The 56,778-nt window shown below is 30.7% G+C and carries 42 protein-coding genes, 1 tRNA gene and 2 pseudogenes; 28 read left to right on the top strand and 17 right to left on the bottom strand.

The features are described 5' to 3' along the window. Window positions 1–22: 22 nt before the first annotated feature. Complete coding sequence (locus tag P695_RS0102680; RefSeq protein ID WP_028126735.1) at window positions 23–364, bottom strand: hypothetical protein; 342 nt, start codon at window positions 362–364, stop codon at window positions 23–25. 321 nt (window positions 365–685) lie between these two features. Here P695_RS0102680 and P695_RS05455 point away from each other — a divergent pair, with 321 nt between their 5' ends. The 18 genes and pseudogenes from P695_RS05455 (at window position 686) to P695_RS0102595 (ending at window position 20,948) form a co-directional block, all read left to right on the top strand. Next, window positions 686–1,474 carry a BspA family leucine-rich repeat surface protein gene (locus P695_RS05455; protein ID WP_169728737.1) on the top strand — a complete coding sequence of 263 codons (789 nt, stop codon included), beginning with the start codon at window positions 686–688 and terminating at the stop codon, window positions 1,472–1,474. Between the two features lie 360 nt (window positions 1,475–1,834). Then, a pseudogene (locus tag P695_RS06410) lies at window positions 1,835–1,915 on the top strand (PTS transporter subunit EIIB); the annotation flags it as partial. Window positions 1,916–1,939: 24 nt separating this feature from the next. Continuing rightward, on the top strand, window positions 1,940–3,925 hold the full coding sequence (locus P695_RS0102665; protein ID WP_028126734.1) for a PTS transporter subunit EIIC: 1,986 nt from the start codon (window positions 1,940–1,942) through the stop codon (window positions 3,923–3,925). Window positions 3,926–4,132: 207 nt separating this feature from the next. After that, entirely contained in the window at window positions 4,133–4,714 is a 582-nt protein-coding gene (locus tag P695_RS0102660; protein ID WP_028126733.1) for a hypothetical protein, read from the top strand. Between the two features lie 146 nt (window positions 4,715–4,860). After that, window positions 4,861–5,520 carry a uridine kinase gene (gene udk, locus P695_RS0102655; protein ID WP_028126732.1) on the top strand — a complete coding sequence of 220 codons (660 nt, stop codon included), beginning with the start codon at window positions 4,861–4,863 and terminating at the stop codon, window positions 5,518–5,520. 131 nt (window positions 5,521–5,651) lie between these two features. After that, entirely contained in the window at window positions 5,652–6,380 is a 729-nt protein-coding gene (locus P695_RS0102650; protein WP_035026315.1) for an SDR family oxidoreductase, read from the top strand. Between the two features lie 111 nt (window positions 6,381–6,491). Continuing rightward, window positions 6,492–7,313, top strand: a complete 822-nt coding sequence (locus tag P695_RS0102645) for a lipoprotein (protein ID WP_028126730.1) — start codon at window positions 6,492–6,494, stop codon at window positions 7,311–7,313. A 226-nt stretch (window positions 7,314–7,539) separates the two neighbouring features. Continuing rightward, the gene (locus P695_RS0102640; RefSeq protein ID WP_028126729.1) at window positions 7,540–8,106 is read left to right on the top strand and encodes a hypothetical protein; all 567 of its coding nucleotides are present in this window, start codon (window positions 7,540–7,542) and stop codon (window positions 8,104–8,106) included. Between the two features lie 97 nt (window positions 8,107–8,203). After that, window positions 8,204–10,171 (top strand): DNA topoisomerase IV subunit B, encoded by a 1,968-nt coding sequence (parE, locus tag P695_RS0102635; protein WP_028126728.1) that lies wholly within the window; start codon window positions 8,204–8,206, stop codon window positions 10,169–10,171. Then, window positions 10,171–12,939, top strand: a complete 2,769-nt coding sequence (parC, locus tag P695_RS0102630; RefSeq protein WP_104207588.1) for a DNA topoisomerase IV subunit A — start codon at window positions 10,171–10,173, stop codon at window positions 12,937–12,939. Before parE ends, parC begins: the two co-directional genes overlap by 1 nt. A 114-nt stretch (window positions 12,940–13,053) precedes the next feature. Next, entirely contained in the window at window positions 13,054–13,206 is a 153-nt protein-coding gene (locus P695_RS06100; RefSeq protein WP_156922732.1) for a hypothetical protein, read from the top strand. A gap of 65 nt (window positions 13,207–13,271) precedes the next feature. Beyond that, entirely contained in the window at window positions 13,272–13,808 is a 537-nt protein-coding gene (locus P695_RS05895; RefSeq protein ID WP_084331595.1) for a Fic family protein, read from the top strand. Window positions 13,809–14,253: 445 nt separating this feature from the next. Beyond that, entirely contained in the window at window positions 14,254–14,853 is a 600-nt protein-coding gene (locus P695_RS0102620; RefSeq protein WP_028126726.1) for an FMN-dependent NADH-azoreductase, read from the top strand. Then, window positions 14,853–15,776, top strand: a complete 924-nt coding sequence (locus P695_RS0102615; RefSeq protein ID WP_028126725.1) for a hypothetical protein — start codon at window positions 14,853–14,855, stop codon at window positions 15,774–15,776. Before P695_RS0102620 ends, P695_RS0102615 begins: the two co-directional genes overlap by 1 nt. Window positions 15,777–15,926: 150 nt before the next feature. Next, window positions 15,927–18,134, top strand: coding sequence for an SF1B family DNA helicase RecD2 (recD2, locus tag P695_RS0102610; RefSeq protein ID WP_028126724.1), 2,208 nt, complete (start codon window positions 15,927–15,929; stop codon window positions 18,132–18,134). Between the two features lie 34 nt (window positions 18,135–18,168). Then, window positions 18,169–19,317, top strand: a complete 1,149-nt coding sequence (nagA, locus tag P695_RS0102605) for an N-acetylglucosamine-6-phosphate deacetylase (protein WP_028126723.1) — start codon at window positions 18,169–18,171, stop codon at window positions 19,315–19,317. Beyond that, on the top strand, window positions 19,301–19,927 hold the full coding sequence (locus P695_RS0102600; RefSeq protein ID WP_028126722.1) for a hypothetical protein: 627 nt from the start codon (window positions 19,301–19,303) through the stop codon (window positions 19,925–19,927). Before nagA ends, P695_RS0102600 begins: the two co-directional genes overlap by 17 nt. A 64-nt stretch (window positions 19,928–19,991) precedes the next feature. Beyond that, on the top strand, window positions 19,992–20,948 hold the full coding sequence (locus P695_RS0102595) for an L-lactate dehydrogenase (RefSeq protein WP_028126721.1): 957 nt from the start codon (window positions 19,992–19,994) through the stop codon (window positions 20,946–20,948). A 437-nt stretch (window positions 20,949–21,385) separates the two neighbouring features. Here the strand turns inward: P695_RS0102595 and P695_RS05890 are convergent, their stop codons facing one another. The 4 genes and pseudogenes from P695_RS05890 to P695_RS0102575 all read right to left on the bottom strand — a co-directional run bounded on the left by P695_RS05890 (window position 21,386) and on the right by P695_RS0102575 (window position 29,076). Next, a complete protein-coding gene (locus tag P695_RS05890; protein ID WP_051437356.1) occupies window positions 21,386–24,247 on the bottom strand; it encodes a BspA family leucine-rich repeat surface protein in 2,862 nt (953 codons plus the stop codon). 53 nt (window positions 24,248–24,300) lie between these two features. After that, window positions 24,301–26,703 (bottom strand): BspA family leucine-rich repeat surface protein, encoded by a 2,403-nt coding sequence (locus P695_RS05885; RefSeq protein WP_051437355.1) that lies wholly within the window; start codon window positions 26,701–26,703, stop codon window positions 24,301–24,303. A 78-nt stretch (window positions 26,704–26,781) separates the two neighbouring features. Beyond that, window positions 26,782–27,099 (bottom strand): annotated as a pseudogene (locus P695_RS05880) (BspA family leucine-rich repeat surface protein); the annotation flags it as partial. 243 nt (window positions 27,100–27,342) lie between these two features. Further along, a complete protein-coding gene (locus P695_RS0102575; protein ID WP_028126719.1) occupies window positions 27,343–29,076 on the bottom strand; it encodes a lipoprotein in 1,734 nt (577 codons plus the stop codon). A gap of 724 nt (window positions 29,077–29,800) precedes the next feature. Here P695_RS0102575 and P695_RS0102560 point away from each other — a divergent pair. The 3 genes from P695_RS0102560 to P695_RS0102550 are packed head-to-tail and all read left to right on the top strand — an operon-like array spanning window position 29,801 to window position 34,657. Further along, entirely contained in the window at window positions 29,801–32,437 is a 2,637-nt protein-coding gene (locus P695_RS0102560) for a valine--tRNA ligase (protein WP_028126717.1), read from the top strand. A 50-nt stretch (window positions 32,438–32,487) separates the two neighbouring features. Beyond that, window positions 32,488–32,616: a hypothetical protein gene (locus P695_RS06395; RefSeq protein WP_275667556.1), complete on the top strand. Its 129-nt coding sequence runs from the start codon at window positions 32,488–32,490 to the stop codon at window positions 32,614–32,616. Next, window positions 32,564–34,657: a ComEC/Rec2 family competence protein gene (locus tag P695_RS0102550; protein ID WP_084331594.1), complete on the top strand. Its 2,094-nt coding sequence runs from the start codon at window positions 32,564–32,566 to the stop codon at window positions 34,655–34,657. Before P695_RS06395 ends, P695_RS0102550 begins: the two co-directional genes overlap by 53 nt. 42 nt (window positions 34,658–34,699) lie before the next feature. Here P695_RS0102550 and rpsT read toward each other — a convergent pair whose 3' ends face one another. The 5 genes from rpsT to P695_RS0102525 all read right to left on the bottom strand — a co-directional run bounded on the left by rpsT (window position 34,700) and on the right by P695_RS0102525 (window position 46,113). Continuing rightward, entirely contained in the window at window positions 34,700–34,945 is a 246-nt protein-coding gene (gene rpsT / locus P695_RS0102545; RefSeq protein ID WP_028126715.1) for a 30S ribosomal protein S20, read from the bottom strand. A 209-nt stretch (window positions 34,946–35,154) separates the two neighbouring features. Beyond that, entirely contained in the window at window positions 35,155–36,318 is a 1,164-nt protein-coding gene (locus tag P695_RS06285; RefSeq protein ID WP_035026312.1) for a hypothetical protein, read from the bottom strand. Between the two features lie 60 nt (window positions 36,319–36,378). Next, window positions 36,379–37,824 (bottom strand): Vmc-like lipoprotein signal peptide domain-containing protein, encoded by a 1,446-nt coding sequence (locus tag P695_RS0102535; RefSeq protein ID WP_028126714.1) that lies wholly within the window; start codon window positions 37,822–37,824, stop codon window positions 36,379–36,381. Window positions 37,825–38,068: 244 nt separating this feature from the next. Continuing rightward, on the bottom strand, window positions 38,069–42,151 hold the full coding sequence (locus tag P695_RS0102530) for a hypothetical protein (protein WP_028126713.1): 4,083 nt from the start codon (window positions 42,149–42,151) through the stop codon (window positions 38,069–38,071). Between the two features lie 167 nt (window positions 42,152–42,318). Next, the gene (locus P695_RS0102525) at window positions 42,319–46,113 is read right to left on the bottom strand and encodes a hypothetical protein (RefSeq protein WP_035026309.1); all 3,795 of its coding nucleotides are present in this window, start codon (window positions 46,111–46,113) and stop codon (window positions 42,319–42,321) included. Between the two features lie 251 nt (window positions 46,114–46,364). On the opposite strand from P695_RS0102525, the gene holA reads away from it, so the two are divergent. The 6 genes from holA (at window position 46,365) to coaE (ending at window position 51,173) form a co-directional block, all read left to right on the top strand. Next, complete coding sequence (holA, locus tag P695_RS0102520; protein WP_219818090.1) at window positions 46,365–47,360, top strand: DNA polymerase III subunit delta; 996 nt, start codon at window positions 46,365–46,367, stop codon at window positions 47,358–47,360. Continuing rightward, window positions 47,350–48,891 (top strand): hypothetical protein, encoded by a 1,542-nt coding sequence (locus tag P695_RS0102515; RefSeq protein WP_028126710.1) that lies wholly within the window; start codon window positions 47,350–47,352, stop codon window positions 48,889–48,891. The genes holA and P695_RS0102515 overlap by 11 nt, the downstream gene beginning before the upstream one ends. Before the next feature lie 211 nt (window positions 48,892–49,102). After that, the gene (locus tag P695_RS0102510; protein ID WP_028126709.1) at window positions 49,103–49,735 is read left to right on the top strand and encodes a lipoprotein; all 633 of its coding nucleotides are present in this window, start codon (window positions 49,103–49,105) and stop codon (window positions 49,733–49,735) included. 89 nt (window positions 49,736–49,824) lie between these two features. After that, on the top strand, window positions 49,825–50,088 hold the full coding sequence (locus P695_RS0102505; RefSeq protein WP_028126708.1) for a hypothetical protein: 264 nt from the start codon (window positions 49,825–49,827) through the stop codon (window positions 50,086–50,088). Between the two features lie 235 nt (window positions 50,089–50,323). Beyond that, the gene (locus P695_RS0102500) at window positions 50,324–50,602 is read left to right on the top strand and encodes a hypothetical protein (RefSeq protein ID WP_028126707.1); all 279 of its coding nucleotides are present in this window, start codon (window positions 50,324–50,326) and stop codon (window positions 50,600–50,602) included. A 1-nt stretch (window position 50,603) separates the two neighbouring features. Continuing rightward, the gene (coaE, locus tag P695_RS0102495) at window positions 50,604–51,173 is read left to right on the top strand and encodes a dephospho-CoA kinase (protein ID WP_028126706.1); all 570 of its coding nucleotides are present in this window, start codon (window positions 50,604–50,606) and stop codon (window positions 51,171–51,173) included. On the opposite strand, the gene P695_RS0102490 is transcribed toward coaE, so the two are convergent. The 7 genes from P695_RS0102490 to P695_RS0102460 form a co-directional block, all read right to left on the bottom strand. After that, window positions 51,163–52,407 (bottom strand): Y-family DNA polymerase, encoded by a 1,245-nt coding sequence (locus P695_RS0102490; protein ID WP_028126705.1) that lies wholly within the window; start codon window positions 52,405–52,407, stop codon window positions 51,163–51,165. The two genes, coaE and P695_RS0102490, sit on opposite strands and share 11 nt — an antisense overlap. 12 nt (window positions 52,408–52,419) lie before the next feature. Further along, window positions 52,420–52,632, bottom strand: a complete 213-nt coding sequence (locus P695_RS0102485; RefSeq protein WP_051437352.1) for an exodeoxyribonuclease VII small subunit — start codon at window positions 52,630–52,632, stop codon at window positions 52,420–52,422. Beyond that, complete coding sequence (gene xseA, locus P695_RS0102480; protein WP_028126703.1) at window positions 52,632–53,846, bottom strand: exodeoxyribonuclease VII large subunit; 1,215 nt, start codon at window positions 53,844–53,846, stop codon at window positions 52,632–52,634. Before xseA ends, P695_RS0102485 begins: the two co-directional genes overlap by 1 nt. Window positions 53,847–53,854: 8 nt before the next feature. Beyond that, entirely contained in the window at window positions 53,855–54,253 is a 399-nt protein-coding gene (locus P695_RS0102475) for a transcription antitermination factor NusB (protein WP_028126702.1), read from the bottom strand. Between the two features lie 49 nt (window positions 54,254–54,302). Beyond that, window positions 54,303–55,187 (bottom strand): deoxyribonuclease IV, encoded by an 885-nt coding sequence (locus tag P695_RS0102470; RefSeq protein ID WP_028126701.1) that lies wholly within the window; start codon window positions 55,185–55,187, stop codon window positions 54,303–54,305. Window positions 55,188–55,201: 14 nt separating this feature from the next. Further along, entirely contained in the window at window positions 55,202–56,041 is an 840-nt protein-coding gene (locus P695_RS05875) for a riboflavin kinase (protein WP_051437350.1), read from the bottom strand. Window positions 56,042–56,099: 58 nt separating this feature from the next. Beyond that, window positions 56,100–56,175 (bottom strand) — tRNA-Lys (locus P695_RS0102460). Window positions 56,176–56,565: 390 nt separating this feature from the next. Here P695_RS0102460 and P695_RS0102455 point away from each other — a divergent pair. After that, a partial coding sequence (locus P695_RS0102455) for a transposase (RefSeq protein WP_028126700.1) occupies window positions 56,566–56,778 on the top strand: 213 nt, incomplete at its 3' end.

The raw sequence follows: 56,778 nt of genomic DNA, 5'->3' as shown, positions 1-56,778 counted from the left end.
TTTGGAATTTACACAAAATTCTTTACAGACCCTCATTTTGTTCATGAATTAAATTTTTGATGTTTTTAATAATATTTTCATTTTTTAAACTGACATCACCTAACAGGTTAATTGGTTTTGAAAAAGCTAATTCACCAATTTGTAAATCATCATAAGTGTTTTGATAGAATGCTTCTTTAACATAATAATATGCAATTGTTGTTAAAAATTGCACAATATTTTTTTTGTCAATTTCTTCTGAAAAGTTTTTTACTTTATCTTTTAAATTGATTGAATAATTCAAATTTTTTTGAACATTCATTGTTGGTGGAATGATACTTACCCCACAATTACTTAGCATTAAGGTTATTAATAAAGTTTTCATAAGAGTTCTCCTTTTTAAAATAAGAAATATCATAGTTTTATGTTATGGAAAAATAAGTTAATTTTGAAACGGTAATAACATAAAGTTACATAAATATTATTCCACTTTAATTTTTAAAAACATTTATACAGGAAAAAAAACATTTTTTTATCATAAGAGGGTCTGTAAAGAATTTTGTGTAAATTCCAAACATAACATTAACTTCGTAGTAAGTTAATAGTAAAGAATGGAGATAACACATGAAAAAACAACCAAAAGATTCTTTTGAACAAGGTCTAGATCTAATATTAGAAAATGAAAAAGATTTTTCAAAAATCTTTAATGAAGACAACGATTGAAAAAGTGCCTAGTTATCTTAACCCACAAATAACTAGTTTACGAGGTTTATTTGCTTCTGCAACATTATTTAATCAAAATTTATCCACTTGAGATACATCGCGAGTAACTAATATGCGCAGTGTCTTTTTTGAAGCATCAGCATTTAATCAAGATTTATCTACTTGAGATACATCACAAGTAACGAATATGACATCGATGTTTTATGATGCATCAGCATTTAACCAAGATTTATCTGCTTGAAACACCTCACAAGTTACCACGATGAAACATATGTTTTCTGGTGCATCTGCATTTAATGGTGAACTTGCAAATTGAAACACCTCACAAGTTACTAATATGTCAGCAATGTTTCAAGGGTCGAAAGCATTTGTAGGCGATCTTGCAAAATGAGATACATCAAAAGTAACTGATATGAGCTTTATGTTTTGTTATGCTAAGCAATTTAATGGTAATCTTGCAAAATGAAATACTGCAAGTGTCACCACCAGGAGGTCAATGTTTTTAAAAGCTTTAAAATTCAATCAAGATATTTCTGATTGAAAAACTCTCAGTGTGACTAATATGGGGGATATATTTTCAACTGCGATATCATTTAATCAAGATCTAGGAAAATGAGATACCAGCAATGTGACCAATATGGGCTACATGTTTGATAATGCTCATGCATTTAATCAAGGTCTTTCTAATTGAGATGTTGCAAAAGTTAATTGAAAAAACTTTTTTAGTAATAACAAAAATTGACATGAAAGTGATAGACCATTTTTTAATTAAAGAAGAATAAGGTCGAAATAATAATTAGCTTAAAATTTCTTTAGTTCATTCACATTGTCATGTGAATGAACTTTCTTCTTTTAAAAAAGTTTTCAATTTCCAAATTATGATTGTTAAAAATTTTAATTATTACAAAATAAAAGTAGATTAAGATTTTTCAATTTTGATCAGGAGGTAGAAGATGGATTCTACAAAAAGATGATTTTTTATTAAGCGAACGGCTTAAGCAATTTATTCAATAAATGATTTTCATCAAAATGATAGAACATTAAACAATCATTAAATAATTTTATAAATAAAGGAGAAAGCTAATTATGAAAAAAGATAAAAACAAATATGATGAGTTTTTAAAAATAACATATCAAGCAGTCGGTAGGAAAAGCTAATTTTGGCGATCTTTATCATTGTGTTACTCGGCTAAGATTTAAAATCAAAGATAAAGCTTTAGTCAATGAAGCAGAACTCTTGGCTCAAAAAAAAGACGGATTAGTCAAGGGGATTAATTGGTTGGGTAATGAATTACAAGTCATTATTGGGATGGAAGTTCCCAAAGTCTTCGATGCTTTTAATCGATATTTAGAAACTGTTGCAGACAGTGCTAATCAAAGTAATCTGCCAGTTGATCTGTTTAATCCCGATAATGTTGTCAAAAAAGAAGATTTAAGTTTTGCTACTAAAACATTGAATACTTTAAAAGGATTTATGCTGCCGATGATTCCGGCTGTCATTGGAATGGGAATCATTGTTTCTTTACAAGCAATTTTAGTGTTAGCGAAAGTTATCCCTTCAATTAGTCAAATGACTATTCTTAATCGTGGTGGTAATATTCTTCTGCTTAATAGTTTTTTACAACAAAAAGCAGCATGACTTGCTGGGGGAGGAAATGAAGTCACATTTATCATTGGTTTAATCTTCTACATTGGAGGAACCGGAGCAATGCAGTTTTTAGGTGTTTTAATTCTAATTAATGGCTTTAAATACTTAAAATTAAACCCAGTTTTTGGAGCGGTGTTAGGCTTAATGGTTTGTGCTCCAACATTAATTGTTCAAGGTTGAAGTGTCCCACTTGTTGATGCATGGGGCGGATGAATGAAAATAAAAATTGGTCCAGTGATGGGAAGTATTTTTGTCTTGATTCCAACCGTTTTTTTATTCAAATATGTCAAAATTGTTGTTGATAAAATTGTGCCTAATTTATTAAATAACTTATTTGCTGGAGCAATTGCCTTGTTTATTACCACAATTCTTGTGTTCGTGGCACTTGGTCCAGTGATTGGCATTTTTGAAAATATTTTAGGAAGAGCTGTTAGTTTACTAACCGATATCCCATATGGACTTGGAGTCATGTTTTATGCTTTTGCATGACAATTCTTAGTTATAACTGGAGCTCATGTTGCATTAGTTGTCTTGGTTATGGCGCCATGACTAATTAATTCAACTGCTGGATTTTCAGTTTCAATCCCAATTATGATGGGTTCACAAATAGCTGCCTTTGGACAAATGGGAGCAGGACTTGGTGTGGCTTTCAGAACAAAAGACAAAATGATGAGAAAAACATCAATTGATGCGGCAATTCCATGTTTATTTGGTGTCACAGAACCAATGATTTTTGGAGTTACTTTAATTAAAATTAAAGCTCTAGTTTTTGGTTGTGTGGGAGCAGCAATTGGTGGATTAGTGTTTGGGTTGTTAGGTTCTCCATACTTTAGACAAGGTGGATTAGGGATTTTAGCTGTGATGAATACCATCACAGGTACTCAATCAGAACACAATGGTGGAACTATTGATATTGTTTACACATTATTATGTTTTGGCATTGCTACTTTGGCTGCATTTTTGATTACAGCATTCTTTTTTGAACAAGATTGAAAAGTTAAAACCAAACAAAGCATGAGACGATTAACAAATCTAACATTAAAATACATTGGTTTAAATGGAGTAGACAACACTGAACAAGAAACTCTTAAAAATGAATTAAGTCAAATTGAACATTTGCAAAGTGATAAAATTCATATTAAAAATCAAGAAGAATATTTAAAACAAAATATGAAGTATGATAATTTAATCGCTAAAATGGATAAAATAGAAATTAAATTAATTGGGTTAAAAGAGAAAAATAAAAACCCTCAAGCAATTGAAAAATTGACAAAACACTTAGAGTTGATCAAAAATAAAATTGTGGAAGTGCAAAAATCAATGCAATTAAAATATGAACAAATTTTACCAATCAACAATCAAACAATTGCCTTAATTAATCAAATTTTTGCTACTAAACAACATCACGAGACCTTAATGAACACTAAAAATAATTACATAAATCTTGTTAATAAAATTTATAAAGGTGAGAATCAACAAGAAATGTTGGAAGAAGTTCGCTTAGGAGTGATGATTAAAGAAGAAAGAAAGCAATTAAAAGCAAATGCTCAACAATTAAAACTTGCTACAAAATAATTTTGTAAAATAGAGGTGTGACCATGATAAGGAACAGTACTTATCAAGTTCACTTCTTTTTTAAAGAGAAATGCAAAAATTCTGTTAAAGCATTTTGGAAATATTTTCTAACAAAGAGATAGGAAAATCTAAAAAAATAACAGAAAATAATTATTTTAAGAATTTATCTATTAGAATAATTTAGTAATAAAGAAAAGGAAAAGAGATATGTTTATTAAAAAATTATTGGGAGGACTAACTAACACTATTGTTGTTTTGTCATTCTTCATTATGTTTGCAACATTATTAGGTTTACTAATTTATGGTCTGGTTGCAACATCAGTTCCAACAGAGGCTGAAATAAAAACCTATTTAACTAATCACGAACAATTAATTAATGGTTTAGCAATCGGATTTATTTGTGTTGCTGCTGTGTGTGCATTGTTCTTTGTGATTAAAACTGTGGTATTCATCGTGAGATCAGGGAAAACAATTCTAAAAAGTATAATTTTTATTATTATTTTTGGGGTTTTAGTTGTCGGGGCGCTTGTCATTGGAATTATCATTTATACTAAAGTAACGGGTTCAATTGTTGACTTTACACAATTTAAAGACTTCTTTAATTTCATTGATGGAAAACAACTTTTAGGAGCAACATCTCCAGCAACAATCTTATTAATTACTGGGACTGCCGTTTCTGGATTAGGATTAATTGCTGCTATTGTAAGTTGCTTTAAAGGTAACAATAAACAAGTTGAAGAATCACCAAAAGCAAAAAAAGCAAATAAAGTTCAAACTAAAGCTGCTTAATTTGCAATACAAACAAAAAGACAAGCAAAAAAAGTTGCTTGTTTTTTTCTATAAACTAAAGCTAATTTCGCATTTTTTATCTAAAATTGTTCATCCTTTTGTTTTTAATTTATAATATTAAACGGATTAAGTGGAGAAAATAAAAGATGAATCATAAACCAGTTTTTTTAATTATTGTTGCTGGAGGAACGGCTTCTGGAAAAACTAGCGTCGCGACCAAAATTGCTAACCAAATTTTAAAAGATAAATCTGTTAGTTATTTATCAATGGATAATTACTATAAAGATTTTTCAAATTTAAGTTTTGAAGAAAAACAAAACTTAAACTTTGATCACCCCAATAGTTTTGATGTGGACTTATTAGTTGCTGACCTAAAAAAATTAAAAAGTCGTGTGAAAATTAATGTCCCGCAATATAATTTTGTCACTCATTCTCGTGAAAAAGAATGAATTGAGTTTGCCCCAGCTGATGTTGTTATTTTAGATGGGATTTTAGCTTTACAAATTCAAGAGATTTTTAAATTAGGGGATTTAAAAATCTTTATTAAAACTAGTGATGATATTCGTTTAATTCGCAGATTAGAACGTGATATTAAAGACCGTGGCCGTAGTTTTGATAATGTTATTGAACAATATTTAACAACAGTTAAACCAATGCATGATATTTTTGTTGAACCAAGTATTCAACAAGCCGACATTATTATTCCATTCCATGATGGAAATGAAATTGCCATTGATTTAGTAGCAACTAAAGTTCGTGATATTTTAAGAAATAATAAAAAAGAAGCAGAAAAAATAAATCATTAAAAAGTTGTGTTGGTGAAATCTTGACCAACACAACTTTTTAGTTTTAATGTTCAAACTATCCCAGTTTAACTTACTTAAAGTTTTTAGATATAATTAACTTATCTCAAAAAGATTAGATTAAAGGAGAGTTTATGAAACCAACAAAACCACTAGTCGCCATTACTGGGGCATCTTCAGGAATTGGGAAAGCAACAGCTGAATTATTTGCCGCTCAAGGTTATCCTGTCTTACTCATGGCTCGTCGAGTGCATCTTTTAGATGCACTCGACATCGAACATAAAGTAACTGCTCAAGTTGATGTGACTGACATTGTTCAAATGCGCGACGCCATCAAAAAAGCTGAGGCAATTTATGGTCCAGTTGACTTATTAGTTAATAATGCTGGAATTATGCCAATGGATAAATATGTTGACCAATCCCTAGACGATAAATATGCAACATTAGATGTCAATATTAAAGGGGTTGTTAATGGGATGGATTGTGTCTTGAAAGCGATGAATGCTCGTCAACATGGAACGATTGTGAATTTATCATCAGTGGCTGGTCGTTGAACTTCGATTGATCATGCTTTATATAATGGGGCTAAAACTGCTGTTAATGCAATTACTGAACAAGCACGTCGTGAAAATGGGGAAAACAATGTGCGTTTTATTTTAATTGAGCCAGGTATGGTTGACACTAATTTATTAGATACCACAACTAATCAAGAAGTGTTAGGTGCTTATCTTGTGCATAAAAATCGTTTACAAGGTGGATTAGCAGCTTGTGATATTGCTGATGCTATTTTATACACTTATCAACTTCCGCAACACATTAATATTAAAGAATTATTAATCACGCACACTAAACAAAAAATTTAAACATTAAACTAACACTATTGAGTGTTAGTTTTTTAAAATTTTTAGAACAATTTTTTCATAAGTCAAATAAAATATTATTGAGTGTCAAAAACTCAATGAAGGAGTTAAAAAATGAAAAAAATATTAGCATTACTTGGTAGTGTAGGCATGGTGGGAGCCACTGCTGTGACAGTTGTTGCTTGCAACAAAAGTCAACAAGATATCAATTCAATCAAAAATTTAGATAAAACCTTAGGTTTATTAGAAGATAACAGGACTGATACAATTATCAAAGCTTTTTTACAACAAAATTTCAATAATGATTTTGTTGGGACAGTTGAAGATGATTTTAGAATTGAAGAAAATTCAACAACTAAAACCTCAGCCAAAATTAGCTCCACCAATTACAGTAAAAAGTTTAAAGGTTCAGTTGATGTAACTTTTACAATCATCAAACAAGATATTAGTACGATTAAAGATTTAGATACAACATTAGGGATTTTGGAAGACAATCAAGATCGTACTATTTATCAAGCTTTTATAACGCAAAATGCCGATAAATTAGAGGGGTTAAACCAGACTAATTTTAGCAATAATTCTAGTTCTGTTCCTGATGAGAACGGGAAATTTGAAAAGTATAAAACAAGATTTAACATCATTGATTCAAATAAGTATGTTGGTCAAATTAATATGGAATATTTTGTCAAAAAGAACATTGATGCAATTGGATTAATCAAACACTTTGTATGACCTATTGATCAAAATGATGGAATGATTGGGCAAGAAATTATTAATCTTTTTTTAGAAAAAAACAAAGAAAAAATACCTAGTTTGAAACGTCATAATTTAAGTATTAATGTTAATGAAGAAAAAACATCAGCTGTAATTAGTGTTTTTTCAGATAATTTGTTCTACAAAGGCACTATCACAATCACTAATGCAGCCACTTTTTAAAAATATAATTAATCAAGAATTATGAAAATAAACCAAGATGTTGATTAGACATCATTGGTTTATTTTCAAATCATTTTTACTTTTGTAAAATAATTTTTTAAGTGTCCATATTTTATTTTTACGATATCATTGACAATTTAACAAAAAGTGAGCCCTTTTATTTTATTTATTGTTACTCTTGCTATAATTAAACAAACTCCAACAGGCTCGAAAGGAGAACGAAATTATGCAAAAAAATATTAATTTTTTGGAGAAAATATTTAATTCCATCGCTACCATCTCATTTCTTTTAGCTTTTAGTATTTTATTAGCTTTGTTAATTAATGGTTCAATACCTAATCAACCTTGACAAAACATTATTAGAGAAAAAGATTTTTTCTCTATCAGTTTAACTTTAGTTATTGTTTTGTTGATTTTCACAATTTTTAGTTTAAAAATTAATTTTGTTTTACAGCAATGGCAATTTAAAAAATTTATAACTAAAGGCAATTTTATTTGTCTCTCAAGAATTATGTTTGCCATTGTTTTATTAATTCTTGTTGTCATTATTTTTAGTGATTTGGACAATTTAGAAATTTTTGTGATTCCAATTCCAACTTTGAATTTTGATGCTTTTCAATTAGTCATTTTTTCTAAAACAATTGTGATGCACCTTTTAATTACAGGAATGGTAATTGCTGGTATAGCAACTTTAATGATGATCAGTAGCTTTACAAAATATGAGAATTTAAAATGATTTTTTTATCCAAATAGCAAAATGAGAATACAACAAAATAATGAAAATTTAAATTAATTAGAACAAGTAATTGTTGAAAAGTGGATAAATACCACTTTTTCATTTTCACTTTAAAAATATTACTTTATAATTAATATGTTAAAAAAGGAGATTTATGGCAAAAGTTACAAATACTTATGATGAGAAAAGTATTCAGGTTCTTGAAGGACTAGAAGCTGTTCGTAAACGTCCTGGAATGTATATAGGTTCAACTGATGTGCGTGGATTGCATCATCTAGTTTGAGAAATTGTTGATAATTCAATTGATGAAGCATTGGCAGGCCACGCGACGGAAATTGATGTGGTTTTAGAAAAAAATGGATCAGTTACAGTTTCAGATAATGGACGTGGTGTGCCAACAGGAATGCATTCAACGGGCAAAAGTGCTGCTGAAGTTATTTTCAGTATTTTACATGCTGGAGGAAAATTTGGTGATGGTGGGTATAAAACATCAGGAGGACTGCATGGAGTTGGTTCAAGTGTTGTTAATGCCTTGTCAAGCAAATTTAAAGTAACGATTTATCGTGATAAAAAAATTCACGAATTAGAATTTGAAAATGGTGGGAAATTAAAAACCCCATTAACTGAAATTGGTAATACTTATAAAACTGGAACCACAGTTAATTTTTTACCAGACACTAAAATTTTTCCAATTGTTAAATTTAATTTTTCGACAATTAGTGAACGTTTAAAAGAATCTGCATTTTTAAACTCTGGTTTAAAAATTACTTTAACTGATGCAACGACTGAGAAAAAAATTGCCTATATGTTTGAAAACGGATTAAATGAATTTATTAAAGATTTAACTGAAGAATTCACTCCCATTACTGACACGATCAAGATTGAAGGGACTAGTGCTAAAATCGAAGTCGAAATTGCTTTAAAATATACCGAAGATTATAATGAAACAATTTTAGGGTTTGCTAACAATGTTAAAACCGGTGATGGTGGAAGTCACATCACTGGTTTTAAATCAGGATTAGTTCGTGCGATGAATGATTATGCCAAAAATTCTAAAATCTTAAAAGATAAAGATCCAAGATTGGATTCAAATGATTTGCGAGAAGGATTAACAGCGATTGTGACTGTCAAAGTCCCGGAAAATTTAATTCAATATGAAGGACAAACTAAGTCAAAATTAGGGACCATTGAAGCCAAAGGGGCAACAGAATCAATTACTTTTAGTCATATGAATTTTTGATTACAAGAAAATAAAGTCCAAGCCACTAAAATTATTGAAAAAGCTTTAATTGCTCGTAAAGCTCGTGATGAAGCTCGTAAAGCTCGTCAAGCAATTCGTGATGCGAAAGGAAAAAGTAATTCCAATCGCACATTGCTAGGAAAATTAACTCCCGCCCAAGGTCGTCGTCGTGAAATTAACGAACTTTATTTAGTTGAAGGGGATTCTGCGGGAGGGAGTGCCAAATCTGGACGTGATCGTAGTTTTCAAGCGATTCTCCCATTACGAGGAAAAGTCATTAATTCAGAAAAAACTAAACTTGTTGATTTAATGAAAAATGAAGAAATTAACATTATTATTAATGCGATTGGGGCTGGAGTTGGTTCTGATTTTGATGTGGCTGATGCTAATTATGGGAAAGTTATTATTATGACTGATGCTGATACTGATGGAGCTCATATTCAAACCTTACTTTTAACTTTCTTTTTCCGTTACATGAAAGAATTAATTCTTTCGAAACATGTCTTCTTAGCACTTCCACCATTATACAAATTGACTTATTCTGATAAGTCAATGCAATATGTGTGAGATGAAATTGAATTAGCCAACATTGCTAAAACTGCTAAAAAGAAATTTGAAATTCAACGTTATAAAGGATTGGGAGAGATGAATGCTGATCAATTATGAGAAACAACGATGGACCCAAGTAAACGTAAATTAATTTTAGTTTCTATTGAAGATGCTTTGGCTGCTGAAAATGCTTTTAAAGTGTTAATGGGTGATGATGTAGAAAAACGTAAAGATTGAATTGATATGAATGTTAAATTCACTTTAGAAGATGAGCAAAAAATTACCATCAATGATCAAGAAAGCAAAAGTCAACAACAAGAGGAAGGACAATAATGGCAAAAAAGAAAATTGATAATTCAAATATTGAAAATGAAAAAGGCATTATTAGTCTTCCTTTAGAAGAACTAATGGGTGACCGTTTTGGTCGTTATGCCAAATATATTATTCAAGAACGTGCCTTACCTGATGTGCGCGATGGGTTAAAACCTGTCCAACGTCGAATTTTGTATGCGATGGGAGACTTAGGTCTTTGATTTGATAAACCATATAAAAAATCTGCTCGTGTTGTTGGGGAAGTAATTGGTAAATATCACCCGCATGGTGATAGTTCGATTTATGAAGCAATGGTAAGGATGAGTCAAACTTGAAAACTCAACATGCCCTTAATTGATATGCAAGGAAACAATGGATCAATTGATGGAGATGGGGCTGCAGCAATGCGTTATACTGAAGCGCGTTTGGCTAAAATTGCTGGTTTGTTATTACAAGATTTAGATAAACAAACTGTGACATTTGCCCCCAACTTTGATGATAGTGAAAAAGAACCAACAGTGCTCCCGGCATATTTTCCCAATATTTTAACTAATGGATCAACAGGAATTGCTGCTGGTTATGCGACTAATATGCCACCGCATAACTTGGGGGAAATCATTGAAGCAATTATTGCTTTAATTAAAACTCCAGGAACAAGAATTGATACCATTCTTGCAATTATTAAAGGACCAGATTTTCCCACTGGAGGAATTGCTCAGGGGATGGATGGGATTCGTGATGCTTTTATTACTGGAAAAGGAAAAGTCATTTTAAATTCCAAATGACATGAAGAACATGGCAATATTGTGATTGATGAAATCCCTTATGAAGTTGTTAAACAAGATTTAGTACGTAAAATTGGTGATGTGATCGATAATAACCAAGGTTTAGGAATTCGTGAAGTACGTGATGAAACTGATCGTCAAGGTTTGCGAATTGTGATTGAATTAGCGGATAATGCCAATGTGCAAACTGTGCGTAAATTTTTATTTAAAAATACCCCCCTTTCAGTTTCTTATAACTACAACAATGTTGTTATTGTTGATAAACAACCAAAACAATTAGGAATTATTCCAATTTTATGAGCTTATCTTGAACACTACAAAGAAGTAACTTTATTGAAATCAAAATTTGATTTAAATAAAGCAGAAAAACGGATTGAAATTGTTGATGGATTAATTAAAGTGATGTCTGTTCTCGATGAAGTGATTGCCATTATCCGTGCTTCAATCAACCGTGCTGATGCGATTCAAAACTTAGTTAAAAGTGAAATTGGTTTTACAGAAGCCCAAGCAACAGCGATTGTTGATATGCGTTTGTACCGTTTAACATCAACAGATATTGTGAAATTAAACGAAGAAAAAGCGAGTCTCACAACCCAAATTGCTTATTTAAAATTAATTATGAATAATGAAGACGAATTAAATAAAGCAATGATTCAAGGGCTAAGAGAAGTTAAAAAAGATTATGCCATTCCCCGTCGTACTGAAATTGTCGAAATTGTCGAAAATCTGGAAGTTGAATTTAAAGATACACTTGTCGAAAAACAATTCCATCTTTGAGTTTCTAAAGATGGGTACATTAAAGCGATTGAAAATAATTTAATTGCTAAAAATGAAATGAACACATTTGGTCGTAAGCCAAATGATATGTGAATTACCAATGCCCAAGTTTCCAATTTAGACCATTTACTTTTAATTTCTAATGTTGGAACTTATTATTCAATTCCTTTATATAAAGTCAATATGAGTAAATGAAGAGAAATGGGCATGCATATTAATACATTAGCGACAATGGATGGGAATGAAGAAATTATTTCAGCTTTCATTGTTTCTGACTTTGCACAATCAACCCAACAAATTTTATTAACTACTAAAAATGGAATGATTAAACGTACCCCAATTTATGATTTAGAAACTAAATTATTTACTCGTGCTTTCAAATTAATGAAGCTTGTTGATGATGATGCAATTGTGAGTGCAAGTTTAGTGTCATCCAAAACTCGTCGTGTTGTGATCATTACCCAAAAAGGTTATGGAGTGAGATATAACATTGAAGATGTTCCTGTCCAAGGAACATCTTCAAAAGGGGTGAAAGCTGCCAATCTAAAAGATGATTTCATTGTGGCTGGTAAACCACTTGAAGATGAAGATGATGTGATGATTTTAACTGATCGTGATAATTATAAACGTCTTGATCAAAATGAAATTGCAATTTTCTTAAGACCAAAACGTGGTATGCGTTTATTCCCAGAACGTAAACGTGGACAAGAAAACATCTTAGTTGGATTTGTTGTTAACAATAACGATGTTGTTCATATTTTAGACGAAAATGATGATTATAAAGAACTTATCATTAATGATATTCGTCGCCAAATGGTCACAAGTGAAACTCATGATTCACCAATCAAAGGCATTGTTAATGCTAGTTTAGAAAAAGATTATATTGTGACTAATGGAGATGTCCCTCCTGAATCTTCATCTTCAATTGAAGATGGTGAAGCTTATGTTTCAAAAGCAGCAAAAAAAGCTAAAAACCAAGAAATCCGTGAAGCTAATCGTGGTAAAGTAACTGCTAAAATTACCATTTCCAAAGACGAAAAAGCAGAAGCAGAACAAAAAATAAATGCAGAATTACCGAGTTTATCAAGTATGCTTGGTGATATTAGTTCTGTTTTAGGGAATTTTACTCCTCAAAAACCAAAAGAAAAACCAAAACCAAAACCAGCTAAAAAAGATGATGAAACTAAAAATGTGCAATTAGACTTTGACGACTTATTTGATGATTAATTTCAACATAGAAATTAAGCAAAATAATAAATATCATTTAGATAACTATATCAATAAATACAACAGCCAATACTTAATATTTGTTTGATATTTAAAATAGAGTAGGGTGTTAAAATGAAATTAACAAAAAAATATTTAGAAGATTTAAAATTAAGAGATGCCTTTAACTCATCTCACATCGAAGGTAACACATTAACTTTTGGTGAAACTTATTGTTTATTATTAGATAATAAAACCCCAAACAGATCTGTTAATTTCGTGAATTAAATGAGGTTCAAAACTATGAATTTACTTAAAATTTTATTGAAAAATCTTTAAGTCATAATAAAACTATGTCTAAAGATTTAATAAGAGACATTCATTTTACTTTGACTAGCAATATTAAAGGTATTGTATCTGGTCAATTTAGAGATCATGATGTTTTAGTTGCTGGTTCAAACACAATTCCACCATCACACAAAAATATCCATCCTTTAATTGAAAACCTTTTATATAAATTTGCATCATTAAATATTGATAATTTATCAGTAGAAAAAAAATATAAAAAAATTATAAGTTTTCATTTAGAGTTTGAATCTATCCATCCATTTCAAGATGGAAATGGAAGAACCGGAAGAAGTCTTATGATTTTTCAATGTTTACAACATGACTTGGCTCCTTTAATCATTAAAGAAACAAAACGAAAAGAATACATATCTTTTGTTAGTCAATCAAGTGAAGAGTACTTTAAAGAGTTGTCTGTTGATGATACTACTAACTTGTTTTATGACCAATTTAAAGAAGATATCATTGAAGAATCTAAAAGATTGAAAATAAGTCAAGATGAACCAGTAATTGAATCAAATGATGATTATGAAATTGTAAATTAATCACTATCAATTAGTAATGGAAATGTTGCAAAAAAATAATTTTAAATACTAAATTTATAAGTGAAAAATTTGGGTCTGTAAAGAGTTTTGTGTAAATTCTTCACAGACCTTTGTTTTTGCTTTTACTTCAATATTTTTTCAAATGAATTCTTCTTTAATAACTTCGATTAGGACATAAAAATATGTATGGTAATTGGTAAAATGTTTTCAGTGAAAGTAATAACAACCATAATGTTTTGTTTTTTTGTTATTGTTTTATGAATGACTTGCTCTATAGTTTCAAAAACGTTTCTTTCCATATCATTAATTATGAGGCTTGTAACGATTCTACTTAATGAACTTCTAAGACAGCATCATTACTAAATCTACACAACAAAAATATTTGAGGATTAATTTCAACTTTCCCTTTTGTTTTTGTTAAAATTATTGGAGGAGGTAAAAACAGATGTCTAAAATATTAGTAATTAATGCATCATCAACTCCTAGTGAAAAATCATATACAAAAGGAGTTGCCGACTTATTTTTAAAAGATTATCTAGAGTTAAATCCCAATGATGAAATTATTCATTTAGATTTAAATAAAGAGAAAATGGCGTCAATTACATTGTCGCAAGCAGACTCTGGTGAATATTGAAATCAAGAAGATGCCCATGCATATATTAAACAATTAAGAGAAGTTGATAAAGTTGTAGTGACTTGTCCAATGAATAACTTTAATATTTCTGGGTTGATGAAAAATTATTTAGATCATGTTTTATTAGCTAATGAAACATTTTCATATAAGTATTCTAAAAAAGGAGATGCAATTGGATTATTACCGCACTTAAAAGTGCAAATAATCACTACTCAAGGAGCACCATTTGGGTGATACCCTTGAGGAAACCATACTGAAAATTTAAAAGGTACATGAGAATTTGTTGGGGCTAAAGTTGGAACACCAATTTTATTAGCCGGAACAAAACTCCCCCCTTTAAATCAGATGAGTCCAGCTGAAGCTGCACTCACACTAAAAGAAGAAATTAAAAAAATAGCAGGAGAATTTTAATGAGACAATCATACGTACCAAGAACGTTTATCTATATCGCCCAAGTCTTTGGGATCGTGATGGGAGTTTGTATGTTTATCGCCGGAGTTGTTGCTTTCAACCCTGGTCGATGAAATACTACCATGAACCCAATCACATCAACAGTGGTTTTAACAATCATTAGTTACTTTGCTTGAAAATCAATTTTTGTAGGAATTTGAATCATCAGATTTGTCAAAAACAATTCTGATGAAGTGATTGCAAACAATAAATTTATTATTTCAGCATTAAGTTTATCATTAAATGGAATTTTCACTCCATTCATCATGACAATGATGCCAAATGTTAATACTACATCAACAATCAGTCCTCGTTACACAATCTCAAATATAATGGGACAAGTTGGCTTTTTTGGAGCTATGATTGGTTTGGCAATGTTATTCATTGGTGGAACAGTCATGGGAAAAATTCCGATGAAAGAATTAATTAGTTCAACAGGACCATTAGTTTTAATGATTTTATTAATTGGATTATTAGCTTTATCAGCACCAACATTCTTCTTGTTCTCATCTAAAAATGCCGAACAAGAATTGGCAGATGCTAACACATCAAAAGCTTCAATCATGAAAGCAATTTCAACAGTTTGATTAGCAATTATTACATTAGAATTAATTGGTGTAATTTTCATGGCTATTATTCGTTTAATTGCCGCAATCCTTGATATGATGAGAGCGTTCTCTGAAGCTGATGGATTTTTCGGATTCATTCTGATCATGAATGCCCTATTCCGTCTAGTATGAACATTTATGTATGTTATGTTAGTTATTAGATTAACAATGGCAACTATCAAAGGAATTTGAAATAAAGAAGGTGTTGTTCATATGCATTCATATGAAGCATTGGCAACAAAACAAGCCGAAGCCGAAAGAACACAAAAAGCTTAATTTGGCTTAATTTGCAAAAAGATAAAAGTTAAAAATCAAGTGATCAAACTTGATTTTTTTTCTTTGTAAATTGCTTAGTTTTAAAAACTTTATTGACTCTCCCAATTTTATTTTTACCTTTTCAGATGCTTATCTAGTAAAATATTTAATATGGAAAACAAAATTATACGTGGTTATTTAACAAGAATCCTAACTAAAAAAGATAGCGGCTGAGCAATGGCACTTTTTTGCATGGAAAAGAATGCTAAAATGCAAATCAAAATCAAAGGTGCGATTGCTAGCATGGAAAAAAAGACACTTTATGAAATTCAAGGAACACTGGAAGAACATGCAATGTATGGAAAAAGTTTTAATGTAACTAGTTTTCGTCCAGCGACGATTAATTCTCCTGATGCTGTGATCCGCTTTTTTTCGAGTGATTTATTTCCTGGTGTTGGGCGTAAATATGCCAAAGTGATTGTTGATTATTTTGGTGAAGACACCATTGCGACAATTAAACTCAATTATGAACAACTCTATCAAGTCCAAGATTTACCACATCATTTAGCAGGGATTGTAGAAAAACAATTAAAAATTCAAGCTGAACAAAACCAATTACAAATTTTATTTTATGAAAATGAATTAAAAATTGACATTTATAATCATGTCAAAACATTGTGTGAATCTGAACAAGAAATTCGTCATATTTTTGAAAATCATTTTTTTAGTTTTGCCCAAAGACTAAAAATTAGACCATTTAATGAAGTTGATAAAATTGCGGTTTATTTTGGTTTAAATCCAAATGCTCCAGAAAGAATTGGTTATTGAATTCAAAAAATAGCCATTGATCTTGCTTTTAATTCAGGCGATACTTACACCACAACAAGCTTAATTAAAAGCAGAACGATGAAAACTTTACAAATTGATGAAGCAGAATTTATTCAAGGTTTAGCCTATGCTTGTGAAAATCAATTAGTGTATATTATTGATGATAAATTTTATGCAAGTGAAGCTTGAGAAGATGAAGAGATGATTGTGCGTAGTTTGATAGAAATGTTAAATAATAAAACCACAACTCCCCCATCCATTGCTTGAGAAAAAGTCTTGGGTGATTTAGAAAAAGCAATGGGGGAAGAAACGGGGATTGTTGATTTCAAATTTGATGAAGACCAAATTAAAGCATTTAAAATCTTTTTAGAAAATCCAATCACTTTAATTACTGGGGGACCTGGAACAGGGAAAACCCGTTTAATTCAAGGAATTGCCAAACTTTATGAAAATGTTTATCATAACACTAATTTTGCCATTGCCACACCAACTGGAAAAGCTAGTGCGCGATTTAAAAAAACTTTGCATTCTTCAATTCCTGGTACCATTCATAAATTATTAGAAGCTGATGAAAAAGATAACTTCAAACGCAATCAATATAATCCTTTAACTCAAGATTTAATTATTATTGATGAGTTTTCGATGGTTGATAATCGTTTATTTGCGCAATTGTTGAGTGCCAAAGGACACTTAAAAAAAATTGTCTTAGTTGGTGATTACAACCAATTACCATCTGTTAGTTACGGAAACATTTTCGAGGATTTAATTCGTTCTAATATGTTTAGAAAAGTCAAATTAAATACCATTCACCGTCAAAAAGAAGGTAATGGCATTATTGCTTTAGCTAAAGCAATTGAAACCCAAACAATTGATGATTTTGATTGAAATGCCCATCCTGAAATTGAAACTTTATTTGATACCAATGTGGAAGGAATGTTAAAAAACATCCAAGTGGATTACCAATTCTATTTGGAAAAAGCCAATTTTTCTGCTTTTGATTACCAAGTGATTGCCCCAATTTATGGAGGTGGCATTGGCATTGAAAATTTAAATACTTTTATTCAAGCAAGCTTTAATAAAAATTTAGTACAAACCAAAGAAGTTTATGATCGTAATCGTTATCGTTTTGCTAAAGAAGACAAGATTATGTATTTAAAAAATGAAGCAGCTTTAGAATTAACAAATGGAGAAATGGGAATTATTCAAAATTTAACATTTGAAAAAAATAAGTTCTTAGAGGCTGAAGTTAAATTTGACAATGATCGCACTGTCTTTTTAAAAACCGAGAACTTTAATGAAGTTTCACTTGGTTATGCTGCCAGTGTGCATAAAACCCAAGGAAGTGAATATAATCGTGTGGTTTTTGTGCTCGAAGCTGGTCATCCATCACCTAACTTTTTAAATCAAAAATTAATTTATACAGCCATTACCCGTGCTAAAGAAAAACTGATGATTGTTGGAGATTTTTACACTTTAATGCAAGCAATTAAAATTAAAGCAAGAAATAGAAAAACAACAATCATTGATAAACTCCACAAGCAAGAAATTTAAGGTATAAAATTAATTTAGAAGAGAGGAACTAAAGATGGTTTTAAAAAATGCGAAAATAGTTCTCGAAGATAGAATTATTGATAATGGATATTTGATTATTGAAAAAGATCGAATTAAAGATATTGCACCTGGTGACACTAATGAAGATGGTTTGGATTTAAAAGGAAAATGAATTTTACCTGGCTTTATTGATTGCCATGTGCATGGTGGATATGGTGTTGATTTTGAAACTGGCAATAAAAATCGTTTTGATTTATTTGCTAAAAGTGTTGGCCAAGAAGGAATTACTAAATATTTACAAGCAAGTGTAACAACCAACATTCCAACCATGGAAAAAAATTACCAAGAATTTGGTGAGTATATGAGTCGTGTGGACCGTAAAGGAGCAATTTGTCTGGGAGCGCATATGGAAGGACCATTTATTTCTCCTGAAAAAAAAGGCGCTCATGATGAAAAACTATTAATCAAACCAAGTGAAGAATTAACTGAAAAAGTCATGCAATGATCAAAAAATAATTTAAAAATGGTGACTTATGCTGCTGATTTACAAGATGGTAGTTACACTAAGTTTTTATTAAGACATAAAATTATTCCTGCTGTTGGCCACACTAACATGACTGCTAAAGAGTTTGAAAAAGAATATTTATTAGCAGTGCGTCATGTGACACATTTATTTAATGGGATGAGTGGGGTTGACCAACATCGTCCAGGTTTAGTGGTAGCTGCTTTTAACCATCAAGATGTTTTAGCTGAAGTTATTAGTGATGGCATTCACTTACAGCCTGAAATTTTACAATTAATTTATAAAATTAAAGGACCAAATCATATTTGCATCATTACTGATGCAATGAATGCTAAAGGCTTGCGTGATGGAAATTACTTATTAGGCAAATTACCAGTTATCAAAACTGGGATGAAGGTGTGTTTGAAATCCAATGGAGCATTAGCTGGATCTGGAGCTACTTTTGATCATAATGTCCGCACGATGAAACAATACACCAATGCAAGCATGCTTGATTTAATTAAAATGAGTTCAATTAATATTGCTAAACAATTAAACATTTATAATAAGACAGGTTCATTAGCGCCAAAAAAATTAGCTGACATTGTCGTGTTAGATCGTGATTTACATGTCGAAATGACCATTGCAGAAGGAAAGGTGATCTATGCAAAACAATTCTAAAAGCTATACGAGATTAAAATATTTAGCTACATTTGCAGCAACTTTGTTAATTGGGGCTTTTGTTTTTGTAGTTATTGCTATTTTTAAAACGTCAATCTCTTGAAAGGTAATTATTAGTGTCGATATTTCATTATGATTTATTGGTTTTGTGGCATTGTTTATTTATTTCTTCTTTCGTTTTAAATTAATGGCCAAAACCAATTATGAACGTAGTCAAAAAGATCTTTTAAAATGATATTTAGCAATCACTTTTTATAGTCTTGCTTTAATCTTTGGTTTAATTAATCTTTTAGTGATGTTTGCAAATGATAAGATTTTAAGCACAGATTTAAAAATAATTGTACTGGTTTTTGGGGGGGTGATGTTTCTCTTTTTAGTGACTGCTTCGATTTTAGAAGCAGCTTCCAGAATTGATGAACATATCTTTATGAATGTCGAAGAACATAAACTAATCCAACAAGAAAAACAGCAAAACAAAAACACTAAAATTTCTGATGAGGAAATTTTAGTCAAGGTGCAAAAACAACGCACGAGTGATGCTGAAACATTCTTAAAAAAAAGCCAAGACAATCCATTTATGAACCAAAATAACCAAAAGGAAAATGAGTAATTTTCCTTTTTTAAATCACCAAATCAGGTTTATAATAATAAAAGTATAAGGGAGAACAAGATACATGAAAAAAACATCAAATAAAGTAGTATTAATTGGAGCAGGAGCTGTTGGAACATCATTTCTTTATGCTGCGATTAATCAAGGATTGGCAAGTGAGTATGTCTTAATTGACGCCTTTCCACAAGCAGCTGAAGGGAATGCGATTGACTTGTCTGATGCAATGTCAATCCTACCATTACCTGTGACTGGGATTAAGGCTGGTGATTATCAAGATTGTCAAGATGCTGACTTAGTTGTGATTACAGCAGGAAGACCACAAAAACCTGGCGAAACCCGCTTAGAGATGGTCGCTGGGAACGCTGTGATTATGCAAGAAATTGCTCAACAAGTCAAAGCTAGTGGATTTAGTGGAATAACAATTATTGCTTCTAACCCTGTTGACGTCTTAACTTTAATTTATCAACAAGTAACAGGGTTTGCTGAAGCCAGAGTCATTGGTTCAGGAACAACTTTAGATTCAGCACGTTTAAGAAGATTAGTTGCTGAAAAACTTGGAGTTGGTGCTCAAGCTGTTGACGCTTATTTTGTTGGAGAACATGGAGATAGTGCTGTACCAGTTTGATCACATGCTGCTATCATGGGGCAACCAATTGCTCAATACATCAAAGATGGCAAAATTACCCAAGCTGAATTAGACCAAATTAGTCATGATGCTGTCAAGATGGCATACAAAATTATTGAATTAAAACGCGCCACTTTCTATGGTATTGGAGCAGCCTTAACTAAAATTGCTCGTGCTATTTTAAGAGACGAAAAAGCCACTTTAATGGTTGGTGCTAAATTAAATAACATTTACAAAAATAGTGATGTTTATTCAGGAGTACCAGCAATCATCGGAGCTCAAGGCATTGAACAAATTATCGAATGAGAATTAACAGCTGACGAACAAATGAAAATGGATGCATCAATTGCAACTTTAAAACTATCAGTTGCTAAAGCTCAAGACGCCATTAAATAATTTAGCAAAGTTTGTAAAGATATCACAACAAATTCCCGACCATTCATTGGTGGGGATTTTTTATTAATCCATCATTTAATTGAACTATTAAAAAAACTATAATGCTTCAAAATCGAAGCATTATAGTTTAGGTGTTTATAGATTTTTGTGCAAATGCATTTTTACTCATGATTTAATTATCACCCTACCTTCAAATTTTAAATAAAGTGGCTTCAAAAAAATCATCTTCATACTAGTTACATTTGAAGTATCTTAATTTGAAATATTGCTATCAAATGTAGATGCATTACTAAATAAAAGAGCATAACTTTTTATTTCGGAGGTCTTTACCGATTTTTGTATATATGAATTTATACAAAAATCATATATACATTTATGTTGAAAAAATATTACGTTATTTTATGATACTGATTTAATTTGGCTCCTTTTAATTTTATTTAAGGAACTCATTTAGGATGTTTTCGAGTATCATTTTGAATTCCTGAATATAAAGCAAAATTTGCGTGAGTTGTTACTTTTGGAACTTGCAAATCAGAAAGATCTCGTGTAAATTCTTTTGCTTGATAAAACATCATATTCATATTAGTTACTTGTTTAGTATTTCAACTGGAAATATCACCATTGAATGCTGATGCACTGTGAAACATGTTAGCCATAGTTGTTACATTTAAAGGGTCTCAATCGGAAATATCTCCATTAAACGCAGATGCTCCCTTAAACACATTTGCCATAATTAACACTTGACTAACGTTTCATTTAAGATCATGATTGAATGATTTAGCGTCTGCAAACATAGATTCCATTTCTAATAAATTTCTAGTGTCTCATTTTGAAATATCACTATTAAATGCTGATGCATTGTGAAACATATATCTCATACTTATTACATTTCAAGTATTTCAATTTGAAAGATCACCATTAAATAATGTTGCACCTTGGAATGTATAGGCCATAATCTCTACATTTGAAGTGTCTCAATTCGAAATGTTACCATTAAATTGAGCAGCATCTTTAAAAAATTCACTTAAACTTTTAATTTCAGGACTGATATAGTTTGGCACTTTTAGGATTGTTCCAGGTGCACGATGGGCTTTTTTCATTTCATCTCAACCAATATGAGCGATTTCTTTTGTTCCTTCAGGAGCTCAATCAGCCCTAATTTGAAAGACGTTTTTTTCAGCATCGATGAAAATTGTTTTATCTTGTTTTTCTTTATTTAAAACATGATATAAAATTATTTCCCCTTCATATTGAAAATTATTAGAACCATCTATTGCTTTACCTGTAATTGTAAATTTACTTACACCTATTTTTTGATCTTCAAGAGAACCTTTAGAATCTATTTTAATTCCATCTTTAATATCTAGATTGGCATTTACGAAAGCCTCTTCTAATTGTTGGATAGTTCAGAGACCGTCTTGTTTTGAATCAATGACTTTTTGTAATTCATTTTCAATTGTAGAAATATGTCTGATTTTTATAAAAAATGTTACTTCAATTGTCCCTTTATAATCACCAATTCCTTTGATTGTGGCTTTATTATTGGTTATAGAAGCTATATCAACTGCAAAATTTTTATCCGTCACACCTGGATTTTTAGAAATAATGGCTTCTTTAATAAAAGTTTCTTTATTATCTTCTATTCGACCTAAATTAGTGACTTTAATTAATTCACTAATTTCTTTTCTATTAGATGCCTCATCATTAAATCATCTCATTGTGTCTTTTAATGTTTTAACGACTTGATTTACTTGATCTTGGAGATCAAGTGTTAAGTTTTGACCACGAACTTCTTGAGCTTTTATAATTTCACGTTCTAACTTCTCAACAATTGACTGAATTTTATTATCTTTTTCATTTTCAAATAAATTTTTTGCTTCAATAATTGTGTTATCCAATTCTCGATAGTCTGCCAATGCTTTATCGGCTGCATAAAATTTAAGAATTGCTAATTGTAATTCATTTATTGCTTCTAAAATTTGCTTTTCTTCACTAATTCCTAAATTAGCAATTACAACACCATTAGCTGTGATTATTGCACCTTGCAAGTTATTAACTATTTCTGCTGGTTTAAAATGATTTGAACCCATAGCATCAGTTGCTGTTTTGATTCTGTCACTTAATTTTGCAGTTGCTTTCTCTGCTTTTAAATCAGGACTTTCAGTAAATGTCTTCATTGCAGATTTGAAATCTGCAATAGCTGAACTTAAAACACTTCCATTTTCTGTTTCATTTTCATAAACACTTAAAATTCCTTCAACATGTCCAATTGCTTTTCTTAATTTCAGATATTCATCAAAAGATTTATCTTTTTGTTCAAGAACTTTTGCTTGTGCTAACAAGGCTTCTAAATCTTGTTGTGGTGTTTTATTAACATTGTCTAAATCATTAGTAGCTCTTGACATATTTTCTCCTTCTAAAACTAATTGATCACTTAATCGTTGGTTTTCATTTTCTAAAACATTTGTTGGCATTCTATCACTGAAATTTAAGTTGTTTTGCTCTTGGTTTAGATGTTTAGTTGGTTGGTTAGTATTTGGTAATATAATAAATGTAACTACTGCACTTCATAAAGTATCTGCTGCTTTGGCAATCTTTTCTTGTTCTTCTTTTGTTCAAATTTGACCATTTGCGTTGTCTCGAACTGCTTCAGCAGCCGTAATTGCATTTTGTAATACTTCTTTAGCTGCCGGATCTTTTTGATCAGTTTTAACTACATCTTTTGCCGAAGCGATATTGGCATTTAACATTCAAAGATCTAGTTTTTTATCATTTGCTTCTTTAAATTCATACATTGCTCAGTTTAAGTCATAGTATGCCCCATTAACAGCTAATTGTTTATGGGCTAATGGGCTCACTTCCACAACTCCTTTTGCAAACCCAATTGCTTGATTAAAAGTAAACCATGCTTGATCAATTTTAGAACCTTGGATGGTGTCATCAGCTTCAGCAATTAATCTTTCTAATTCACTTAAATCGGCTGAATTAAGCGTAAATTGAACTGTAAAAGTTCCAGCATCTATTCTTTTTCCTTCGACTTCGACTGATCCAGTTTTTGGTTCACCGTCATCAGTGTGTAATGTGTCAAAATTAATGCTTAAGTCACCCACACCAAAATAATAACCTGGATTTGCCTTGCGAATGCCTTCAATAATATAATTATCAGCTAATCCATCGATTCCTCCAATATTTGTTTCTAAATCACTCAAATTTATAATTCTGGTTCCACAACTCACAACAAGTAAAGTGGTTGGAACCGTTAATGAAATACTGGCTAATATACTTAATATCTTTTTCATTTATATCTTTTTTCTTTCTCCAAAAATCTTAGTTTTGGGTTTGTTGTTTATTGTTAGTTAGGAAATTTTGGTTTTGGTAATTTTCAAGCAGGAGTTCCGAAATTAAATCCACTATGATTTGTTACCTTTTCAACATCTCATCCGTTTAAATCTTGATTAAATGATCTAGCATTATAAAACATGGCATTCATATTTGTTACATTTCCAGTATTTCAGCTTGAAATATCTTGATTAAAAACACGTGCTTCATTAAACATGTGGTCCATATTTATTACTTTTGAAGTGTCTCAAGCTTTAATACCACTTGATAATATTTTAGTTGAAATATCTTGGTCAAAGTTTTTTGCAGAGACAAACATGTGGTCCATATTTGTGGCATTTTTTGTATTTCAAGTGGAAATATCACCATTAAATTGAATTGCGCCACCAAACATTCAAGAAAAACTTTTTACTTTTGAAACATTTCACTCACTTAAATCTTGGTTAAATGCTGGTGCAATATTAAACATGGCATCCATATTTGTTACATTCTTAGTGTCTCATTTGGAAATATCTCCATTAAATTTAGTTGCACCTTGAAAAAGTCAATCCAACCTAGTTATCTTTGGGCTAATATAATTTGGAACTTTTTCAATGTTTTTAGGCATCCCTTGAGCATATCCCCCTTTTCGACCAATATTAATAACTTCTTTTGTTTCTTTTGGAGCTGAACCGACTACAGCTTTAATTGCACCATTATTTGGGTCAAGATAAATTGTTTTGTCTTGATTTTCCCGATTTAAAACTTGATTGATAATAATTTCGCCTTTGTAGTTACTATAATCATATAAATCATTGGCTGTGATTTTAAAACGTTTAACATTAAGTGTTGGTTCATAAGCAATTTCAGTTACTTTTAAAGCATTTTGAATATCAAAGTTTTTATTTTCAATAGCAGTTTGTAATTCACTAGCTGTTCATAATTGGGTTTGCTTGGAATTTGCAAGATCATAAAGGTCATATTCAATGTTTTGGATATCCAAAACAAAAGTCACCACTGTTTTTTCAAAATAGTCATTAATTCCTGTTAGTTCCACACCAAATTTTCCATTGTAATCTTTAACTGCTCCAATTTTGTAATCTTTGCCTTCTTTAAGAGGCGCATACTTGGTTTCTAATGCTTTTTTAATTGTTTCATGTTTGTCATCTTTTAAACTTCCGATTGAAGTTTTTCATAAAATCGCACTACGAATGTCTGTTCGATCAGCTTTATTTAAAAAATCATAAGTTGCTTCTCATAAATCTTCAGTCATTTGATCCACTTCACTTTGTTGATCAATTAATGGAGGTTTTAAAACATAATTTTCAGCTTTAGTAATTGCTGATTGGAACAACAATCAATCTTGTTCGCGTTTATTTTTTTTCCCAATGGTTTTAGCCATTGCAATATTTGATTTCAATCAAGTTAAATCAGCATTTTGATCTGGGGTATTGTTAAAAACTTCTTTTGCTTTTTTTAAATGCTTAACTTCTTGATCAACAATGTGTTGTTGATCAATTGTGGGTTGGCCTTTAACAACTCCTTGAGCATGTTCGATTGCTTGTTGAAAAACAAGCCACTCTGCTTTTGATTTATTTCCTTGGGGAATTTTTCTAGAATCAAAAATTATTTGTGCTAATTCGTCAGTATTGGCTTTTGCTTTTCCTGCATCAAGAAAATTTGCAATTGCAGCTTTCAAATTCTTAACTTCTTGGTCAACAATACCTTGATCATTTGTTGTGTAACTTTGTTCAATAACTTTTTGAGCATTAGCAATTGCATCATTCAATGATTTTATAACTCCTGGATGTTTATTAGGGTATTTGTTTAGTGCTTGTTGTGCTTTTTTTATTTCTGCATTTAATCGAGAATAATCAGCTATTTCATTGGTTGAATTCAAAAAACTAATCATTGCAGTTTGTAATTTTAATAAAGTTTGATCAACTTTATTTTGATCATTGCGAGGTGGTTTTCCCCCTACCAAGTCGTCAGCTTCTTTAATTACAGCTAGTAGTTTCACTTTTTCTTGTTCTAATTTATCATTATTTTTTTCTAAAATACCATGAGCCTCAACAATTCTAGTTTCTAAAATATCAATCTTAGCTAATTCATTATCAGTGGCAGTAAAAGTATTCATTGCAGCTTGTAATGTTAGATAAGCTTCATATAAGACACCTGGATTTTCATTTTCGTTGATGTAGATTTTTAAAGTTCCCCGAGCTTGTCCAATTGCCTTGTGCAATTTTTGATAAGCAGTATGAGGTTTACTTTTTTCATTCGTTGCTAATGCTTGAGCAGTAACAATTAATTGTTCTAGGCTATTGTTAGTTATAACTTCAGAATCATTAGTTTTTGGAGTTATAGTTCATGAAACAACTGTCATTGTGCTTGTTGAAGCAAGTGCGAAAGTTGCTAATATACTTAATAGTTTTTTCATTATGTGCGCCTTTCTGTATACGAAATTCATACTCAGATTAATACATGATTAAGCTTAATAAATTTTTAAAATAAGTTGTTAAGCTTTTTTAAATTGAGGTTTGTAGTTTGCTTTTCAATTAGAATTTGCTTGCTCATCAAATTTATCGTAGCTTTTAACGTTTTTAACATCTCAGTTTGAAATATTTCTGTTAAATGCTTTAACACCTCAAAACATACTCGACATATCAGTTACATTCGAAACATTTCAACTATTACCTACAGTCTTTATATCTCGGTTAAATGCTTCTGCTCCATCAAAAACATTTCTCATATTTGTGACTTTTACAGTATTTCATTTTGAAATATCTTGGTTAAATGCTTTAGCTCCTCTGAACAAATTTGCAAAATTTGTTACATTTGATGTATCTTATTTGGAAATATCTCTATTAAAATTAGCAGCATATTCAAAGACATTGCTTAAATCAGTTATCTTTGGGCTAATATAATTTGGAACTCTTTCAATACTTACAGGAACTTTATATGCTTTTCCAGTTTTAACATCTCATCCAAGATGAAGAATTTCTTTTGTTCCTTCTGGAGCTGGTCCATTTTTGATTTCTTTTGCTTCACCAGTCTTTGCATCAATATACCTAGTATGTTAAGTAGTTTTTGAACCTTGAGTAATAATTACTTCACCTTGATAACCACTATAATCATAGTGGTTATTTGTTGTAATTTTAAATTTAGCTAATTCAAGATTAGGTTTACTATCGATTTGAGTTACTTTTAAACCATCTTTAACATCTAAATTATTTTTCTCTATTTCAGCTTTTAATTCAGCAGCTGTCCAAGCTGCATCTTTTTTTGTGTTAACAATATCATTAAGTTTCTTTTCAATAAATTTAAGATCTAAAACAAAATAAACATTGGTTATTGCCTGATAATCTCCTATTCCAGTTATTTCAGCATTTGATTTGTGATCCTTATTTGCTTGTTTAACTGTTCCAATTGAGAAATCAATTGTATCAGTAACGTTTGGAAATTGTTTCTTTATTTGCTCACCAATTGCTTTTTTATCAGTTAGATTTTTGAAAACACCATCTAGTTTAAGTCCATTATAAATTACATGATTAATATTAATTTTATTAGCTGAATTTAAAAAAGTCAAAGTTGCTTGTCAAATAGTTTCAGCACCTTTATCAATATCACCTTGTTTATCAATGTCTGGTTTAGTTCCTGCTAATATCTCAGCTGCTTTGATAGCTGCTTCAAAAGTTTTGACTGTATCAGGTTTTTTCTTGGTTTTATCAACACCTTTTGCTAATTTAATGTTTGCATCTAACATATGAAGTTCCGCTTTTTGATTAGGTTCATTAATAAAAGTGTCCATGGCAGTTTGCAAGGCTGTAACTTCAGCTTGAATTTCTTTTTCTTGACCAACGACTGGTTTACCAGCAATGATTCCCTCTGCATGTCCAATTGCTTCTTCAATTTTAATACGTTCTGATAAGGGTTTATGTTTACGTTTTGGATCGCTTGCAACATCTTTAGCTTCTTTAATTTTATCTCTTAAAGCTTTTAGATCAACATGATCGTCAGGAAGTACTGGTTGACCTGCATTCGCGTAGTCTTTGATTGCTTGTTTTAATCTTGCAGTTGCATCATCAACAATTTTTTGGCCTTCGTCACTTGATGAATAGTTAGCTTTAATAACTTCTTCAGCTAACGCGATTTCTCCTTTTAATTTCTCCATAGCTTCAAAAGCTTTTTCTGTTTCTAAAGCTTTCTTAGCATTTGCAATTTCTGCTTTTAGTTCTGCTGTGTTTGCAGGTTGGTCAGCGGCGTTAAAAAATGCAAGTGTGGCAGTTTGCAAGGTTTGAACTCCTGCATTAACTTTATCTTGTTCGCTAATTTTTAGGTTTTGAGCTTTAAGAGTTTCAGCTGCTGTAATTGCTACTTGTAATCTTTCTTTATCTTCTTTACTTTTTGAATTATTTACAGATGCAGTTAAAATTTTATTAGCATCTTTAATTCTTTGTACAAGAGCAACTGTATTTGCCGGAGTATCCACAGAACCCGTAAAAGTATTCATTGCTTTTGCTAATTTCTCATGTGCTTCTTTTAAAACACCTGGGTTTTCTGTTTCGTTTTGATAAATTACTAAAACTCCATTAGCTTCTCCAATTGCTTTATGCAATGCTTGATATGCCTCATTATTTTTGTCTTGGTTTTCAGTTGCTAATTTTTTAGCTTCATTAATTAACTGTTCTAATTGTGCTTTATCTATTGTTTTAGAGTCATTGTCTTTTGGTATTTTTACGAAAGAGACAACAGCAGTTGCACTTGTTGAAACTAAGCCAAGACTCCCTAATAGGCCTAATAGTTTTTTCATAATTTTAATCTCCTTTAACGGGTTTTCGTTCCCAAGTTGTTATAATACCTTGCTTTTTTAAAAATGTCAAAAAAATAAAAATTTGTTTTTTTGGTTGAAGTGAAAATAATAATGTCATAAAGGTGTGGGTCTCTACCATAAAGCGGACATGCAAATGTCACTAAAATTAATTAAAAAGAGGATGAATTTTTATGATTAAATGAAACACAGCAGCTTTAAAAACAAAAGTTTTATTGTGTATAAAACAAAAAGTATTACAGTGGTTATTAAAAAACACAATATTTCGATAAGCACTATTCAACGTAGAAAATACCATTTTCAAAGCAAGGGATTTATGAATGAAAAAGGGGATGGTTCTAATACACTAAAAACATGAAAGTTACATCAAAGTGAAGCAATGAATAAGAACAACTAATTAATGAGTTAAGGAAATCAAATAATTTGTCTTTACTCAGTAAAAAGTTTTTATCAGTGGTTAAAGATTGATATGTAAATTTAATTATGAATTATCAAATTTCCAATCGTTTAAAATTCAATTTTGCTGAAAAACATAGTTAGATGAATTTAATAAATTAACACCACCAAACCCACTGATTAATTTATAAATTCTAAAATCGGTTTTTCTTCCTTGGGGGTGGTTTTCTTTTTTTATCGATATTTTCTTATAATGTTTTATAATTATTAAAATGTTTATAAACAAATTAATTTGAGAGCGAGCAATGAAATGAAAAAAGAATTAGAAACAAAATATCAACCAAGTGTTGTTGAGCAAGGTAAATATGAAAATTGAAAACAACAAAATTTATTTAAAGCTGACCTTAACTCTACCAAACCAGCTTTTTCAATTATTCTCCCCCCACCAAATGTGACTGGAAAATTACATTTAGGACATGCCTGAGATGGGAGTTTACAAGATGCGATTATTCGTTTTAAAAAACTTAATGGTTTTGATGTTTTATATCTTCCCGGAACTGATCATGCTGGGATTGCTACCCAAACTAAAGTGGAAGCAATGATTAAAAAAGCAACTGGAAAAAATCGTTTTGATTTAGGACGGGAAGCATTTTTAAAAGAAGTTTGAAAATGAAAAGAAGAGTATTCAGCAGCAATCCATGAACAATGAGCTAAATTAGGTTTAAGTTTAGACTATTCCATGGAGAATTTTACTTTAAATCCCCAAGTTAATGAACTAGTTAAATTTGTTTTTGTCGAAATGTTTAATCAAGGTTTAATTTATCGTGGTAAACGCATTGTTAACTGAGACCCTGTCCAAAAATCAGCAATTTCTAATATTGAAGTAATTTATCGTGAGACTGTTGGGAAAATGTATCATTTTAAATACCAAATTGTTGGGACTAAACAATGATTAGAAATTGCAACCACTCGTCCTGAAACAATGTTTGCTGACCAATGTGTGGTTGTCCATCCTCAAGATGCTCGTTATACAAAATATATTGGTCAGATGGTGATTAATCCGGTAAACAATCAACAAATTCCGGTTATTGCTGATGAGTATGTGGAAATGGACTTTGGAACTGGGGTGATGAAATGTACTCCAGCTCATGATTTAAACGATTTTGAAATCGGGATTAGACACAATCTTGCTCAACCAATTTGTTTAAATGAAGATGGGACTGTTAATGAAATGGGTGAAGAACTTTATCAAGGTTTAGATCGTTTCACAGCTCGCCAATTAATTATTGAAAATGCAAGTAAAGCACAAACTTTAATTAAAGTTGAAGAAATTACTCATCAAGTCGGTTATTCTGAACGAACTGATGCAGTTGTAGAGCCATATTTATCAAACCAATGATTTGTTAAAATGGATCACTTTGCTAAACAAGTTTTGGATTTACAAAATAGTAATGAGGCAATTAACTTCTTTCCACCACGCTTTGAACAAACTTTAAAACAATGAATGGAAAATAGTTTTGATTGAACAATTTCACGTCAATTATGATGAGGACATCAAATTCCAGCTTGATATCATAAAAATGACCCAAACCAAACTTATGTCGGTATGAACCCACCAAGTGATTTAGAAAATTGAGTTCAAGATGATGATGTTTTAGATACATGATTTAGTTCTGGACTCTGACCATTTGCCACTTTATTATGAACTAAAGAAAATCCTGGCCAATGATTTGAGAGATATTATCCAACTAATGTGTTAGTGACTGGTTATGATATTATTTTTTTCTGAGTGGCAAGAATGATTTTCCAAGGTTTTGAATTCACTGGACAAAAACCATTTCATGACGTCTTAATTCATGGCCTAGTTCGTGATGAACATGGCAATAAAATGTCCAAATCACTTGGTAATGGGATTGATCCGATGGATGTGATTGATGAATATGGAGTTGATTCTTTAAGATTCTTTTTATTAACCAACTCGACACCAGGGATGGATATTAAGTATAGTGATGAAAAAATTCGTCATGCTTGAAACTTTATGAACAAACTTTGAAATGCCAGTCGTTATGTTTTAATGAATTTGGATGAGCAGTTTCAAGCTAACGATAACTTCATTAATTCTGATCATCATGAAAATGCTGTGGATTGTTGAATCTTAACTGAATTAAGTAAAACAATGAATAATGTTCAAACTTTAATGGATAAATATGAATTTGGTTTAGCTGGCAAAGAAATTTATGAATTTGTTTGATCAAAATATTGTAGTTGATATATTGAATTTGCCAAAGTTAATTTAAGTTCAACAACTCTCGAAGTTGTTGAACAAACTAAACAAACTTTATTTTATGTTTTGAAAAACATTTTAATTATGTTGCATCCTTATGCTCCGTTTATTAGTGAAGAAATTTATACGCACTTAAATTTAAAAGATTCAATTATGAATGAAGAATGAAAAACCCAAGACTTTAACTTTGATACTGAATATATTAATGTTGTGACTAATTTAATTACTTCAATTCGTGAATTTAGAAATACAAATAATATTAAAAACACAATTGCTTTAAATTTCCATTTAAATCATTTAAATCAAGAACATGAAAAATTATTTACTAAATATCTCACAGTGATTAACCAATTATTAAAAGTTTTTGTTAATGCTCAAGTGTCATTAACAAAAATTGACCAACAAAACATTAGTTCAATTTCAATTGATGAATATTTCTTAGAAATTAAAACTGAAGCTTTTATTAAACGGGAAGATTTAATTGCCAGTTTAAAAGCCAAAGCTGCAGAACTTGTCCAAGAAATTAAACGCAGTGAAGCATTGCTCAACAATCAAAACTTTATTTCCAGAGCAACAACTGAAAAAGTTGCTCTAGAAAAAGAAAAATATGCTGTTTATCAAGAACAATTAGCCTCAATTCAACATAAATTAAAAAATATTTAAAAAATATTTAAAAAATTACAACTTTTTTTCTAATCTAATAAGGGGTAGATATGAAAAAGACAGTTGTAATTTTTATTATTTTTATTAGCTTAGTCGCTGGTGCATTTGCTTTTTCATTAAAAGCAAATGCAAATCATCAAAATAAAATTCCAGCAACTGCAACTCAACAAAAAGATTAGAAACATTGATCCATTTTTGGTTTTATTTGGATTATTGGTTTTAACTTTGTGGTTGTTCAGTCTTCAGTTATATATCTTAGCAGCAACTTCTCTCATCTTACAATGCTGCTATATCAGTTTAAAAATTAAGCAAAGATGATTCTTAGGTCTTGTCTTCCTTATTGTCGTACTAGTTTATTTAACTTATTTTTTCCTCACTAAAACTCATTTTGGTGCTGATTTGCATTTTCATCAGACAACTTTTAAAGTTGTTAAAACATCAAAAAACTATTTTATTGCTCAATATCAGTTCAATAAATTTTATGTTTTAGCGATGGATCATCATTATTTAGTTGGCGAAAATCTTTCTATAACCGGCATTGTTGAAAATTTAAAACCAACAAATAATAGTTATGATTTTGATTTTAACAAGTATCTTCAACAAGAAAATGTTTTTAAAACACTTAAAACTGAAAACATCATAGCTCTCCCTACCAACAATTTAAAGTTTTTGGTGAACAAATATATTTCCAGTCATGTGCATAATGATTTAATTTTGAAACTGGTGTTTCAAAAAAACACTGAACTTAATGAAATTAAAGGTGCACTTCACAAAATGAGTTTAGCTTACTTATTGAATTTAAGTGGTGCTAATATGTACATTTTTGCCTTCAGCATTAATCACATCTTCTTTAAATATAAAATTCACCCACATTTCAAAATCCCGATTCATGTTTTTTTATTTTTTTACTTATGAATCGTCGGATTTCCCTTAATCATGACAAGAGTAATTTTTGGTTATGTTATTACCAATGCTTTTGTTATTGGACATGTTAACCTCACAAAAACTCATCGCAACGTTTTAACTTTATTGTCTTTAGTTTTGGTCAACCCGAATTTCTTTGTAACAAATTCATGACCATTCTTAATTGTTGCGATGGTTTTCTTAACACCAATGAGAAATTATCTTGGTTGGAAAAAAACAGTGATTCAAATTGCAAAACCCCTCTTCATTTTTGTACCTTTGCAAATTTATTTGGATTGAAAATGGAATTTTTCAGCTCCCATACAAACAATCCTAATTCAACCTGTGATTTCCTTCTTATACGTCTTTTCATTTCTTTTTTGGTGAATACCACAGTTTCAAGTTGCTTTGGATTTTTTAAGCAATGCATTTGATAGCTTGATTAGTTTATTAAGTAAAATTAATTTAATTTGAAATTTTGGGCAACCTCCATTCTTGATGCTCATCACATACTATTTATGTTTTTATGTTTTGCTTAGACATAAAAACAGTAAAATCCTTTGGTTTAGTTGGACACTTATTACACTTCTTTTTTTATTCTGAACCAAAGTATTTTTACCAAATGAAAATTTAATCATGTTAAACATTGGCAACGGTTCGAGCTTTGTTTACATTAATAAATGAAAAAATCTCACTTTAATTTTTGATGCTGGAGTTGGTCCTGGTTTTAACAAAAGTAGTTTAAGTGACTATTTAGTTAAAAATGGGATTAATCATATTGACCTTGCTTTTATTTCCCACAATCACGAAGATCATTATAATAGTTTAGCGACTGTTCAAGAGAATCTTCATGTGCATAAAGTCATTAAAAATGATACAACCCAAAACTTCATTAATCTCAAAGGAGTCAAAATTTGGTTATGGCATTTAAAACAAATGTCTGATGAAAATGACAATTCATTAGTTATTTTAGTTAAAACTCTCTATCGTAACTTGCTCTTTACTGGCGATTTAACTAAAACTAGTGAAGCTGAATTGCTCAAAAACGAGACCTTTGTCTATTTAATTAAAAATACGACAATTGATTTGTTGCAAATCGGTCATCATGGAAGTAAAACGAGCACGAGTGAAACATTCTTACTCTTGGTCAACCCAAGAATGTCTTGAATTAGTGCTGGTCTCAAAAATAAACATCAATTTCCTGATCAAGTGACCCTTGAAATGTTGAATAGATATCATTTTAAATACCAATTAACTGGTCATGATTATAACTGAACTTATAACTTGCACAAGCATCGGTTTAATCATTGAACATAAAAAAATATCTCCAGTAATGGAGATATTTTTTGACTTGAAGAATTAAATGCTCATTAAACGTGATTTTTCACGAGCTGCTTTATTAATTTTCATAATTCCTTTTGAATAACCTTTATCGATTAAAGAAACTGCATCTTTAATTAATTCATCTTTGTTTGCAGCATTTTCAGATTTTGCAATCATAGCTTTTTTAATTGCTGTTTTAACTTCAGATCTTAAAGATTTATTAGCTAAACGTGATTTTTCATTTGTTTTTGTTCTTTTCTCTTGTGATTTAATATTTGCCATCTTTTCAACTCCTTTGATTAATGTTATGATTGCTAACACAAATAATATTATAACAAAAAACAAGAAAAATTAATAAAAAATAGACAAGTTTTCAGAAATCTCAAATTGTGTCGTCACTTTTAGGCAACACTTGTATTTTACAACAATCTTCTTAGTTGATATTGCATAAAATTATCAGTCGCTTTTTGATTTAAATTAGTAATCGATAATTAGTTTGAACTATAAGTTAATTCATTTTCACTTGATGAAGTCATTTGTTCATTAATCACATTAGCCACTTTTCGCATGTAAATAATTAACTCTCTTTTAGTCATGGCACGTAAATCGGCATTGTAAAGTGTTTTATGACTAGGGTTAACTAATGAACGCATTTTATTAGCATTTTTTTGTAAATCACTTCGTGGTTCAACAATGATTGCTGATCCATCAATTTTGGCACGTTCTTGGACAGACATTTGTTTTCTTTGTAATCTTGAATTCTCAAACATTTCCAAAATTTTTTCTCTTTCGTGATCTTGAGCAGCATTTCTTAATGCTTCTTCATATCTCGCTTTTTCTAACTTTTCAGCCATTTCTTGTTGTTTTAATTCCAAGGCATATTTTGCTTCAATTTGTGATAAATAATCATAAACATTATTATTATCAGGAATTGATTCCTCAAAATTGATTAGTGGTGCTACAGGCACTTCTGGTTCTTTAGGAAATTGGAAGTGGCTCATTTCTTTTGGGGTTGGAATTGGTGTGGGGATTGGTGCTGGAACTGGTGTTGGAATTGGTGCCGGAACTGGTTCTGGGGTCGGAACTGGTGTTGGAGTTGGAATTGGATCTGGGTTTTTAAAACGATTTAAATCTTTGGGATCAATTGTTTGTCCATAATTACCTGCCCCTTCAGATGTGTGAAAAACATTGGGCACTGGTTGGTTATTAAAAATTAAATTAATTGGATTAGGATTATTTGTTTCATTTTTAATTTCGTGAACAACTGTTTCACTAGTTGGTTTTTGAGTCGATGATCCTGCAAATGAGAAGATTAAAGCAATTAGAGCTAATCCCATTGAAACTGTTGACACGATTAAAATAGCATAGTTGGCAATAATGTTAAAAACAAAGTTAGATGGATTAATCGGATTACCATTAAATCAAAATTCTCCCACTACTGTTCAATTATTTCCTATTCATTTGAATGGGAATGCATTACCAATTGATCAACTATTGCCTTTAAGTGGGGAGAACATATTACTAATTGTTCAGGTTTCGATGTGTGACGTATTGATATTGGCTCACTTAATTAAAATTCCAACTAAAAGTGCAATTAAACTAATAATCAAGAATACCCAAAATAACATCGTTGATATTTTTATATTTTTTTTCATTTTTTCTTTTTCCTTTCTATGACATAGCTAGTTTAGCTAGTTAATTTGTTATTGTGAGTTTTATCTACTCACCGTAATCACAAATTGACCTTTAATTAATTTGCTTGTATTACTTGCTCGAACAATAATTTGTTCGCTATTTTCTGGGGTACCTTCAATTTGATAATCAATGTCAATTTGGGTATTGCTAATCACTTGATCAATTTTCTTTTGAATTCTTTCATGCAATTCTTTGCTTGACATTTTACGATTAACTTTAATTTGAACTTGTGAAATATCTTGTAATTTAGTTGGTTTACCAGCATTGTTGGCAAGCACTTCAGTACTTGAACTAGTTTGGCGAATTCATAGTACAAACCCACCAGTTAATTTGTTTCCTTTTGCAATTACATGAACACTTCCTTCATGAACTAATTTATTTTCCTCAACCAAGGCTGCTAAACCAAGAATTTCATAATCTTGCTTTGAACTTAATAAAGTATTTGGTAATAACTTTTGAATTTGTTGATAAATTTTGTCATCCATTTCTTCTACTGTATCCCCAATCTGAAGATCATTGATTTGGACTTGTGAAATATCTGCTAATTTAGTTGGTGGGGTTGTTTCAGGAGTTAACACTTCAGTAGTTGAGCCCGTTTGACGAATGATTAAAACAAAACCACCTGTTATGTATCGACCTTTTCCAACCACATGAATACTTCCTTGATGAATTAATTTATTTTCTTCCACCAATGTTTCTAAACCTTTAATTTCATAATCTTGATCGAAAACTAATGGAGTATCTGGTCATAGATTTTGAATTGGTTGGTGAATCTTGCTTTTTATTGATTCTAGTGTTTCACCAATTTGAATATCAGCCACTGTTACTTGGGAAATATCTTGTAATTTGACTGGTGGATTTGCTTGAGCATCAAGAACTTCAACTTTTGAACCAATATGGTCGATTCATAACACAAATCCACCAGTTAAATATGGTCCTGCAGGAATAACATGCACACTTCCAGCATAAGCAATATTTGCACCTTCAACTAAATTATCTAAACCAAGAATTTCATAATTCCAATAAATGTCATGACCATCAGAAAAGTAATGAAGTAGTTCATCAATCTTTTGATAAACACGAACCTTAGAATCACCAACTCTAATATCACTAATGGTGATGCTGCCAAGATCAACTGGTTGAACCACCGCAATATTAAAACTACCTGTAATTAAATTACTCTCAGGTGTTGCTTGCACAACAATCTTTCCAGGTTGATCAGTATTACCATTAATTTTGTAATCAATCCCTAATCTTGCTTGAGCATTAGTTTCACTAGCAATTTCACTAGCAATTTGTGCTTTAATTTCATCGAAATTAGTATCAACAATGACAGCCTCCATTATAATATTGGAAATATCATTTTCAATGCTTTCTTTTTCAATATATGTTCCACAAGCCACAACAGTTGTCACAGTCCCGCTCATAACAAACAAACTAGCTAATAATCCGATTAATTTTTTCATGTTCTCTCACTTTTACCTTTCTAATTCATTATATATATGGTTTTGAAATGGTTTCATAACAAAGAAGTAGGTTCAACACTTTCTTCAAAAAAAACATGATTTATTATTAAAATATCTGGCTATAAATTCATTAAAAAGCACACCAAATATTTTGGTGTGCTTAAAACAATTTTGATTATAAAATTTTTACATCTTTTGTTGACAAGTTTTTAAAAACTAGTAGCGATCAAGATTAAATTTTTTTTTAACCACCACCAGGGGTTGGGTCTGATGTAACAACGCGACCTTTTCAATATAAGGTTAATTTACCTGTATATCGTCCATCTGTTGATTCAAAAACAACAGCTTTTCCTCGATCGGAAACTTTATCTTCAACTCTAGCGTTGATTCCATCATATGCCGGATCGGCTCTTAATCTTGTCCACAATTGGTTCACTAATGGGAAACTTGGATAAACCGAAATTTGATCAAGCATATATTGCAAATCGTATCTCAATGTTTCGATTGGTTCGGGTTTAGCATCAGGATTAGTAACAATTGGTTTACCTGGTGGTTTACCTGGTGGTTGTTTTGGTGGATTTGGATTTGCCACAACAGTAACAGTAAATTCTTTTGGGAGTCTCTCATCAATCCCTTTCACGTGAATAATTCCTGTTTTATTAAACTTGTATTCCTTCAAATCCATTAAATCATATACTTCATGCCAAGGCACTCTATAACTTTGTAGTGTGGCTGGAATTTTAAATCTTTCCTCTAATATTTTTTCAATTTTTATTTCCATAATTGTGACAGTATCACCAAGATAAACTTCAATATTTAAATCGGCTTCCACAACACTCTTCTTAATTTTAATTTCAAAGGCGTCTTTAATGAGACGGCTTTGCAGAAGGGCAAACACCGAAATTGTTTGGTCACTATCAACAACAATGTTGTAATCAACATCTAATTGAGTTCCAGGAACAATTTCAGCAATTTTTGCTTGCACTTTTTGACGAATAACTTCCATACTTGTGTTCTTATTAATATCATCAATGACAATTTGACTAATAGTTTTTAATCTAGTTGGGAGAGCATTATGAGATCCAAGTGGTTCAGTGATGGCACCTGATTGCAGAATTCATAAAGCAAATCCGCCAGTTAAATTATCTCCAATCGCTTTGATATTAATGTTTCCGTAGTCATTAATTTTGCCATTGCGAACAAGTTCATTTAATCCATCAATTTGATAATCTTTGTCCAGAGTTGCATTTTCATAAATTTGACTGATTTGGTTTTGAATTTTTGCTAAAACACGATCCACAGCATCACCAAAATAAACATCAGCTAATTTAATGTCAGAAATATTAGTTAAGCGACCTGGTTTTGGAGTATTTGGGGTAATCGGGTTAGTTGTTGAACCTGTTTTATTGATGCTAATCGCCACGCCTCCAGTTAAATGATTACCAATAGCATGCACATTAATTTGTCCTGCTCAAGCAATCTGATCTCCCTGAATTAAAGCCTCTAGACTTTCGATTTGATAATCTTGATTTAATTGTGCATCAGGATATAAAGTTTGAATTTTGGCAGCGATTTTAGCTTTCACATCAACTAAAAGATTCCCAATTTTAATATCTTTAATTTCAATTTGATCGATACTAATTAATTTACCTATTTGTGCTGAGTTTGGAGTTAGCACTTCAGTAGTTGAGCCTGTTTGATGAATAGCGAGAACAAATCCACCAGTTAAGTGTTTACCAAGTGCTTTAATATGCACTATTCCAGCAAAAGCAATCTTATCTTCCTGAACTAAATCGTCTAAACCTTCAATTTTATAGTCACGATTAATTCTTGCTTGTGGATAAAATTCACTAATTTTATGATCAATTTTATTTAAAACAGTTTGCTTAACATCACTAACTTTCACATCATGAATTTTAATATTTGAAATGTTGATTAATTTTGTTGGTGGGGTTGGATTTAAACCAAGTGGTTTTGATGTTGAACTTAATTTATCAATAGTAATTTCCATTCCCCCAGTTAAGTGATCACCAATCCCTACAACATGAATAGTTCCAGTAAAGACAATGCGATCATCTTTCATCAATTGCTCTAAACCTTGAATTTGATAATCTTGATTTAATTTTGCATGAGGATATAAAGTTTGTAATTTTTGCAAGATTTTCGCATCAACTTGGGCTTTAGTATCACCAATTTTAATGTCATTGATTGTAACATCAGAAACAATTGGCATTTTACCTGGTGGGTTTGTTTGACCAGCTAATGGTTTGGTTATTGAGTCTGTTTGACGAATAAACAAAATGAATCCACCAGTTAAATCGTTACCAAATGCTTTAATGTGCACATTACCAGCAAAAGCAATTTTATCACCTTCGATAAGTTGGTCTAGGCCATCAAGTTGGTAGTCTTGATTAATTTTTGCCTTAGTAAAAATTGCTGCAATTTGCTTTTGAATTTTAGCTAAAACACTTAGTTTAGTGTCATTTACTTTTACATCATAAATTTGGATATTTGAGATGTCATTTCATTTCATTGGTAGGGTTGGATTTAAACCGAGTGGTTTTGATGTTGAACTTAATTTATCAATAGTAATTTCCATTCCCCCAGTTAAGTGATCACCAATCCCTACAACATGAATAGTTCCAGAAAAGGCAATTTGACCATCTTTCATTAATTGCTCTAAACCTTGAATTTGATAATCTTGATTTAATTTGGCATCAGGATATAAAGCTTGTAATTTTTCCAAGATTTTGGCTTCAACTTGGTCTTGACTATCCCCAATTTTAATATCCCCAATTGTCACATCAGAAATAATTGGTGCTTTACCTGGTGGGTTTGTTTGGTTAGTTAATGGTTTTGTTGTTGAGTTTCCTTGACGAATAGTTAAAACAAACCCACCAGTTAAAACATTACCACTGGCCTTAATATGGATACTTCCAGCAAAAGCAATCTTATCTTCTTGAACTAAATCATCTAAACCATGAACTTGATAGTCTTGATTAATTTGAGCTTGGGGATAAAATTCACTAATTTGCTTTTGAATTTTAGATAAAACACTTATTTTACTTTCATTAACTTTGACATCATTAATTTGAATTTGAGAAATATCTGTCAATTTACTTGGTGGATTTGGATGTGGTGGAATTGGATCGGTTGTGGAATTATTTTTATAAATTCTAATCACAACTCCCCCAGTTAAATAATCACCAATTCCTAAAAGATGAACAATGCCAGCAAAAGCAATTTTCTCATCGCGAACTAATTGGTCTAAACCAACAATTTGATAGTCTTGATCTAACTTAGCTTGACCATGTAATTGTTGAATTTTGCCAAAGACTTTTTGTAAAACTTCATTTTTTGATAAACCAATTTTGATATCTGAAAAACTTAGACTAGAAATGTCAGTTAATTTTGTTGGGGCAGCTGGATTATCACCAAGTGGTTGGGTAGTTGAGTCTAATTGACGAATCACTAAAACAAAACCACCAGTTAAATATTTACCAGTTGTTTTAATATTGATTCTGCCAGCAAAAGCAACCTTACCATCGACAACTAATTGATCTAATCCAGCAATTTGATAATCTTTAGTGATCGTTGCTGGTGGATAAAATTCGCGAATTTTTTGGTGAATTTTATCCAAAACACTAGCTTGAGTATCACCAACTTTAACATCAATCATGCTAATCGTTGAAATATTGGTAATTTTACCTGGTTGGGGTGATTGTGCGCCTAGTGGTGTAGTTGTTGAATTTGATTTATAAATTGATAAAACAAAACCACCACTTAGATAATCACTAATTCCAGTGACATGGACAGCTCCAGCAAAAGCAATTTGATCATTTTGGAGTAATTGCTCTAATCCTGCAATTTGATAGTCTTGATTTAATTCTGCATCGGGATATAAAAGTTGGATTTGTTCATGGATTTTAGCATAAACATCAGCTTTACTATCCCCAATTTTAAGATTGGTAATGCCAATCATAGCAATATTTTTTTGAGCATTATCAGTTACCATAATTGGAAAGTAACCTTTAATTAATTTACTTGAAATTGTAGCATTAATGCGGATAAAACCAGTTTGTTGTAAACTACCATCAATTGTATAGTCAACTCCTAATTTGGTTCCGGGAATTTTTTCTTCGATTTTCTTTTGAATTTTCGCTTTTAGTACTTCTAGATTGGGATTTATTTTGACAGGTGCTAAGACAATGTTTGATATATCAGTTTGCCTAATAACTTCCTCAATTCGAATACCACAAGCTGCAACCGTGGCTACACTTCCTACTCCGATTACAAAAGTTGACAATAATCCTAATAATTTTTTCATTTTAGTCAAACCTCCTTACACTTCCATTATATATTTACCTTTTTGTTTAAAAGATAACATTGAAATAGGAGGCAAATCGCACTGCTTAAACTTACAAAAAAAAGCAAATCTTGTTACAAGATTTGCTTTAATTTGTCTAAATTAAATTAATTTTATTGTTTTAATCTTTATTGGACTGGATTTCCTCATATTAAATAAAGATGAGGTTCTTTGTTTCCTGGTACATTTTTTCAAAAACCAAAACCTCTATTGTATGGATCAATACCACTAGACGCATAAACTTCTATGTTGTTAAATTTAGGATTTTTACGCATTTCTTCATGGAGTCTTTGGACAAAATAAGTAATATTATTTGTTCAAGGAATACTATTTAAAAGCTTTTGTAAATCATTTTTTAAACTAACTAAAGTCCCATCATTAGGGTTTGTTGGTGGGTTAGGATCTATTGGTGGGTTAGGATCTGGGATATCATCATAAACAAAAATTGTGAAAAAACCTTTGATTAACTGACTACCGGGAAGTGCATCAACAAATAAAATTGATCCAGGTTCAATTTCTCCTGAGACAATAAAATCTCTACCCAGTTGAATTCCATGTGCTAATCTGCTTATGTAAATATAAACCATTTGTATAAGCGAAGCCATAGGTGTTGAACTTGGTATTTTAGGAAAAACAATGTTAGAAATATCAAACTTGACTTGCATGACTTCAATTGCAAAACTATTTTGGATTAGTTTACTTGTTGAAGTAGCTTTGACTTTAATTTGATTTGTTGTTTGTGGAGTACCTTCAATTGTATAGTCAATGTCTTCAACAACCCCGACTGCTTTTTGATTAATTGCTTGATGAACTCTTCTTTTCAGATCATCCATGCTAGTTTCATTGTTGACATTGGCAATGTAAACATCAGAAATATCCATTAATTTTACTGGTGGAGTGGGATTGGTTGGATCAATTGGGTTTGTTGTTGAACCCGAATCACGAATTCACAAAGCAAATCCTCCAGTTAAATAATCACCTTTAGCGATAATATTAACACTTCCTGGACTAACAACGACACCACTATGAACTAATTCATTTAGTCCTATAATTTGATAATCCCTATCGAGAGTTGCTCCTGAATAAATTTCACGAATTTTATTTTGAATTTTATTTAAAACACTTTTCTTTGCATCACCAACTTGAACATTAGAAATATAAATGTTGGAAATATTTGCCTTTTGATATTGCTTCATATCAATAGTAAATGAGTTATAAAGTCATCGACTATGTTCAGTCGCTTGGACAATGATTTTTTGACTATTTTGAGGAGTTCCGATGATTGTGTAATCATCTCCCAAAATCGCACCATCAGCTATCTTGATGATTTCTTTTTCAACTTTAACTTCTAGTTCATCCATCGTTGTTAAATGATTCACATCCGTAATTTTATTTTGTAAACTAGCAAGATTTTTTAATTTAATTGGTCTTTCTTCAGAGCCAATTGGTTCACTTGTTGAACCTGAATCACGAATTCACAAAGCAAATCCTCCAGTTAAATTTGTTCCTTTAGCTTTGATATTAATACTTCCTTGGTGAACAATATTTTCCCCTGATTCAGTTAAAGCTGACAAACCATTAATTACATAATCTGTATCTAAGACTGCTTCTGCATAAAATTTACGAATTTGATTTTGAATTTTATTTAAAACACTTTTCTTTGCATCACCAACTTTAACATTATGGATTTGGATATCTGAAATATCTAATTTCTCATCTTGTTCTACAAGAATAGTGAATGAGTTATAAAGTCATCGACTATTTTCAGTGGCCGATACAATAATTTTTTTATCTTTTTGCGGATCACCTTGAATTTGATAATCTTTTGATCAACTAGCATCTGGTGCTTTTCTTTGGATTTCTGTTTGAACTTTTTGTTTAACTTCATTCATAGGTGTGAATTTATTAATTCCATTAATCACGATTTGTGAAAGGTCAAATAATCTAATTGGTGGATTTGGATTTGGATCAATTGGATTTGTTGTTGAACCAGAATCACGCACTCATAAAACAAATCCACCACTTAAACGTTCCCCCTCAGCTTCCACATGAATGCTTCCTGGGTGAGCAAGCAGTCCGTTTTGTAATAATTGATCCAAACCTTTAACAGTGTAATCAAGATTAATTTGGGCTTGAGCATAATATTTACGAATTGCTTTTTGAATTTTGTCTAAAACTGTTGATTTAGAATCTTGAAGTTGAATATTTGTAATTTCAATCTCTGAAATATCTTGCTTGACATAATTTTTTACTTGAATTGTAAAGAAGTTTTTAATTAATTTACTATCCTTAGTTGCTCGCACAGTGATTCGTTGATTTTGTTGTGGGGTCCCTTCAATCATATAATCTGTTTTTAAAACAGCACCAGGAACCTCATTTTCAATTGCTGTTGCTACTTTTGCTTCAAGTGCTTTAAGCGTGGTTAAATTATCAACACCAGTCACACTAATTGTTGAAATATCAAATAATTTAACTGGTGGGTTTGGATTATTTGGATCAATTGGAGTTGTTGTTGAACCCGAATCACGAATCCATAAGGTAAACCCACCAGTTAAACGTTGCCCTCGAGCTTGGATGTTGATACTTCCTTCATGAACAACTTGATGATTTTCCACTAACCTATCTAAACCAGTAACAGTGTAATCAATATTATTTTGGGCTTGGGGATAATATTTACGAATTGCTTTTTTAATTTTGGCTGAAACACTTTCTTCAGAATCATTTATTCTAATATCATTAATTTCGGTGTTGGAAATATCTTGAGCAAGATGTTGCTCAACATTAATCGTGAAAGCATTAGTAATAATTTTACTTTCATGAGTTGCTCGCACAATAATTTGGTTATCATCTTGTGGTGTTCCTTGAATGATATAATCTCTTCCTAAAAGAGCATCACCAGCTTGATGTGCCACCATCGCTTCAGCAACTTTTTCTCGTACTTGGGCTAGTGTTGTTAAACTATCAACACCTGTAACTGTCATTATTGAAATATCAATTAATTTAATTGGTTGAGTTGGATTTGCTGGATCAATTGGTTCAGTTGTAGAACCTGAATCACGAATTCATAAAATAAATCCCCCAGTTAAATTTTTTCCTTGGGCCTGAATATGGACACTACCAGCAGCTTTGATGTGATTATTTTCGACCAATGCATCTAAACCTTTAACAGTGTAATCAAGATCAATTTGGGCTTGGTCATAATATTCACGCACAGCTTCTTGAATTTTGACTAACACACTCTCTTTGGTATCACCAACTTTAACATTATCAATTTCAATATCTGAAAGATTATGACTTGGTTCTGCTTGCACTTGAATAGTAAATTCATCTTTAATTCATTTACTTGTCTCAGTCGCTTGGATCGTGATTTCTTGATCATGTTGTGGATGACCAGCAATATTATAATCAATTCCTAAAACAGCACCTTTAGCACGAGCAGTAATGTTTTTATGAACTTTTTGTTTAACGACTTCCAGAGAAGTTAATCGATGAATGTTCTTAATTTGAATCCCAGCAATACTAATTTTTTCAGTCGCTGGGGGATCAATTGGACTTGGATGAATTGGTTTGGTAGTTGAACCAGTGTCACTAATCTCGATAATCACTCCGCCTTGTAAAAATTTGCCAATCCCAACAACACTAATACTTCCTTGTTTAGTAATGATCTGTTTAGTCAATAAAAGTTCTAAACCTTCAATACGATAATCTACTTTATTTTCTGCTCAAAGATACAAACTACGAATTGCTTCTTGAATTTTGTTTAAAACACTTTGTTCAGAATCACCAACTTTAATGTTATTAATTTTAATTTTGGAGATGTCATAGTTTTCGTCAACATCAACACGCAAACCACATGCCACCACAGTCATAGCTGTCCCTCCAGTTATTAATAAACCCGATAATATCCCTAGTAATTTTTTCATCTTTCTTAACTTCCTTGTTTTAATAATTATAAAATTTCAATTCATAAACCCTCCCTAACAAAGAAGTAGGACAACAATTGTTTGTCAAAATTTACTTCGTTATGCAATTTGATTTTTTTCATAGTTAATCAAATCAAAAAAACAAGGCTTTAGAATTGGGCCTTGAGAGGTGTTTTAAATTGAAACATCTTGAACTCATGAAAAAAATCAAGCAAAAAAGTCGAATGCTCTGGTTTATTTGTTAGAATAATATGAAAAGGCGGTTAGACATGTTTTTTCTTTATTCGGATGATAATTTTTTACTCAAAAAACACCTTGAGAAAATGATTAAATCTTTAAGTGCTGATAATTTGGAAGTTGAAACATATTCATTTATTGAAAATACAATGAGTGAAATTGTTGATGGAATTCAAACATTTTCTTTTTTTAATGACCAAAAAATTGTTGTTTTAAAAGATGCTTGGTTTGTCACTGAAAAAAAAGTGGCGTTACACAAAACTTTTGATGTTAATGTTTTTTGAGAAACTTTAAAAAAAGGTTATAACCAAAATAACATTTTAATTTTTACTCTTGAAACCGATAAGTTATCGAATCGTTTAAAAATTGGTCAATGATTTCAAGAACAGGCAAAAGTGGATTACATTAAAAAGTTAGATGAACCAGCGATTAAAAAATATCTCACCCAAAGTTTTTTGCGTAAAAATAAAACGATTGAACTAGAAGCTGTCGAATATCTCGTACGGGTTTTACCAAATGAAATGCAAATCATGAGTTTAGAAGTTAATAAATTATTAAAGTTGCCGCAACAAAACATCACTTTGGGTGATGTTAAAGAAAACACCACCCACTTTTATGAATATGATATTTTCCAATTGGTCAATGAATTTTTAACCAATGATCTCAACAAATTTATTGTCCAATATCAAAATTATAAAATCTTTAATTTAGATAATATTGGTTTATTTACTTTAATGGGAAATAATTTAAGTATTTTAAGAGATGCTTTGATTCTGCAAAAACAAGGTTATGCCAATAATGCGATTGCTGAAAAAATTGGGGTCAATGCTTATCGGTTAAAAATGTTAATGACAGTAAAGAACAACTCAATCACTCAATTAAATGATAAAATAAAAATGTTGTACAATATAATTAAACGAATTGTCACTGGTGAAATTGACCCAATCATTATTCCAGAGTATGAGTTAATTAAACTAATCAGCCAAGGAGGGCTAAATAATGGATGCTAAGAAAGTTTACAGGAGTCTTGTTTATCTTTCATTAAATATTATTAAAAATGAAAGACTACGATTTGAGATTGTTGATAAAAGTGATTTCCGTAATCAATTTATTTCTCAAATTAACAACATGTTAACTTTAGAAAAAGATTTTGATGCTAATCTAGACGACCATCAATGAGCCCCAACTTTTGCCAAAGCAATTGTTAAGATTACCGAATCAAAACAAAGATTTGAAAAGGTTGCTAAGAATATTGAAGATATTTATGGTGAATATTCTGCATTTTTATCAGATACAATTAAAAAATTTGAAATTGGTCGTAATGAATTGATTGATGATGTAATTAAAATTACCGAAGAAGACATTATTTATTCAGCAATGATGAATGATGATATTAAAGCTAAATATAAAGATTTAGAAAAAACTCGCCAAGCTAAAGAAGAGGCTGATAAAAGAGCTGAAGAAGCTACTAAAAATAAACAAGACGAGTTTACAAATAATAATCAAAACACAAATCAAAATCAAAATACAAATCAAAATAGTGGTCGTCAAGGTGGATTTTTCGGTGGTTTTGGTGGCTTTGGTGGTCAACAGCAACAGCAAGGTTATGGACAAATGCCATTGCATCCAACGCAAGATGCTAGATTCTATCCTTACAATGCTAAACCTAATTGAATGCCAGTGGTTAAAAAAATCTTAGCGATCATTGTAATTCTAACGGCTTTATTATTAGTAATTAATAATATTTATTTAATGACCATTAAAATTAAGTTACCAGCTGAATATTGATTAAAATTTTTAGGTCTTGACACATTACCCACAGATAAAGCTGGATGAGATGAAATATTAAATGCTTGAGCATGAGAGAGTTTTGATAAAGGTCAGTTGGTTAATAATTTTATTCCATTAAATGAAGTTGGCTTTAGAAGTATTTTTAATTTCTTATTCTTCATCTTACCAGCTGTTTATATCGGAATGATGGCTTTTAGAAAACCAAGAAATACAAGAGAACAATATAGAATTAGCATTATGCCAGTTATCTTTATGATTTTCTTTTTTGTAATGTCAATCTTTTCAGTGATTAATTTAGTCAGTGAAAGTAATATTAAAATTCTTTTAGGAAAATATAATATTTTTCATGCTGGTGAGAACAAACAAGGTGGACCTGTTTGAAACAACACAGTAACACCTCATTTTGATGAACTTTGAAATTTAATTATTCGTGATTATGGAAAAAGTTTGAATATTGAGTCTATATTTGCAATTATGAGTGTGGTCTTAATTTCTCTTTCAATGGTTGCAGGGTTAACAATTTTAATTTTAAACCCGAAAGTTGATCGTGATAAAATGATGCGTGCTAACACTGAATACCAAAAAGTGATGATGGCAATGAGTCAAGGACAAACTTATGAAATGGATCCATCACTTTTTGATGAACCAACAAACACTAAAAATAAAAATCCTCGACAATGGAAAATTAAAGCTTGATGAAATAAAAAATTCAGCAAAGATAAAAAAGACAAAAATTCAACTCAAGAATAATCTTTGAATATAATTCTCTAAGTATACAAAATATAATAAAAAACACTTAAGCACACCAAAATATTTGGTGTGCTTTTTAATAAATTTGCAGGTAGATATTTTAATAATAAATAATGTTTTTTTCTCAAGAAAGTGTTGAACCTACTTCTTTGTTATGAAACCATTTCATAACCATATATATAATGAATTATAAAGGTAAAAGAGAGAGAAAATGAAAAAAATATTATCATTACTAGGTGCTATTGGAATGATTGCAACTACAGCTACAACAGTAGTTGCATGTGCTAAAGGCGACACAAATGCAAACAAAGATTGGGTGGTTTGACAATACATCCAGCAAACAATTAATCAAGATTTAAGCAAATACGCTTATGGAACTATAACTGTTGAAGAGGTGGTTGAGTCAGGCAAAACAGGATTAGTTGATGAAAAAATTAATGTATTATTAAATTCTGGTGATCCTGGTGAACCCAAGACAAATTTTATACATTTTTATGCCAAACAAGCAGGAACTATCAATATAAAATTGGTCGGTCAACCCAAAGAACAAACAACATCACAAAATACTTCCCAAGAACCTTTGCCTGAGAAAAAGACTATTGAAACTTTTACCATTGTAGTTAAAGAAGCTACTAAAACTTTTAAAGATTTTATGGATCAAGGTAGAAAAGCTGGGGAAATGTTGTCTCAAGGAAAAAACAAACCACAAGAAGTTAAGGACAAACTTGCCGCAGTGTTGATAGAGGCTGATAAAATTGGTTCTAAAAAAGGTGTGACTGATATAGAATTGACACAATTGAAAGCAAAAATTATTACAGCAATGGCGGAATTCGAAAAAGCTTAAACCTTGCTACAAGGACAAATCATGCCAGCATTTGAAATGCTGGTTTTTTAATTTGAAATAACAACTGCAAAACTGTTTTGAAAAAGATCGTGTCTTTTAAAATTACACAACAATGGATCAAAAATAAAATTAAAATCGAAGTTGAAATTGAATCTATTGTTTTAAATGCAATTAATCCAGAATTATGAAAAATGTTTTTTGCCAAAGAAACAAAAGAAATCATTCAAAAGCAATTAAAGGATGAAAAAGATTTTCCTGAAATTGATGGTTGAGCAGATTCAATCAATATTGTTGAAGTTAATCAAAGTATTAACATTAAAAAAACTAAGGATCAAGATTGGGAATTTAAATAATGAAAAGATTAATTATTATGGAATCTGGCAAAAAACAAATCATCTTTTGTATTTTGCAAAAGAATTTAAAGAAAATCCTTTTGTTCCTCTTAAAACATTGGATACTTTAAAAACTGCGAATAGTAAATTGAGTTTTTAAGTAAATAAAACAACTAAAATTTTGCAAAAAAATATTCTCAAGAATAATCTTGAGTTGTTTTTTAGTAAAAAGGTTTAAAATAAGAAGGGGGATAAAATGAGTTACTATTATAAACACGATTATAATTTTTCTTATCACGGGATGCAAAGAGTGAAACAAAGATTAAACATGAAAGATGTTGAAGATTTTAAAGTTAAAGATGAAGTCATCAAACTAATCAAGTTTTCAACTAATCAATTTGAGACTGAAAAAGAACTTTATATTTCAGCTGGTAATACCCAGTTGTTTTTCGTGATTAATAAACAATCAAATTTAATTGTAACTTGTACTAAAGTATCTGTTGAACGTCAATGAAAATTAATGGGTGACTATTAAAATGATTATCGGAATTTATGGATTTATTGGTTCTGGTAAAACCACAGCCACTAATTATATTGTGGAAAAATATCATTATCAAGTGATTGATTTAGATGAGATTAGTCGGCAAATTATGCATCAAAAAGCCAGTAAAGAATTTATCAAAACTTATTTTAACCAAGCTTATAATCCAGAAAAAAAGGATGTTGATCGTAAAATTCTGCGCGAAATTATTTTCAATTCACCATTGGAAAATCAAAAACTATCCCAATATATGTGACCAAAAATTAAAGCCAAAGTTGGTGAATTAATTAATTCACCGACAAAAAATATTATTATTGATGGAGCAATTTTACCTGTTTTAAAATTACCTTTAGATAAATATATTTATATTTATGCTCATGAAAAAGAATTAGTTCGAAGAATTAATCTGAGAGATGATGCTAACGACCACACCACACTGGAATTAATTAAATACCAAGATTTTTTATTAAATAATTGTCCTAAAGATTTTCAAATTGAAAACAATCAGAATTTAGAAGATTTATATCGACAAATTGATTTAATCATGAGCAAAATTAGTCATTAGTTTTGCTTTTTTTTAAATTTGAAGCATAAAACATTTTTTTCTTTTTTAATTTAAAATTGATTTCTTGAATCACTTGATCAACTTCGGGATGATGTGGAGCAATAAATTCATTTTGTAAATCTTCTAAATCTAATTGTTTATAATGATAACTTGGATGTAAATTACTAACAAAAACCCCAATTAAAGCCACACTTTTTCCATTTTGATATAAATTATCAAAACATTCTAAAATGTGGGTACAAATGGTTTCGTAATTATCAGTTAAATAACTTAAAGTGGTTTGTTTTCTTTTATGTTTTAAATGAATTCTTTTATCAAAAGCCACTTTTTGATCATTCTCCCAACGGTATTTTAAGATGACACCCATGGTTTTGGCTTGGAGATTTTCTTCATTTAATTTAATTGTAATAGCATGCGTTAATTGACGAATTGTCGCTTCAATTTCTTCAATATCACTTGTTGGTTGATATAATGTTCTCTCATTGGAAATTGATTTAGAAAGATTTCTTTTTAAATCAATTTCATCAGCTCCAAATCCAGTAGCATGATTGCTTAACACTAAACCATATTTACCTAATTGTTTTTCTATTTCAAGTGGGTTGATGTGAATTAAATCACCAATTTTAGTGACTTGAAAATAATTGGTTAAAATTTCTTCAGTTGCGACCCCAACCCCATGCATTTGCCCAATGGGTAAGTTTCAAAGTTTTGTTGGGATGTCTTCAGCTCGCATAATTGTTACCCCGTAAGGTTTGTCTAAGTCACTAGCCATTTTAGCTAAAAATTTATTATAACTGACCCCAATTGAACAACTTAAATCAAGTTCTCTTTTAATTGTTTGTTGAATTTGAAGTGCTAATTTTTTGACACTCCCATATTTTTTTCAAATTTGTGTCACATCAACATAAGCCTCATCAATTGAGACCACTTCAACTAAATTAGTAAATTTAGTTTTAACCAATTCCCAAATTCGTTGAGAAATAGTTTCGATAAATTGATAATCTAATTGTGTGACAATGAGATTCTTATAAAGTTGTTTAGCCATATTTAATGGCATTGCCGCTTTTATCCCATATGCTCGCGCTTCATAGCTCGCCGCACTAATGATTGCTTTGTTATGATTGTTGGCAATTACGAGTGGTTTATGGGCAAATGCGGGGTTTTTTAAAACTGCCACGCTAGCAAAAAAGGCATCCATATCAATAAGAAAGATTACTTTTTCTTTTTTTGACATAAATCCCTCCTACTAAACTTCAAATTCTGCAATTTTATTATCAGCTAAAACTTTAACAACTTTACCTTTGTAGTCTTCTAATGCCTTTTTTGCTGCATTGATTTTTTGCAAATTGCCTTCAAATAAAGCAATTGCTTCATCCATATTAATTTCTGAATTAGATAATTTATTTAAACCGCCCATAATTTCTTCAATTAATTGGTTATATGTTTTTTCTTGGTTCATTATTTATTCTCCTTTTGAATCTTAGTAATGGCTGCTTCAATGAGCAACTCTTTAGTTTTAATTGTTAATGGATCACCAATTTTTAAATTCGATGTTGATGATATTATTTTACCATTTTGTTCACTCACTAAACTAAAACCACGTTGTAATGGAATTAATGGGTCTAAAATCATTTGTTGTTCATTTAAATGCATTAGTTGTTGGGTTTGATTAGCTAAAATTTGCTTAATTAATTGATTAGTGGTTTGATAAAACTGTCTTAAATCAAGAGTTTTCTTATCCAAAATATTATTCACAATTAAAGCATTGCGACCAATAATTCTTTTGATTAAATTTTCTTGTTCAGTAATTTTCTTAGTAATGATTTCTTGGTAATTTAAATAGTAATTTTGCAGATTTCTTTTAAGTTCCAAAATGTTGGGAGTAACCATTTCTCCAGCACTAGTTGGGGTTGGTGCTCTTAAATCAGCCACATAATCACTTAAAGTGTAATCTGGTTGGTGACCAACAGCTGAAACAACTGGAATTAAAGAATGACGAATCGCTTTTAAAACTTCAATTTCATTAAAAGCTCATAAATCCTCATAACTGCCACCCCCACGTCCAATTACTAAAACATCTAGTGGTTGAGTAAATTCGTTCGCTTGCACAATTTTCTTAGCTAAATCAAATCTTGCTTGTTCACCTTGTACTTGTGCTGGAAATAAATAAATATTAGCAATTGGAAACCTTCTTTTAATCGTTGTAATTAAATCATGAATTGCTGCTCCACTATCAGCTGTCACAATCCCAATGTTTGTGGGAAACATCGGGATTGGTTTTTTTAGCGATGGATCAAACCAACCATTGTCTTCTAACCATTGATAACGTTCATCATATAGTTTTTGCAGTTCACCCTTACCTTCTAATTGGACATCGCGCACTTCAAAACTAACACTCCCCCCAGCCACATAAAAAGTAAATCTACCTTTAACTGTGACTTTCATCCCATTGGCGGGTTTTCAACGCTTAAGATTATCCGCATTTGTTTTTCAAATCATTGCTTTTAATGTGGCACCTTCATCTTTAATAGAAAAGTAAATGTGACCTGATTTATTAAAAGTGAGGTTAGAAATTTCCCCAGTCACATAAAGGTTATTTAAAAATTCAGGAGCTTCAATGTACTCCTTTAAAAATGTATTAACTTCTGTTACTGAATAAATTTTTTGTTCCATATTTATCCTTAAATTTTATTAATCTTATCTAAAATGGCATTGACAAAACCAAATTCAAAATCTGGTTCTAAAGTTTTGGTTAAAACGACTATTTCATTAATCACTAATGCTTTTGAAGCATCAGTCATTTTAATAGCATAAACCCCAATAATTAATAAAGCTTGAATTAAAGCAGGGATGCGTTCTCATTTTCAATTAGTTGCTAACATGCCCACAAGAATGGTTTTAAATTCTTGATAATGATCAATAATTTGATTGGCATCTTCAATAATTTCTGTTTCTTCACTAGCAATTTGGATTTCATCCAAAACTTCTTGTTTCATCTTGGCTGGAGTTAATTTTAAAAGTAAAGCACGATAAAAGAAGTTAGCTAACATTTCAATTTTATTATTTAAATTTCTTTTCATTTTTTACCCTCGATTACTAAATGTAATTATACCAAATAAAAACAGCAAACTATTTGCTGTTTTTGAAAGGATCACTTCATTGTTTATTTAATAAATCTGCAATTTCAGCTTTGTATGGTGATTGGTCACCAAGATATGGTGTTTCTAAAATTTTCGGAATCTCTTTGAAATCCTCATCTCATAAAATTTTGACTAAATTATCAAAACCAATTGTGCCATAACCAATGTTCTCGTGACGGTCTTTGTGGGCACCAATGGGATTTTTGGAATCATTTAAATGAAAAGCGAGAACTTTTTCATAACCAATTTTGGCTTGGATTTCTGCTTTGATGTCATCCCATTGATTTAAATTATAACCAGCATCATTCATATGGCAAGTATCTAAACAAATCCCTAAACGTTGTTCTGCACCAACTTGTTTTAAAACATAAGCTAATTGATCAAAATTAATCCCCACTTCAGTCCCTTTACCACTCATTGTTTCTAAAGCAATTTTGGTTTTTAAGTCAGCTTGAAAAACTAATTTTAAACCTTGAATTAATTTTGCTAACCCAGCTTCACTAGTCCCTTTAGTGAAAGCACCAGGGTGTAAAACTAAAATTTCAATGCCAATTTCATCACATCTTTGCATTTCTTTTTTTAAAAAATCAACACTAAAAGTTCAGGTGCTTTCAGACACTGGGTTAGCTAGATTAATAATGTATGGAGCATGCACAACAAGATCCTGAGGATCAATATTGTGTTCTTTTAACAGCACATGCATTTGTGCAATATTTAATGCATTTGTTGGTTTACGATGCGAACTTTGTGGTGGACCAGTATAAATCATAAAAGTATTTGCCCCATCTTGCACAGCACTAGCAACCGATCCAATTAAATATTGATTCGGGGCATTCATTGAAACATGAGCACCAATTATGGGATATTTTTTCATCATTCATTTTCCTTCTAGTTAATTTTTTTGATTAAATTTTTTTTATCTAAAGTTAATAAGATTTTTAATTCTTCTAAATTATTGATTTTGACATTTTCACGCTCAAATTCAATGAGTTCAATTTTAATATTTCAACCATAAATATCTTGGTCAAAATCAAAAATATGCACTTCAAAAGTTAAACCTTTAACTGGATGGTTTCAATAATCAGCCATCCCTCAATATGTTGTTTCATCATTTGGTAAGTTAATTTTAGCTAAATAAACCCCTTGTTTAAATGGTAATTCCCCTTTTTGCATATTAGCTGTGGGAAAGTTAATCATTCTCCCAACTTGTTGGCCATGGACAACAATCCCAGAAAAATTATAATTAGCCCCAGCTAAAGTTTTATAAAGTTTTAAATCACCATTAATTAAAGCTTTTTGGGCTTTAAAAAAGAGATTGTCATCATTTTTTAAAGCATTTACCACTTGAATCTGCTCATCACCCATAACTGTTTTAATTGGTTGCAAAAATTTATGCCCAGCATTAATAATAATTTTTTTGAAATGAAACATTGATTTAAAACTTTCAAAATTATAAAACTCTTTGGGGGTACATTTCGGAATAATAAAAGTAATGACATTTTTCAGATGATTTTCCCGAGCTTGAAAATCAATGGCATGTTCACAAATCACCTTTAAATGATCATCTTCAACAATGTTCACAATCGTTAAATCTTGATCAGTTTGCAGACCTAATTTGATGATTTCATCTTCAATATTACTTCACTCAGTTCAATTCCCAATTAAAGCCGTTGTGGGTGCTAAATTCAACATAATCATTGTTAATGGGTTATAAATTATTTTTTGCATCGTTTACCTCTTTTTAATATTATAAAAGAAAAACACCAAATGGTGTTTAAATTCAATTTGGTGCCTGATGTGGGAATCGAACCCACAACCCACTGATTAAGAGTCAGTTGCTCTACCGATTGCGCTAATCAGACAAAGTAATGATGATTAATTTTATAAATCAATTTTCAGTTGTGATGAACAACTAGAAGTATTTTAACATATAAAAAAGACTCATAAATTTATAAACATGGAAAAATAATTTACATTTTATAAATTAACAACGTTAGTGGAAGCTGGCGTTTTTCAATTTTGATTTTTTTTAGTTAAAATTATATCACTCTACATATTCTGATATATCCTTATGAATTCCTAACCCAGTTCATTGAAGTTTGGCTACAAAAAAAAACATCCTTTCTAAAGTCTTTTATTACACAAAATTGTAGTTTTTTTGTGTCTACTTGGGTCTGTAAAGAATTTTGTGTAAATTCCAAAACACACGATTAACTTTGTAGTAAGTTAATAATGAAGAATGGAGATAACACATGAAAAAACAACCAAAAGATTCTTTCGAACAAGGTCTAGACCTAATACTTGAAAATGAAAAAGATTTTTCAAAAATTTTTAATGAAGATGGGCTATTTAAAAAGCTAACGAAAAGAATTGTTGAAAGGGCTTTAAATACTGAAATGGATGCCCATTTAGGGTATGAAAAATATAACCGAAATACAGATGAAAATAACTATCGAAATGGCACA

The sequence above is a fragment of the Williamsoniiplasma lucivorax ATCC 49196 genome, from assembly GCF_000518285.1.
Classification (GTDB): domain Bacteria; phylum Bacillota_I; class Bacilli_A; order Mycoplasmatales; family Mycoplasmataceae; genus Williamsoniiplasma; species Williamsoniiplasma lucivorax.
The sequence above is the reverse complement of the archived record's forward strand: the minus strand, read 5'-3'. Positions and strand labels throughout refer to the sequence as shown.